Consider the following 56566-nt stretch of genomic DNA (forward strand, 5'->3'; position numbering starts at 1 on the left):
AAGCTGGTCGACTGGATCATGAAGACATCCTCGCCCCGCACGTTCTCGTGGATCTCGATGAAGATCTCCTCGTCCGCGAAGCGTCGCACGCTGGCGTCGGTTAGCGGCATTTCGAGATAACCCGCGATCGCCCGGGCGAGCGGCAGGTTCGAATTGGCGGACATGATTTTCATCTGGATGCGGGGTCCCTGTCGGCGGCGCAGAATCGCTGTCGCCGGACTTAGCCGAGGGTCACGGGATTGCAACACGGGTGGGGGCGGGCACCCGGGGATCGCTGCCGTTCCGTGCACCGGCTTTCCGAAGCCGGAAGGTCTTTCCTACTCGCGCCCGATCTGCCCTATCCTGCCAGATGCTCAAGCGCCCTGCCCACCGGCTCCGCCGTCGTCCGCCCTTCTTTCGCCCCGTGCCCGTGCGCGCACGCAAGGACGGCTGGAGCGTGGCGCGCCAATGCGGATTTCTCGCCGCACTCTATCTGACCGGCTCCGTCACAGCGGCGGCACGAAAGGTGGGCATGACCAAGGCGAGCGCCTATTGGCTGCGCGCGCGGGCCGACGCGGCGAGCTTCGCCAATGCCTGGGACCGGGTGATGACCCCGCCCGGATCGGGCCGGAGCGCAGGGCCGCACGACGATTATCGGAAGTTGACCATTCCGGCGCTGTTCGCCCGCATCGAAACCGGGTTGGTGCAGCCCGTGCTCTATCGCGGGCGCATGACGGCGATGCGCCGGAAAGCCGACAATCGCGCGCTTTTGCACCTGGTGCGGCGGTGCGGTTCGGAGCGTGAGGGGGTCGTATGAAGGGGCACCGCGGGGGTGGTCGCAAAGTTTTCGAAAAACCCCCGATCGGTGTTCCATCCCCGCCCGGCTTCAGGGGCCATCTGCCGTGCCCCGGGCGCGGTGGAAGGCCTCAGGGTTTGCGGTGTTCGCCCCTGATCCACCTGACGGTGCCGCTGCTGGCGCGCATCACCACGCTCTCGGTCGTCATCAGCCCGCCGCGCTTGCGCTTAACCCCTTCGAGCAGCGAACCGTCGGTCACGCCCGTCGCGGCGAAGATGCAATCGCCCTTGGCCAGATCGTCGCGGGTGTAGATCTTGTCGAGATCCTCGATCCCCCATTTCGCCGCCCGCGCCTTCTCGTCGTCGTTGCGGAAGACCAGCCGACCGTTGAACTGCCCGCCGACGCAGCGCAGCGCCGCCGCGGCCAGCACGCCCTCGGGCGCGCCGCCCTGGCCCATATACATGTCGATCGTGGTGTCCTCGTCGGTCGTCGCGATCACCCCCGCCACGTCGCCGTCGCCGATCAGCACCACGCCGCAGCCCAGTGCGCGCAGCTCCGCGATCAGATCGGCATGACGCGGCCGGTCGAGCACGCAGACGATGATTTCGGACGGCTCCACGCCCTTGGCACCCGCCACGGCGCGCACGTTCTCGGTCGGCGATTTGGCAAGGTCGATGATCCCGGCGGGATAGCCCGGCCCCACCGCCAGCTTGTCCATGTAGACGTCGGGCGCGTTGAGCAGATTGCCCTCTTCCGCCGCAGCCAGCACCGCGAGCGCGTTGGGACCGGCCTTCGCCGTGATCGTGGTCCCTTCCAGCGGATCGAGCGCGATGTCGATCTTCGGCCCCTTGCCCGGCGCGCCCCCGACCTTCTCGCCGATGAAGAGCATGGGAGCCTCGTCGCGCTCGCCCTCGCCGATCACCACGGTCCCGTCCATGTAGAGCTCGTCGAAGGCCTTGCGCATCGCCTCCACCGCGGCGGCATCGGCGGCCTTCTCGTCGCCGCGGCCGATCAGCGTCGAGGCGGCGACCGCCGCAGCCTCGGTGACGCGCACCATCTCGAGGACGAGAACCCGGTCGAGAACCGAACTGGGGGGGACGTTGACATCATTCATGGGCAATTCATTCCTCGGCGGAGAATTTGGCGTTCGCCTAACGGGGGGATGCCGCCTTGTCGAGTTGGACGCGAGCTTTCCTCGCGACATTGTTGGCCCCTGCGGGTCTCGTCCTGCTCGCCCCGGCGCCGCTGGCAGCCCAGGAGGCGGAGCCTTCTCCCGCCCCCGCTCCCGTGACTCAGCAGGACGAGGTATCCGTCGGCGACGCGCTGGCCAAGGCGCGCGAGGTCTATGGGCCGCCGGCTCCCGAACCCGAAGTTCCGATCGAGTGCGCGAAGCAGCGCGATCGCACGCCGGACGAAATCGTGGTCTGCGCGCGGCTGGAGGATTCGGAGAAGTACCACGTGCGCTCCAGCCTCGATCAGGGCGATGATTCGCACCTGTCTTGGGCCGGCGATCCACCCGATCTGGAGCCGCAATATCCAGGCATGGTGGTGGCGCGGGGATGCTTCATCCCGCCCTGTCCGCCGCCGCCGACCTACTATTTCGACATCGAGGCGCTGCCCGAGGCCCCGCCCGGCTCCGATGCAGACAAGATCGCGAAGGGCGAGATGCCCGGGCGCTAGCTGGTCCCGAGAATCGGCATCACCAGCGGCGTGTCGGCGAGGATGGGCGAACCGTCCAGCAGGGCGATTGCCTCTCGCACGCAGCGGACGGGCCCCTGATGCGTCACCATGGAGACGAGCACCGCGCCGCCTTCCTCCGCCTCACCCTGCTGGATGAGGCTTTCGATAGAGACGTCCGCATCGCGCATCGCGGCTGTCAGTTCCGCCAGCACGCCGGGGCGGTCGGCCACCGTGAAGCGGAGATAGGTCCGGCCGGTGCGCGCGCCCGAATCGGCCTTGTCCAGCGTCCGAAGCCGGGCGGCGGGCAGGGCGAAGGCGGGCGAGCGGTCGCCGCGCGCGATCCCGATCAGGTCGGCGACCACCGCGCTGGCCGTCGGCCCGGCACCCGCGCCGGGTCCCTGGAACAGCAGGCGACCGACGAAATCTCCCTCCGCCACCACGGCATTGGTAGGTCCGTCGATGGAGGCGAGCGGATGGGTCTTGGCAATCAGGCAGGGGCGCACCCGCTGCAACAGCCGCGGCGATTGCGGTTCACCCTCGATATCGGCGACCCCGATCAGCCGCACGACGAAGCCCAGCGCATCGGCCTGCGCGATGTCGGCGGCGCGCACGCGGCGAATGCCCTCGACCTCCACATTGCCGAAATCGATCCGCGTGCCGAAGGACAACGCGGCCAGGATCGCCAGCTTGTGCGCCGCATCCACCCCGTCGATGTCGAACGCCGGATCGGCTTCCGCGAAGCCGAGCCGCTGCGCTTCGGCCAGCGTCTCGCCGAAATCCGCGCCCGTCGCCTCCATCGCGGTGAGGATGTAATTGCTGGTGCCGTTGAGGATGCCGTACACGCGCTCGATCTGGTTGGCCGATGCGCCGCCATGCAGCCCCTGGATGACCGGGATGCCGCCTGCCACCGCGGCCTCGAACCGCAAGGGTGCACCGCTTTCTTCCGCGCGTTCGGCCAGTTCCTGACCATGATGCGCGATCATCGCCTTGTTCGCCGTGACCAGGCCTTTGCCCGCCCCCAGCGCGCCGCGCGCCAGGGCGAGAGCAGGTCCGTCGGACCCACCGACCAGTTCGACCACCACGTCGACATCGTCGCGCGCGGCCATCGCCGCCATGTCGTCGCACCAGGTGATCTGCGACAGATCCACCCCGCGCTCGCGCGAACGATCGCGCGCGCTCACCGCGCTCACCACGATCGACCGACCCGCGCGGGCTTCCACCAGCGCGCCGTTCTCCTCCAGCAGGCGAATGACGCCCGCCCCGACCGTGCCCAGTCCGGCGATGGCTATGCGTAGCGGGGCGGTCATGCCGGTACCGCTCGGCCGTGGTCGATGTTCCGCAGCGCGGAATGCGTTTCGATTGCCATGGTGGCGCGCCCTACCCGCGTGAGGCGGAGAAAAGGAAGCACATAATCTTGGACCGCCGACAGCCCGCGTTGGATCAGGAGGCCGGGGGCGGCGTGCGCGTATAGGTGCACGCACCAAGGTCCTCCCGCACGATCGCGTAGTCCTGCGCCGCGCGAATGCGGTCCTGCGGGTCGGACGAAAGGTTCACATCGTCGGGCAGACGATCGGGCAGCGCGCAGGCGAGCCGGTACCAGGCGAGCGTTCCGGACTGCGGCGGCGCGGCTGCCTGATCGACGATCTCGGAAAAAGAGACGCCCCATCGCGGCGCCATGCCCGGTCGGCGGACCACCGTGATGGAAGCCGGGTCGCCGGAACGGGTCGCCAGGAACAGCTGGGTCTCCGATTCGCCGGAAAGCGTGCCCGCCACCGACAGCGCGTCGCGTACGCCGGTAATGACGGGTGGAGCATCGGCTGCGAGCAATTCCGCGAGGATGATGCGCAGGCGCGCTTCCAGGGGCGCGCTCCACGCCAATTGCGCATCGGGCGCCACCAGCTGGATCGCACCGGGTCGCCCGGTGACCGGGCGCGCGAACAGCAAGACGTCCTGCTTCTTGATCTTCGGTACCTTGCCCTTCGCATCGCGCGGCATGTCGACGACATAGCGCAAGGATTCGCCGATCGGCACGGTCCCGGCGATCAGTGCCTGCGTATCGGCTTCTATATAGACACGGGCATAACCCGGGGCCACGTCGGGCGCGCGTTCGAGATCGACGGTCGCCTGCTTCGTCACCCGTGCACGCAACACCAATGGGGCGGCGTCGGCCAGGGCGACCAGATCGGCGTAGCTCGGCTCCCCCGTCGCCGTGCGTTCGATCGCGGTACCGTCGCGATATTGCTGCGCTGCCACGGGCGTCTGCGCGGCAAGGGCAAGGCCAAGGGCGAGCGAAGCGATAGGGGTCGGGCGAAAGGTCGGCATGGTGTCTCCGGTGAAAGCGTCGCGGCGGGTTTCGATCCCGGCCGCCGCAACAATTGCATAGAGGACCGCGGCACGTGTGAATCGATCCTTAACCTGAAAAGCGTTTGCGAGCGCGTTACGGACTGTTTAAGGGTCCGCCTCGGGCCGAGAGGTGGGGGAGATAGTCTGCCATCGGCAAAGTGTGTCGCCCAACCGGCGATACCGACCCTGCAGGAAGCCTTGGCTGCCCGCGACCCACTCGTTTGGGGAAAGGGGGTTGGATTTGCCCGGATGCGCGATATGCAGGATACTTTGAACCCGTCCGACATTGTTCGGACAACAGGCCGGGGTTAACCTGGCGTAAATGGAGTGATGCGACCGCATGGCCTATGCTGACCAACAGATGAGCACCAATCGCATCGTCGCGATTGTCATCGTTGTGATTGTCCATCTCGCGATCGGTTACCTTCTCGTCACGGGCCTCGCCTACGAGGCCGTTAAGAAGGCGGTCGAGAAGGTGACGACCGTCGATATCGAGGAGCCGCCGCCGCCTGAGGAAACCCCGCCCCCGCCGCCTCCCCCGCCGGAGGAGCCGCGCGAAGTGAGCCCCCCGATCGTGGTGCCGCAACCGCCGGTGAAGCTGTCGAACCAGACGCCGCCGCAGAAGACGACGGACGAGATTCCGCCGCAGCGTCCGGTAAGCACGAGGCCTTCGATTCAGCTGCCGCCGGGGAATCCCCCGCCGCCGCCGCCGCCTCCGCCGCCGCCCCCACCTCCGCCGCCACCGCCGCCACTTAAGCCGACCAACAATCCCGGCGCATGGGTTACGCCGAACGACTATCGTTCGAGCTGGATCAACCGCGACTACACGGGAACGGTGTCTTTCCGCCTAGCCATCGGAGGAAATGGCCGCGTGTCGAACTGTACCGTCACCGGTGGGTCGGCGCCGCAGGATCTGAAGGACGCCGCTTGCAGTCTCATCAGTCGCCGCGCGCGCTTCAACGGTGAGGGTGCCTACTCGGGCACCGTACGCTGGCAAATTCCCGAATAACGACATCATTTCACTTTAATCTCCTTTTCCATTCGAGAGGACCTCGCAATGTTCATTAATCTTCTTATCGCTGCCGAAGGTGCGGCTCCGCAGAACCAGTTCGGCATCGTCGAAGCTATCCAGCAGGGTGGCTGGATCGCGATCATCATTCTTTCCGTCCTCGTCATCATGTCGGTCGGTTCGTTCTACATCCTGATCACCAAGCTGCTCGAGCAGCAGAAGATCTTGAACCAGTACAAGAACCTGCGGCAGAATTTCTGGCGTGCGGGTTCGCTGAAGGAAGGCGCGACCAAGCTCGACAAGAACAGCGCATGGCGCCAGATGGTCGACGACAGCGTGCGGGCCCAGGAAACCCACGGCCAGATGTCGGACAAGATGGAAGCCCACGACTGGCTCCACGGTTCGCTGGCCCGTTCGGAAGCGACGATCAACTCGCGCCTGGCGGGCGGCCTGCCGTTCCTCGCCACCGTGGGTGCGACCGCGCCGTTCGTCGGTCTTCTCGGTACGGTTATCGGCATCTATCGCGCGCTGATCAACATCGGCCTCGCCGGTTCGGCGTCGATCGACAAGGTTGCCGGCCCCGTCGGTGAAGCGCTGATCATGACCGCGATCGGTCTACTCGTCGCGGTGCCCGCGGTGCTCGCCTACAACTGGCTGCAGCAGCGCAACAAGCGGATCGCCGAGCTGCTGACGGGCTTCTCGACCGACCTGCTCGCCTACATCAACTCGAACGGTGCGGTGAAGCCGAAGGTAATGACCGCTACGTCGACCCAGCAGGCCGGCAAGGCCGCAACCACCGGTGCGGCAGCGCGTCCCGCCACGACGACGACCACGGCGACCAAGCCGGGCACGACGACCACCACCACGACGCGGAAGTAAGTATCGCGGGCGGCGAGGCCTTTCTCGCCGCCCCCTCACCCTCGGGTCCGCTGGACCGAAGGATAGGATGTAGACATGGCCATTTCGACAGGAGGAGGCGGCGCCGAGACGCCGATGTCCGACATCAACACCACCCCATTGGTGGACGTGATGCTCGTGCTCCTGATCATCTTCCTCATCGCGGTTCCTGTCGCGATCCAGACGATCGACAAGCTGCGTATTCCGATCATGGAATCGACCGAATCGAAAGATAAGGTCGAAAACCTTCAGCTCACCGTCTCCACGACGGATAATCAGGGCCGCAGCGCCGGAGACCCCGGTTTCGAGGGTGCCAGCCGGAATGGTGAATGCCGCATCTATTTCGGCAACGTCACCCCGGTGAGCTCGGAAGAGCTTTACGATCAGGCGTTCGCCCGTCTCGATGCCATCGTGCAGCGTGCCGGCGGCCCGGATGCGATCATGGCGGATCCCGACCTGATCCCGCAGGTTCATATTCGCGGCGATGTGAACGCACCGTGGCGCTGCGTCGCGGGCACTATCTACAACGTGCAGGCGGCAGGTTATCCGACCGTCGGCTTCATTTCCAACCCTGTCGACCCCAACGGTTGACGGGCGCAACTCAGGAGTAACCGACCATGGCAATGTCAGGCGGCAAGGACGATGGCAGTCCGATGATGGAGATGAACACGACGCCGTTGATCGACGTCATGCTCGTCCTCCTCATCATGTTCATCATCACCATCCCGGTGGCGACGCATGCGGTGAATATCGATCTGCCGCAGCCGAACCCGAACCCTCCGCCGGAGGATCAGATCGAGCCGGACAAGAACAAGATCGTCCTGACCGAAAACGATCAAATCCTGTGGAACGGCGACCGGATCGATCAAAGCGAACTGACCCGCAACCTGCTGATCACCCGCGACATCGTGCCCGAGCCGGAGCTCCAGTTCGAGCCGGAGCCGCAGGCGAGTTACGACCTCTCGGCCCACGTCTTGAACATCATCAAGGGTTCGGGCGTAAGCAAGTTCGGCTTCGTCGGTAACGAACAGTATCGCGCATTCGGCACGGGCGAATAGCCCCGCGGCCGCAAACTCATCACCAAGAGAAAGGGGCGGAGCAATCCGCCCCTTTTTTTATCCTGTATGCCGCCTCTCTCGGCATCATGGCCCATCAAACGCTGCTCTAGACAGGATGTGGGACGACCTTCCCTACGCGTTAGGGTGAACCCATCGCTGCCGCGGCCAGGCTCTCGGCTTCCAGCAGCAGTTCATCGTCGACGGCGCCCTGCGGCACGCTCTCGCGACCGATCATCACCATGACCGGCACCGCGAGCGGGCTCACCCGATCAAGTTCCACATGCTCGAGCCGCTCTGCTGCGCTGTCCAGCAGGTCGCCCAGCCGCCCGACATCGGTCATCCGCTGACGCGCGTCGGCCCAAGCCGCTTCGAGCAGCACGTGCTCGGGCTCGTATTTGCGCAATACGTCGTAAATCAGGTCGGTCGAGAAAGTGACCTGCTTTCCGCTCTTGCGCTTGCCCGGCTGCTGCCGCTCGACCAGGCCGGCGATGACCGCCACCTCGCGGAAGGACCGTCGGAGCAGATGCGAATCCTGCACCCAATCGACGAATTCGTGCGCCAGAATATCGGCCGACAGCAGAGGTGCGGGATCGGTCACCGGTTTCAGGCCCCAGACCGCCAGCGAGTAATCGTTGGCGACGAACCCCCCCGGCAGCAGGCCGCGATCCTCCATCCGCTTCGTGATCAGCATGCCGAGCGACTGGTTCGCGTTCCATCCGCAGAAGGTATAATAGACCGTGTAGTGCCGATTGGCGTGGGGGAAGGTCTCGACCAGCAGATTGTCCGGTCCCGGCAGCACGCTGCGCCAGTCCTGCACCTCCAACCATTCGCGCACATCGTCCGGGAAGCGCGCCCAGCCCGCGCGGTCGACCAGCATCTCGCGCACCCGCTCCGCTAGGTGCGTCGTCAGCGGCAGGCGCAGCCCGCCATAGGAAGGGATCATTGCCGCCTTGGTCGACGCGCGCACGATCAGCTCCATGTCCTTCACCTGCTCGACTTCGAGCGAGGTGCCGGCGAAGGCGAAGGTGTCACCGGGCGAAAGAGAGGCGGCGAACCGTTCCTCCACCTTGCCCAGCTGGCGGCCATTCCTGAAGCGGACCGTCAGCATCTCCGAATCGACGATGATCCCGGCATTCAGCCGATGCCGCGCCGCCTGTTCGGGATGCGACAGCCGCCACATGCCGCTGCGATCACGCACGATGCGCTGAAACCGCTCGTAGGCTTTCAACGAATATCCGCCCGTGGCGACGAAATTCAGCACCCGCTGCCACACCGTATCGTCCACCCAGGCGTAGGAAAGACATGATCTAATCTCTGCCAGCAGCGCGGCTTCGTCGAATGGCGCGGCGCACGCGCAAGCCATTATATGCTGAGCGAGCACGTCCAGCGCACCGGGCCGGAAATCCTCGCCGTCGCGCTTACCGGCATCGACCGCATCCTTCGCCGCCTGCGCCTCGAGGAATTCGAAGCGGTTGCCGGGCACCAACAGCGCCCGGCTGGGCTGGTCGAGCCGGTGGTTCGCGCGACCGATACGCTGCAACAATCGGCTCGACCCCTTCGGCGCGCCCATCTGTACAACGCAGTCGATATCGCCCCAATCCACCCCCAGATCCAAGCTTGCCGTGGCGACCAGCGCGCGCAATTCCCCGCGCGCCATCGCGCCTTCCACCTTGCGCCGCGCTTCCTTCGACAGAGAGCCGTGATGCACCCCGATCGGTAGCTTGTCCTCGTTCACGTCCCACAGGTTCTGGAAGGTGTATTCGGCCAGGAAGCGCGTATTGGTGAACACCAGCGTGGTACGGTTGCGGCGGATTTCCTCGTAGAGCTGCGGGATTGCCCAAGTCGCGGCGTGCCCACCCCACGGAACCCGTTCCTCTTCCGGCAGCAGGATCTCGACGTCCGGCTCCGCTCCCGCTTCCCCTTCGACCAGCGCGACGCTGTCTACCTCGCCCCATGGCGCGAGCCACTCTCGGAAAGCCTCCGGTTCGGCGAGCGTCGCAGATAGCGCGACGCGCTGGAGTTCGGGTGCGAGCGCCTGCAGGCGCGCGAGACACAGTGCCAGCAGGTCGCCACGTTTGCCGGTGGCAAAGGCGTGGATCTCGTCCACCACAATCCGCTTCAGCCCAGCGAACATGTCGAGGCTTTCCGGATAGGACAGCAACAGCGACAGCGATTCCGGGGTGGTCAGCAACACATTCGGCGGGCGCTCGCGCTGGCGGCGCTTGCGATCCGACGGGGTGTCTCCGCTGCGGGTCTCGATGCGGATGGGCAGACCCATCTCCTCGACCGGCGCGACCAGATTGCGCTGAACGTCATGCGCCAGCGCCTTGAGCGGTGAGACATAGATCGTATGCAGCGTGTCGGAAGGCGCTGCGTCGGTACCCTGCGAAGGACAGAAATCGGCCAGCGTGGGCAGGAAACCCGCCAGAGTTTTGCCCGCTCCGGTATCGGCCACCAGCAAGGCGTGGCGACCCGAACGCGCTACCTCGAGCATCTCGCTCTGATGCCTTCGCACTCGCCAACCGCGCCCGGCGAACCAGCTTGCGATTTCCGGCGGCAGGTCGTCCGTCATGCGGTGGGGCGCAGCAGCATGCGGAAAAAGCGCACGCCCGCGCAGGCGGTTCCACGCGCGCGCAGAGAACCGTCAGCTTTCGAGGAAGCTACCGTCCTCGTCTTCGCCATCGTCGCCATCATCGTCCTGATCCGGCTGGAGCGATTCGAGCTCCGCCTGGCCGACGCCAAGGAGATCGGAAAGGCGCGCACGTTCAGCCTCGTTTAACTCCCCGAACTTTCGCGCCTCAGGGAAGTCTTCGGCGATCTTGCCAATGCCTCTAATCAAGTCGGGCATCACCGCCATCATCGCCGGGCCCATCTCGTTCATCGCGGCCATGACTTGCGGGTCGGCATAGATCAGCATCGATTCCGCCGCGTAGTGCTGGCCGGCCGGCGTATCGAAGAAGGCGACCATCGCGTCCATCTCGCTCTCATCGAACCGCTTGGCATAGGCGCGCGTCAGGCCAGTGCGATACGCAGGCTCGATCGCGTCCAACAGGCTACTGACCATCTCCAGCATCATCTTGGTGGTGGCGGCGGCACGCTCCGCATTGACGGGATCGAGAATTCCCAGCGCCGCAGCGACCTGCTCGTCGTCCAGGTCGTCGAGATCATCCTCGTCCATTCCCAGCAGACAAGCAACCTCCCCGCGCGGCGTTCCAATTTCGGAGCCCATCAGGCCTTCCATCATCGGTGCAAGCGTCGAATCCACCATCCGCGCGTAAGTGCCGTTTGGAAAGATCCGGTCGACGACCCGACCGGCGGTGGGCAAGCGGGCTTCCTGCTCCGGGGTGAGCGGTTCCGGCTTGAAAGCATCGCCGAACATGCTGCCGAAATCGGGCATCTCCTCGCCCAGTTCGGCCATCGCCTCCTCCAGCTCGTCGCCGAACACCGGCTCTTCGCTTTCTTCGACTTCTCCCGCCTCGTCGTCTTGCGGGGTAGAGGGCGGGATTGGGATTACCTCTAGCGGGGCGGGGCCGTCATCCCGCGTTATCGGTTCATCTGCATAATCCTGTGCGGCCAACGGCGAACCAGCCGCGAGCAGTGCAACAAGTGAAACGAGCCAGGTGCCGGTACGCATTGCAAATCCCCCCGCTGTGCACTTTCTCAGTGCCCCTTTTGCGGTTCTCTTTCCAGCCCGGATAACATCAGCTGCTCGTCGATCTGCGCCAGCAGACGTTCGAGCCCGGCTTCGCTGTCGCTTTCGGCCCGCGCGACCAGCACATCCTGCGTGTTGGAAGCACGCAGCAACCACCAGCCGTGCTCGTTGGTGACCCGCACGCCATCGGTCGCATCCACCTGGTTTGGGCTATCGGCGAGCCGTTGCGACACCTCCTCGATTGCGGCGAACTTGCGATCCTCGTCCACTTGGAAACGCAACTCGGGAGTATTGAAAAGCTCGGGCATCGCCCCGCGCAATTCCGTCACCGATCGGCTCAGTCGGGCACTCGCGGCGATCAGACGCACCCCGGCATAGAGCGCATCGTCGAAGCCGTAGTAATCGTCCGCGAAGAACACATGGCCGCTCATCTCGCCAGCCAGCGGGCTGCCCGTTTCCTTCATCTTGGACTTGATCAGCGAGTGCCCGGTCTTCCACATCAGCGGCTTGCCGCCATGGGTCGAAACGTGGTCGAACAGCGCGCGACTGGCTTTCACGTCGGCTATGATCGTCGTGCCGGCGTGCCGCTGCAGAAGATCCTCGGCATAGATCATCAAAAGCTGGTCGCCCCAGATCACCCTGCCCGCCCCGTCGATCGCGCCGATGCGATCCCCGTCGCCATCGAACGCCACCCCGAAATCGAGGTTCTTCTCCTTCACCAACGCGGCGAGGTCTGCGAGATTCTCTTCGACCGTGGGATCGGGATGGTGATTGGGAAAACGACCATCGACATCGGTGTAGAGGAGATGATGCTCTCCGGGCAGGCGCACGGCCAATGCTTCCAGCGCCGGGCCGGCCGCGCCGTTCCCCGCGTCCCAACCCACGCGCAAGCTCTGGAGCGCTGTATGGTCCAGCCCGTCCAGCCCCAGCAGGAGCCGGTCGACGTAAACGCCTAGAATGTCGACCTCAGCGACTTCTCCCTCGCCATCCTCCCAGTCGCCTGCGGCGGCCATTCGGCCTAGCGTCGCGATATTCGCACCGAAGAACGGGCGGCCGCCAAAAACCATCTTGAAGCCGTTGTAATTGGGCGGGTTATGGCTGCCGGTGATCTGGATCCCGCCATCCACTTCTTCGCGCGAAGCTTCCGCGAAATAGAGCATCGGTGTCGGGCCCAGGCCGATCCGCACAACGTCGCAGCCGCTAGCGGTCAGCCCTTCGACGAGCGCGTGCTCCAGCGTGGGCGAACTGACCCGCCCGTCATAGCCGACCGCCACAGTTCGACCGCCGTCGCGCCGTATCAGCGTGCCGAAGCTGCGTCCGATCGCGCGCGCATCGTCCGCCTCCAATGTTTCGCCGATGATCCCGCGTATGTCGTATTCGCGCAGGATGGTCGGATCGAGGGCGTGGCTCATTGCGTGGCTCCATCTTCGGGCAATCGGGACAGCAGGAGATCGCGTGCCTCGTTCGCGCGGTGCACCTCTTCGCTGGTTCCGCCACGATCGGGATGCACCCGCGCAACCACGCGCCTGTGCGCTTCCAGGATTGCGCGGCGGTCGGCATCCACCCCCACTTCGAGCAGGGAGCGGGCCCTCGAAAGCTCGGTTGCCTGGGTCCGCGGTTGGCGGAGATAGTCCCATGGCCATTTGCCGAAGGCCCAGCGGCAGGCCAGCGACACCAGGGCCGCCAGCACGATCACCTTGATCATGCAGGCTCCAGCTGTTGCGCCCGGATTGCGTCGGGCAGGTTCAGCGACAGGACGAGCTCGCGCAATTCCTGCCGGGCGACCAGATGGCTGGTGCCCAGATCGCCAAGATGCCCCTTGTCGAGCAGGGTCAGGCCACTCGGGAACAGTTCGCGATAGATCACGCGTTCCGACAGTCCCGGCGTCACGCGAAAACCGACGCGCTTGCTCAGTTCGGTCAGAGCGCGATCGAGCCGGGCCTTGTTGCGCGCCTCGGTATGGCCGGTGCGGTTGCGCACCACGATCCAATCCATCTCGCGCCGCTGCTCGTCGATCGTGGCGCGGCTGCGCTTGAGCCGCGCCTCCCAGATCAGCTCGGCGTAGAAGCTGAGGCGGCGCACCTTGAAGGTTTCCGCGTCGACCTGCCCGATAAGATCGAAATCGACGAAGCTGTCGTTGAGCGGGGTGACCAGCGTATCCGCCTCGGTCGCGGCATGGCGCGCCAGCGGATCGTCCCGGCCCGGGGTGTCGAAGATCAGGAAATCGTGGCCTTCGCCCACGCGCTGCGCCAGATCCTCCAGCCCCTCGGTATCGAGATCCTCGGCGATGACTTCGCACTTCGCGCCCGGCAGTTCGATATCACGCCGCTGCTGCGTTTCGGCCCGATTCTCGAAATAGCGGTGCATGGTGCGCTGCCGCGGGTCGAGATCGATCGCGGCAACGCGGGCACCGCGATAAGCGAGCGCGACTGCGACATGCACCGCCGTGGTCGATTTGCCTGTCCCCCCCTTCTCATTGGCGAAAACGATACGGTGCGGACGCTGAGAAGACACGGGGATTGGCTGCCCTTTTGTTCGAGAACATTTGCCCGCATGACCATGCCGGCGCTAGGGCGGCGGGCGTCGCGGTTGCGACAGGTTTTATCGAAGGGGCTATCGCCGTGCAAATCTTTGCCGAGCTCGATATGTTGAGAACAGCGGTCGCGGCCCTGCGCAAACGGCACGAAACGATCGCGCTGGTGCCGACCATGGGCGCGCTGCACGAAGGGCATCTGGCGCTGGTTCGCGCGGCTGCGGCGAAGGCTGACCGGGTGGTGGTGTCGATCTTCGTAAATCCGACCCAGTTCGGCCCGAACGAGGATCTCGACGCCTATCCGCGCCAGCTCGAACGCGACGCGACCCTGCTCGAGGCGGAGGACGTGTCGCTGCTGTGGGCGCCTTCTATCGAGCAAGTCTACCCGGAAGGCTTCGCCACCACGGTGAGCGTTGCTGGTGTCAGCGAGGGGCTGTGCGGGGCCAGCCGCCCGGGGCATTTCGATGGCGTGGCGACCGTCGTGTGCAAGCTTTTCAATCAGGTTCGGCCCGATCTGGCCGTGTTCGGTGAGAAGGACTGGCAGCAGCTCGCCGTCATCCGCCGCATGGCGCGCGATCTGGATCTCTCGCAGCCGCACGCCGACGCGATCATCGGTATCCCCACGGTGCGCGAGGCGGACGGTCTCGCGCTATCGAGCCGCAACCGGTACTTGAGCCCGGACGAGCGCGAACAGGCGACCGCGTTTCCCGCCGCTCTCACCCAAGCGGTCGCCGCGATCGAAAACGGTGTTTCGCCCGGCGACGCCCTGACCAGTGCGCGCGAACAGATCGAAGCGGCGGGCTTCGTCGTCGATTATGTCGATTTCGTCGATGCCGCCTCGCTTGCTCCGCTGCACCTACCGGGGGACAGAGCCGGCCGCCTCGTCGCGGCGGCACGGCTCGGTTCGACGCGCCTTATCGACAACATGGCGGTGGCGGCGCGATAGAGGAAGGCCCGCACCGGATCGTTGCGCCGGCAGCGCGGTTTCGATCATATGGAAAGAGTAATTCATACGGGAGAGACACAGATGAGCGAACCGCATGCCCCTTCGCCGACCGTACCGGTTCCGCAAAGTGCGAAGGATGGAACGCGCTGTTCGCTCCAGGAATACGGTGCACGCTACGATGCCAGCCTGTCCGACCCGGACGGCTTCTGGCTGGAGGAGGCGCGACGGCTCGACTGGTCGACCGAGCCGCAGAGCGCAGGCGATTGGAGCTTCGATCCAGTCGCGATCAAATGGTTCGCCGATGGGCGGCTCAACATCTGCCACAACGCGGTGGATCGCCATGTGAAGGCCGGTAACGGCGATCGCGTCGCGCTGATCTTCGAACCCGACGATCCCGAGGGCGAGGTACGCCGGATCACCTACGCCCAGCTACTGGCCGAAGTGATCCGCTGGGCCAACACGCTCAAGAAGCTGGGTGTCGCGAAAGGTGACCGGGTCACGATCTATATGCCGATGGTGCCCGAAGGCGCCTTCGCCATGCTCGCCTGCGCACGCATCGGCGCGGTGCATTCGGTGATCTTCGGCGGTTTCTCGCCCGAGGCGATCGCGGGCCGCGTGACCGACTGCGAAAGCGACTGGATCGTCACCGCGGACGAGGGCCTGCGCGGGGGCAAAACAATCCCGCTGAAAGCCAATGTTGATGCCGCACTGGAAAAGGCGAGGGCGAAGGGCGTGCTGGTGCTGCGCCATACCGGCGGCGATGTCACCATGATCGACGGTCGCGATCGCTGGTTCCACGAACTGAGCGAAGGCATATCGGATGAATGCCCATGCGAGGACATGGCGGCGGAAGACCCGCTGTTCATCCTCTACACCAGCGGCTCCACCGGCAAGCCCAAGGGTGTCGTCCATACTACCGGTGGCTATGCCGTTTGGACCGAGACCACTTTCCGATACGTGTTCGATTATTGCGAGGGCGAGGTTTACTGGTGCACCGCCGATATCGGCTGGATCACCGGTCACAGCTATATCGTCTACGGCCCGCTGCTGAACGGCGCGACCGCGCTGATGTTCGAAGGCGTGCCGAACTATCCGGACCACGATCGCTTCTGGCAGGTGTGCGAGAAGCACGACGTCGCCATCTTCTACACCGCGCCGACCGCGATCCGGGCCCTGATGCGCGAGGGGCGGGCCCATGTGAAGAAGCACGACCTATCCAAGCTGCGTCTGCTCGGAAGCGTGGGGGAGCCCATCAACCCGGAGGCTTGGCGCTGGTATCACGAAGTAGTCGGCGGCGGGCGCATCCCCATCGTCGACACCTGGTGGCAGACCGAGACCGGTGGCGTGATGATCACCACCCTGCGCGGCGCGCATGCGATGAAGCCGGGCAGCGCGGGAAAGCCCTTTTTCGGTGTCGCCCCTCAGCTGGTGGACAACGAGGGCGCGGTGCTGGCGGACGAGGACCGCGGCGGCGCGGCGGAGGGCAATCTGTGCATCACGCGTAGTTGGCCGGGCCAGGCACGCACCGTCTATGGCGATCACGACCGCTTCGTGCAGACCTATTTCAGCACTTACAAGGGTAAGTACTTCACCGGCGACGGGTGCCGCCGGGACGAGGACGGATATTACTGGATTACGGGCCGCGTCGACGACGTCATCAACGTCAGCGGGCACCGCATGGGTACCGCTGAAGTCGAAAGCGCGCTGGTTCTACACCCTAAAGTCTCGGAAGCCGCAGTCGTCGGCTTCCCGCACGATATCAAGGGCCAGGGCATTTACTGCTACGTCACGCTCAACGCGGGCGAGGAACCGGGCGAGGAACTCGAGACCGAACTGCGGCAGTGGGTGCGCAAGGAGATCGGGCCGATCGCGACACCGGACCATCTCCATTTTACCCCTGCCTTACCCAAGACGCGCAGTGGCAAGATCATGCGCCGCATCCTGCGCAAGATCGCGGAGAACGACTACGGCGCTCTCGGGGATACCTCGACGTTGGCGGACCCCGGAATCGTCGATTCGCTTATCGAAGGTCGCAAGAACCGGGACTGAGGGAAGGTGGGCGAGGCTAAGCGAAAAATCCGGGAGGCAATCGCGTAATCGCCCGGCGATCGATCAAGCGAATTCGCCGCGACGATAGGCCTCGAACGCTTCGACGATTTCCCGTTCGCTGTTCATCACGAACGGGCCATGCGCCACGATCGGTTCCCTGATCGGCTCTGCATGGCCGAGAAGAATCTGCACCCGCTCTTCGGCCGCGATGACCAAGTGCTCGCCACTGCCGAAGGTGGCGAGGTGATGCTCGGGGACCGTCGATCCGCCGGCCTTCGCTTCTCCGCGGATCGTATAGAAGAAAATCGTGTGATCGGACGGTATCGGCAGAGATATTTCGGACCCCGCCTCCAGGGTCAACGTTCCGAGCGCGATATCCGTCAGCGAATCCACAGGAGCACCGTCGAATCCAGAAACGGGTCGCAAGGTTGCTCCCTCCCCGAGATCCACTTCTGGAATGAGCTTGGCCGGTACCTCTCGATACGCGGGTTCGGTAAACTTCAAAGCCGCAGGGAGGTTGACCCAGAGCTGCAGTATTTCGAGCGGCCCACCCTGCGCTTTGAACGTGTCCGGCGAAAGTTCCGAATGGACGATGCCCGAACCGGCGGTCATCCATTGCACGCCGCCATCCTTCACCACGCTCTGCGCACCGCTACTGTCGCTATGCGCCAGACTTCCGGCGAGGACGAAGGTGACGGTCTCGAACCCCCGATGCGGGTGGGGTCCGAACGGCAGGCCGTGGTTTCGCGGAGGGTAAGTTTGCGGGCCATGATGGTTCAGGAACAGAAACGGGTCGAGATGCGGAACACCGCGCCCCGGGAGCGGGCGCCGGGTCGTGAGATCGGCGATGTCGTCCCGGATTGCAGGATAAATCGATAGGAGGGGTCGTTCGGTCATCGATCGGGTCCGGTTACGCGACACAAAGGCATGCATAAATATAACTGCGGCTTGTCCGCCAGCCGTTAGCCCACATCAGTCCGGCAGAGCGGCAAGCACTCGCTCCGGCGTCATCGGGTAATGATAGATGCGCGCGCCACTGGCATTGTAAATCGCATTCGCGATCGCCGCCGCGCCGCCGCACATCCCCAGTTCACCGATGCCCTTCGCCTGAATCGGGCTTGCGACCGGATCACGCTCTTCGAGCATGAGGACTTCGACATCGGCCACGTCACGGTTCACGGGCACGTGATATTCCGCGAGGTCGCAGTTCACGAGATGGCCGTCGACCGGGTCGAACAGCAACGCCTCGGTCAGCGCGACACCGATGCTCCAAGTGATTCCGCCCAGACATTGCGATCGGGCCGTCTTCTCGTTCAGCACCCGCCCGAAACCGAAGGCACCCAGCATCCGGTTGACACGGGTTTCGCCGGTAAAACGATTGACCCGAACCTCGGCGAAAAACGCGCCGAAACCGGACGCTGTATGGCTGTCAGAGATCTCGCCCGGCTCGTAATGCCCTTCTTCGGAGAGGTCTTCTCCGTCCAGCAATTCGGCCAGTGACTTGCCGCCGACCACTGCGCCATCGCGAAGCTCCATGCTTTCTTCGCTGGTGCCAACGCGCTGCGCAATCTTTTCGCGCAAGGCTTCGCACGCGACATAGACGGCCGACCCGATCGACGCAGCGCCCCAGCTTCCGCCCGAGCCCGGCCCCCTGGGATGATCCGTATCGCCCAGTTCGACCAGCACTTGCTCTACGGATAGGCCCAGCATCTCGCCGACGATCTGTGCGACGATGGTGTAGGTCCCGGTGCCGATGTCGGTCATATCGCTCTGAACCACGGCCGTGCCGTCGCTCTTCAAAGTCACGCGGGCCTTGGCTTCGCCGACATTGTGCACCCGCGCAGCGCTCGCCATTCCGGTGCCGATCCACCACTCGCCCTCGCGGCGCTGACGTGGTGTCCTGGGCCCACCGTCCCATCCGAACTTTTCCGCCCCTTCCCGCAGGCATTCTGCCAGTTTGCGCGAAGAGAAGGGAAGGTCCTCTTCCGGGTTGCGATCCGGAATATTCCGCAACCGCAATTCGACCGGATCGACGCCCGATTTTTCCGCGAGGACATCCATCGCGATTTCCAGCGCCGGCATCCCAACGGCTTCGCCCGGTGCGCGGACCGAACCGGCCGTCATCCTGTGAATGCGGGCGACTTCCAACTTCAGCTGCCGGTTCTCGCCCCCGTAAAGGAAATGCGAGGACTGGAGGACCGGCTCGGCGAATTCCTCACCCGGCAGATTGGAAACGAGCGCCTGGTGGCCGAAGCCGTCCAGCTGACCTTCCTCGTCACTCGCCAGGCGCAATCTCTGTGTCGTTTCGGACCGGCGCATGACGCACTGGAAGACTTGCTGGCGGCTCATCGCCACCCGCACCGGTCGCTTGAGTTCGCGCGCCGCGACCGCGGCCGCCACCGTCTCTTCGCTGATCCCGAGCTTCGACCCGAAGCCCCCGCCGACATAGCGGGATACGAGCCGGACATTCTCTTCCTTGATACCCAGGCTGTCCGCCAGTTCGGTGATGTTATAGTTCGGCATCTGCAGGGAGGCGTGGACCGTCAACCTGTCGCCAACCCATTCGGCGATCGCCGCGTGCGGCTCCATGGCCGCAGACGCGTGCCCTTCGGTTTTGACCTGCACATCGCTCGTATGCGCAGCACCCGCCATTGCTCCATCCAGATCGCCCTGGTTGACGGTCTCGTCTTCCTGCTCTTCCGGCGTGACGCCATCGGGGTCGAGCGGGGCCCCACTTGTCGCACGGTATTCGACCTTCAGGTGCTTTGCCGCATCGCGCGCCTGCTCGAAGGTTTCCGCGACAACCAGCGCGATCGGTTGGCCCCAATAGCAGACCGTGCGCGGATCCTGCTGAGGTGCCTCGTTGGCGGTGCCCTGCGCGGCGCGCGTGGTCAGGCGCTCGTCGTCGATAACCGCGATAACGCCGGGCATGGACATCACGCTGGCCGTGTCGATGGAAACCACCTCTCCATGGGTGATGCGTGAGGTGACGAGCACGCCTTCGGCCAGACCTTCGACCCGATATTCCGCCGCGTAGGGCGCAGTCCCGGTAACTTTCGCCAGCCCGTCGATGCGTGATATCGGCTTCCCGATGATCCCCTGCTTCATCTTGTCGAGCCGGTTCGAGGTGATGGGCTCATCCTGCTTGAGGTGCGCGCTCATAGTTCGGTCTCCGTCGCTTCGGCCAGCACCGCGACAAGCGTGCGCCGGGCAAGCGGTATCTTGAAATCGTTCTCGCCGTAGCCGCGTGCGTCCTCCAGCAGCATATCGGCCGCCTTGTCGAACAGCGCACGCGACGGTGCCTCTCCAATAAGAAGCTCCGACAGGCGCGGATCATACCACGGTTTGTGCGCAATCCCGCCGAAGGCGAGGTCGGCGCGGGTAATGGCGCCATCTTCCATGGCGACGATCGCCGCTACCGATACCAGCGCGAACGCGTAAGACGATCTCTCGCGCACCTTGCGATAAAGCTGTTTGCCGGGGACCGGCGCAGGAAGCGTGACAGCGGTGATAATGTCTCCGGTTTCCAGCACATTGTCGCGCCACGGCGTATCACCGGGCAGCAAGTGAAAGTCGCGCACTGGAACGGAGCGTTCGATGCCGTCAGCGCTTTCGATTTCGACCGTGGCGCCCAAGGCGCTCATCGCCACCGCCATGTCACCGGGGTAAGTTGCGATGCAATCGGGGCTGGTACCGAGGATGGCGTGCAAATGCGCTATCCCGTCGATGGCACCGCACCCCGATCCCGGCTCGCGCTTGTTGCATGGCTGGTCGATATTGGTGAAATAATAGCAGCGCGTTCGCTGGCAAAGATTTCCGCCGGTCGTGGCCCGGTTGCGCAATTGCTGCGTCGCTCCGGCCAGGATGGCGCGGGCGAGCACCGGATATTCCGCGCGCACCCGATCATGATTGGCCGTCGCGGTATTGGAGGCGAGCGCTCCGATGCGCAGACCGCCATCGGCACCATCCGCGATCTCGGTCATCCCAAGACGGTTGATATCGACCAAGCGCTCAGGTCGTTCCACCTGCAGCTTCATCAAGTCGAGGAGGTTGGTACCTCCCGCGATCGCGGTCGCATTTTCCGGGGCCGCAAGCTGGTGGGCGTGCGCGAGGCTGTCAGGCCGCTGGAAGTCGAACGGTCTCATCGGGCGTCTCCCTTGCCGGCTACATCCTGAATGGCGGCCACGATATTAGCGTAGGCTCCACAGCGACACAGATTGCCGCTCATTCGCTCGCGGATTTCCTCTGGCGTCGCCCGCATCTCGCCCTGCAGGTTCTCGCTCGCGTCGCTGGCGAAGCCGCCGGCGATCTCGTCGAGCATCGCGGTCGCAGAGCAAATCTGGCCCGGCGTGCAATAGCCGCACTGGTAGCCGTCATGCTCCACAAACGCGGTTTGCAACGACGACGGCGCCTCCGGCGTGCCCAGACCCTCGATCGTGGTCACGCTATCGCCATCGTGCATCGCAGCCAAAGTAAGGCAACTATTGATGCGCATACCGTTGACGATAACCGTGCACGCCCCGCATTGGCCATGGTCGCAGCCCTTTTTCGTGCCGGTCAAGCCAATGTGCTGGCGAAGAAAATCCAGTAGTGTGACACGGGGGTCATCCGGGACTGAATGCTCGGTTCCGTTTACGGTGATGGTATCGCTCACATGTGCCTCCATGGTATCCTAACCAACTGGAAGCATTTGGGGTCCGACTATCTTTCAGGGGCGGAATTCGCCACTGGAGGCACGGCTCGATCTCTCGTCGGGGAAGCTGTCGGCGATACACTAAGGAGAGACTGGAGCGGGTAAGGGGAATCGAACCCCTCTAGCTAGCTTGGAAGGCTAGAGCATTACCACTATGCTATACCCGCCCGGTCGGTTTGCATTGCCACCGGAGGGGCCGATCAGTCAACGTTCCTTTATTCCTGCGAAGGGGTTGGTTCGGCGCCGGGCTGGGTCGCATCAGGCGCAGCCGCGGCGCGGGCCGCATCCTTCTCCTGCGCGGACTGGGCTTCCTCGGCCGTCATGGTCGCACCCTCGGGCACCGCCACATGGATTTCGACGCGCCGATTTGCGGCTCGCCCCGGTTCGTTCGGTGTACCATCGGGTAGGGCATTGGGCTGAACCGGGTTCTGCTCTCCGAAAGCGATTACGGTCAGCCGTTCCTTTGCTACACCGTGATCGACCAGCCAGTCGCGCACCGCGTCGGCTCGCTCTTGCGACAGCTTCATATTCGCCTCGTTACGGCCTGAACTGTCGGAGTGTCCGCGTATCGTAATCGCCTGACCGCGCGCCAATTGCGGGGAGTCCAGAACATCCTGCAATTGGGTTTCCGCCTCAGGAGAAATCTCGGCCCCGGTGCTGCCGAAACCGATCGTCGCGTTCAGCGGCGCGAGAGGCACCATCGGCGCCTCCTCGATGTCGGGCCGGATGATGCTGACCGGGTCGGCGGAGGTCGGGGTCGATGTTTGCGTGGGAGCCGGTGAAGGATCGGCGTCCCTGCCATCGTCGCAGCCCGCAGCGCCAAGCACGAGAGCGGCCGCTGCGATGGTTATAAGGGGGGTGCGGTTCATCGGTCTTTTCCTCGAATCATTCATGCCGGCTGTGCCGGGCTCGCGCGTTTCGCTGCGCGTTTTGCTGCGGCGGCCTCGCGATCTCCTGGCTCGGGCGGGGAATAGGATATCACGATATCGCCAGCGCGCGGCTCGGGCCGGGCGGCATGCGTGAAGAAGCGCATTATGCCGCCTTCGCGCAACAGCAACAACATCTGCGCCCCGTCGGGCAGTTTCTCGCGCGCATCTTCGATCGAGAATTCGTCGGTCAGCTTGGTCCGGCGAAATTCCCATTTGTCCTGCTGTCGCTGGTGCACCTCGGCGACTCCGAAGCCGGCCTCGAACAGGGCTCGCCCGCGGAGCGAAGGCGGCAAGGCGCGATGATCCTCCTCGTCCGCATCGCCGAGCTGGTAGACGCTGTCGCGTCCCACCTCGTGCGCGAACTCGCTACAAACCAGCGCGTTGTAGGCCTCGTTCTCGGTCACCGCGACCAAGACCTGGTAAGGGTTGAGGTCGAGGTTGTGTTCGGTCGCCTCGTTCAGGATCTCGCCGTGATAATACGGCAATCCCTCACGGCGCGCAGCGGCGAGACGTTGCCAGCTCGAATCGACCACCATCACCGGAGTGTCCAAATCGTGCATCTGCTTGCCCAAAGCCACGCCCCACGGAGTGGAACCGACCACGAGCAGGCCGGGGCGGTTCGTGCCCTTTATCTTGAGCCACCGGGCGACGATGTCGACGGTGAAACCATGCGCCACAATGGTCGCCACGACCACCGCGAAGCTCAACCCGATCAGCAGATTTCCGTCGGTATAGCCAATTTCGTTCAGGCGCAGGGCGAACAGGCCCGAGATCGCGACCAGCACGATACCGCGCGGCGCGATCCAGGCGATGAACAATCGCTCGTTCCACGGAGTGGAGCTGCCGAGCAGTGAGACCAGGACCGTCACGGGGCGTACAAAGAAGAGCAGGACGAGTAAGAACGCGCCGAAGCGCCAGTTGAAATATTGGAGTTCGTCGAACTGGAGCGAGGACGACAGCAGGATGAATATGCCCGAGACCAGCAGGACCGCGATATTCTCCTTGAAGGGATGGATCGAGCGCAGGCTCGACATGTCCATGTTGGCGAGCGCGATGCCCATCACGGTCACCGCGACCAGCCCTGCTTCATGCTCGATCTTGTTCGAAAGTACGAACACTCCGATGACCACGCTGAAGAGTACCGGAACCTTCAGATATTCAGGCACCGCGCCGCGCGGGAAGAGGTAGGCGATTGCCGCTGCGGCGGCGTAGCCGATCACGCCCGCGATAACCGCCGCGATGAGAAGGGGCGGCACGACCTCGAGCAGCGAGGCCCCTGGTGCCTCGGCAACCTTGCGGAAATACTCGTAGGCGATCACGGCGCACAGCGCGCCGGTCGGATCATTCACGATCGCTTCCCACTTCAGAATCGAAGCGGGCCGGGTCTGAATGTTCGATTGCCTCAGCAGGGGAAGCACGACGGTCGGGCCGGTCACCACCAGGATGCCCCCGAACAGGATCGCTACCGGCCAGACGATGCCGGCAACGTAGAACCCGGCGGCCGATCCCAGCGCCCAACCTACCGCGACACCGATCGTGGCGAGTCGCCAGACGGCGTCGCCGGAATGGCGCAATTCGCGCAGGTCGAGGCTCAACCCTCCTTCGAACAGGATCAGTGCGACCCCGATGCTGATCATCGGCTCCAGCAGGTTACCGAAGGTTTCTTCCGGATTCAGGAAACCCAGGATCGGTCCGGCGAGGAAGCCGGCGGCCAGCATGAGGACGATGGCGGGCCAGTTGGTTCGCCAGGCGAGCCATTGCGCACCGATGCCGAGGACACCGATGATGGCGATAACGAGCGCTTCAGAATGCATGATGGCGTGGCTGTCCCCTCGGCCTTCGCTTGACCCTACTCCGAATGCGCGCGCGGGGCAAAGTATCCGCACCGCGTATGTAATGCCGCGTCATTCGCCCGGAAAGGTCATCAGGGCATCGACAGGGACAGCCTCTGCTCTGAGCCGCTGCGCACCGCCGAGATCGGGAAGGTCGATCGCGAATAGCGCGGCGCCGACGTGCGCGCCCGTGCGGCGCAGCAGATCGGTCGCGGCGAGTGCGGTTCCGCCGGTTGCGATAAGGTCGTCGACCAGAACCACCCGCGTCCCGGGCGGCACGGCCCCCGGATCGAGCTCCAGCCGATCGGTGCCGTATTCCAATGCGTAATCGACGGCGATGGTCGGCACCGGGAGCTTGCCCGGTTTGCGTACGGGCACGAAGCCCAGGCCCAGCTATACCGCCACTGCGGTGCCGAAGATGAAGCCGCGCGCCTCGATCCCGGCGATCAATTCCGCCTGATGCGCCCGCGCGCGTTCGGCAAGCAGCGCAACGGATGCCGCGAGCGCCTCGCCATTCGACAACAGCGTGGTGATGTCGCGGAACTGGATACCCGGCTTCGGAAAGTCGGGAACGGTGCGCACATGGCGCTCCAGTTCCGCCAGCGTCATGCCCGGCGCAGGACCGGCGTCAGTCAGTCCTGCTCGCCTTCTTCTTCGGCTTCACCGCCGCCCAGACGTGGTTCTTGGCGAAATAGGCCAGAACCGAGGCGAAGATGAGGAACAGGACGACCGGCCAGCCGGTCTGCTTGCGCTTCACCAGCTTCGGCTCCGCAGTCCAGGTCAGGAACGCCGAAACGTCCTTCGACATCTGGGGAATGGTGGCCTTGGTGCCGTCGTCGTAGGTCACCTGGCCTTCACTCGTCAGCGGCGGCGGCATGCCGATCGCCAGCGCCGAGAAGTAGGGATTGAAATAGGTCCCCGGCGGAACCGACCAGTCCGGGAACGCCTCGTGCAGGGATTCGCCGTTCTCGAGCTTGAAGGTCGCAGGATCGCGGTAGCCGGTCAGCAGCGAATAAACGTAATCCGTGCCGTCCTCGCGCGCCTTGGTGATCAGCGAGAGATCGGGCGGCACCTTCCCGCCATTGGCCGCCTTGGCGGCGACCTCGTTCGGATAAGGCGACGGGAAATAGTCGGTCGGGGTCGCGGCCCGGCTCGTTTCCTCGCCCGTGTCCGGGTTTACACCGGGAACCTGCACGCTTGCCGCGATCGCCTTCACCTGGCCCTCGTCGTAGCCGAGTTCGCCCAGATCGCGGAACGCGACGAATTTCATCGAGTGGCAGGCGGCGCACACTTCCTTGTACACCTTGTACCCGCGCTGGAGCTGCGCCAGGTCCCAGGTGCCGACCGGCCCCGTGAACGAATAGCCGCCCTCCGGCTCGTGCGGATGCAGGTGGAATACGTGGTCGACGCTTTCGGGCGTCGGATCGGTCGCGGCGGTATACGCGCCGGATATGAAGGCCAGCAGCACGACAAGTGTAAATACGAGCCCTGCGGCGATACCAAATAGGCGGATCATCGTGTGGTCTTTCCCTGTCGCGTCATACCGCCGGAGAGGCGTTCTCGCCCTTCACCGGCGTCTTGTCGGAGCCCAGCACCGCCTCGGTAATGGATAGCGGCAGCGGCTCGGGCCGCTCGATCGACGATACGATCGGCAAGATCACGAGGAAGTGGAGGAAGTAATACGCGGTCGCGATCTGGCTCAGCATCACATAGGGCTCCTCCGCCGGCGCGCCGCCGCAATAGAACAGCACGGCCATCGCGGGGATCAGCCCGAACCAGAAGAACTTGCGGAACAGCGGGCGGTAGTGGCCGCTGCGCACCGGCGACTTGTCGAGCCAGGGCAGGAAGAACCAGCACAAGATCGCGCTGAACATCGCGAGCACACCCCACAGCTTCGCCGGCAGGATGAAGTCGAAGGTAAAGGCGCGCAAGATCGCATAAAACGGCCAGAAGTACCATTCGGGCACAATGTGTGCCGGCGTCGAAAGCGGGTTCGCCTCGATATAGTTGTCCGGGTGGCCGAGATAGTTCGGCAGGAAGAACACAAACAGCGTGTAGATAATGAGGAAAATGCCGAGCCCGAACCCGTCCTTCGCCGTGTAGTACGGATGGAACGGCACGGTGTCCGCTTCGCTCTTCACCTCGACCCCGGTCGGGTTGGACGACCCGGGGATGTGCAGCGCCCAGATGTGCAGGATCACGACGCCCGCGATCACGAAGGGCAGCATGAAGTGGAGCGAGAAGAAGCGGTTCAGCGCGGCGTTGTCAGGCGCGTAGCCGCCGAGCAGCCAGACCTGGATCGGCTCACCCACCAGCGGAATCGCGCCGAACAGGCCGGTGATGACCTTCGCCCCCCAGAAGCTCATCTGGCCCCAAGGCAGGACGTAGCCCATGAAGGCGGTCGCCATGGTGAGGAGGAAGATCACCACGCCGAGCAGCCAGATCATCTCGCGCGGCGCCTTGTAGCTCGAGTAGAAGAACCCGCGGAAGATGTGGAGATAGATCACCACGAAGAAGAAGCTTGCCCCGTTGGCGTGCGCGTAACGCAGCATCCAGCCCCAGTTGACGTCGCGCATCAGGTGCTCGACCGAGGCGAAGGCGACATTGGCGTTGGCGGCATAGTGCATCGCCAGGACCACGCCGGTGACGATCTGCAGCATCAGGCAGAACCCGGCCAGGACGCCGAAATTCCACATGTAATTGAGGTTGCGCGGCACAGGATAGCCGGCGCCCACCGCACCATAGACGAGGCGCGGCAGCGGCAGCTTCTCGTCGAGATACCGCATCAGCGGATTGGACGGAGTGTATTCCTTGGCCCAGGCGAAGCTCATGGTCGGTCTTTCTCTGCCTTACCCGACGGTGACGGTCGTGTCGGAGGTGAATTCGTAATCCGGAACCTCGAGGTTCTTCGGCGCCGGCCCCTTCCGGATGCGCGCGGCGGTGTCGTAGCTGGAGCCGTGGCAGGGGCAGAAATAGCCGCCGAACTCGCCGCGGTTCTCGCCCTCGCCCGCGCCCAGCGGAACGCAGCCGAGATGGGTGCAGACGCCCATGGTGATGAGCATGTCCTCATGCCCTTCCTTGGTCCGTTCGGCCAAGGTCTGCGGATCGCGCAGCGCGGACAACGGCACCGCGTTGGCTTCGGCGATTTCCTTGGGCGTGAGGCGGCGCACGAACAGGGGCTGTTTACGGAAAACCGCCTTGATCGCCTGCCCGGCCTCGATCTTGGAAACGTCCACCTCGGTGCTCGCCTCGGCCAGCACGTCGGCGGACGGTGCCATCTGGCTCACCAGCGGATAGACCACCGCGAGCGCACCGACACCGCCTGCGCTGATCGCGGCGATGTTGATGAAATCGCGGCGACGGAACGTGTCGCCGTGCGTTTCGGAAATGTCGGTCGCCTGGTCCGCCGTGGCGGTTCCCGAAGTCTCAACCATCAGTTCTGCCTTGCCCTCGGCGCGAAAAATGCGCCCGTGATCTTACCCATATCGGCTGCGGATGGAGAACCCGGACCGCCGCTTTGCGGGCGCTACTAGCTGCTAGAGGGCGCTAAGCCAACCGCCTTTTGACCGTCAAGTGGCTAGGCCGGTGGCAGACCGATGACAGACCCCTGCCGTCCGTAGCTCGCCTCTCGCAGATGGGTGGCACGGCGATAGGAATAAAACAGCGCCGGTTCGGCGTAGGTGTCGCGCCCGATGACCTCGACCCGGCCGACACCGGATCGCTCCAGACGATCGGCCACGAAACCTGCCAGATCGAATTGCCACCGGTCGTCCTCCCCGGTTTCGAAGAACCGGTGCGCCTCGGCGGGGAAAGCTGCCCGCATGTCCGGGCCGACCTCGTAACTCGCCTGCGCTATGCACGGGCCGACCGCGGCGCAAATGTCGGATTTGCGCGCGCCCAGGCGGACCATCGCCGCGACCGTGTTCCCGATGACGCCACCGAGCGCGCCCCGCCATCCGGCGTGCGCCGCGGCGACCACGCCCGCGCCTGGGTCGGCGAGAAGCACCGGCGCGCAATCGGCGGTCACGATACCCAGCAACAGGCCCGGCGTCGCCGTGACCAGGGCATCGGCCCGCGGCCGATCATCCCCACCGACAGGCCCCTCGACGAGCGCGGCGTCGGGGGAATGCACCTGATAAGGCATCGCAAGTTCGGCCCCGGGAAGGATCGCCGCGATCGCGCGACGGCGGTTTTCCGCCACCGCCTCCGGATCGTCCCCCGCCCCCGTACCGAATTGAAGCCCGGACAGCTCCCCGGCGGACACTCCGCCGCGCCGAGTCAGGAACCCGTGCGGGACATTCCCGAGCACCGCGGCGCGCAGCGGCTCTACCTGTTCGGCGTCAACCAAGGCTGCGGGTGACCTGCTCGAAAGTGTCGCGCGACAGGTTCGGTGCCGCCGCGATCCGTTCCAGTTCCCCGCGCATCAGTGCCGCGCGACCCGGCTCGATCCGCCGCCAGCGGCCGAGCGACGGCACGAAGCGCGCCGCGGTCTGCGGGTTGATCGGGTCGAGGGCCAAGATCAGGTCGGCGATCATGCGATAGCCCCGGCCATCGGCACTATGGAAGGCGTGGGGGTTGCCCGCAAAGGCCATGTAGAGCGCACGGACCCGATTCGGATTGCGCAGGGTGAAGTCGGGATGATCGGCCAGCGCCTCGACGTGTTCGAGAACATCAGGGTGAGTGGAGATCGCCTGCAGCGTGAACCATTTGTCGATCACCAGCGCATCGCCTTCGAACCGCCGATAAAAATCGTCCAGCGCGGCCTGGCGTTCCGGCACATCGAGGCCCGCCAGCACCAGCAACGCGCTCTGGCGGTCGGTCATGTTGTCGGCGCGCTCGTACTGCGTCATCGCGCGTCTGGCCGAACCGGCCGGATCGGCGGCAGCGAGATAGACGAGCGCCTGCCCCTTCACCTTGCGCGCACCCTTGGCGGCGGCATCCAGACCGAACGGAACCGCGCTCGTGCGGTCGTGATGCGCGCCGAGCTGGGTCGCGAATCGCTCCCCCACCCAGGCCTTCAGCGCCTCTCGCTCCTCGTGAATGAGGCCCGGATCGGCGATCTCGATCTGCTCCGCGAGGTAGGATTGTGTCGGCAGGCTGATGAGTTCGCCACGCATCGAATCGTCGAGCTGGTCGTCGGCCAGGATCGCCCCGAACGCTTCGCCGATCGCCTCGCGCCCGCTACCGCGTTCGGTATCGGACAGTCGGCCCTCGACCGCCGCGACCAGATGACCAACGAGCAGTTCCTGCATCGCCTCGTAGCGCGCGAAGGAATCGTCGTCCTTCGCGGCGAGAAAAACGAGGTCGGCGGGCGAGACGCTGCGATGGATCGACACCGGTGCCGAATAGCCGCGATTGATCGACAGAACCGGCGGCTGCGCAAATCCGTCGTAGCGGATTTCCGCCTCGGCTTCGTCGAGCACGAGCAATTGCTCGCCCCGGTGGGTGCCGGTTTCACGGTCGAACAGCGCCAGCTTGAGCGGAATCGGCATCGGCTCTTTCTCGGGCTGGTCCGGGGTGGCGGGCACGCTCTGTCGCAGCGAGAGGATCGCGGTGTCGCCTTCATGCCGGAGCGCAACGTCGACGCGGGGCGTGCCGGCCTGCGAATACCACAGGCGGAACTGCCCGAGGTCGAGCCCGGCCCCATCCTCGATCGCCTTCACGAAATCCTCGCACGTCGCCGCCTCGCCGTCGTGCCGCTCGAAATAGAGGTCGGTGCCTTCCCGGAACCGCTCGGGACCCGCCATGGTCCGCATCATACGAATGACCTCGGCCCCCTTGTTGTAGACCGTGGCGGTGTAGAAATTGCTGATCTCGCGATAGCTGTCGGGCCGGATCGGGTGGGCCAGCGGCCCCGAATCCTCGGGGAACTGGACGCTGCGCAGCACCCGGACATCCTCGATCCGCTTCACCGCCTCGCCCTGCATCGCCTGGCTGAACAGCTGGTCGCGCAACACGGTGAAGCCTTCCTTCAGGCTCAGCTGGAACCAGTCGCGGCAGGTGATGCGGTTGCCCGACCAGTTGTGAAAATATTCGTGGCCTATCACGCCCTCGATCGCCTCGAAATTGCCGTCAGTCGCGGTCTCGTAGTCCGCCAACACGTATTTGGTGTTGAAGACGTTGAGCCCCTTGTTCTCCATCGCCCCCATGTTGAAATCCGAAACCGCGACGATGTTGAACACGTCGAGATCGTATTCGCGCCCGAACGCTTCCTCGTCCCACTTCATCGAGCGCTTGAGCGATTCCATCGCATGTTCGGTGCGCGGCAGATCCTCGGCGCGCACCCAGATGGCGAGGTCGACCTCGCGCCCGCCCATGGTGGTGAAGCTGTCACGCCGCGCCTCCAGCTGGCCCGCGACCAAGGCGAACAGATAGCTCGGCTTGGGCCACGGATCGTGCCATTCGGCCCAGTGGCGCCCACCCTCCGCCTCGCCCGCATCCGTGCGGTTTCCGTTCGCGAGCAGGACGGGAAAGGTTTCCGCCCGTCCTTCCATGCGCACGGTATAGGTGGAAAGGACATCGGGACGGTCGGGGAAGAAGGTAATCCGACGGAACCCTTCCGCCTCGCACTGCGTGCACAGCATCCCGTTCGAGGCATAAAGCCCCATCAGCTGGGTATTGGCGGACGGGTCGATCTCGGTCTCGATCGCAACCGTGTGCGCCTCGCCCGTCAACGGGACGTCCAGATCGTCGCCGACCATGGCGAAATCGTTCACTGCGTTCCCGTCGACCGTAATCGAAATGGGAGTGAGGCCATCGCCGTTGAGACGCAGCACGCTGTCGGGCGCTGCTGCCGGATTGCGCTCCACCGTCAGCGTACTGCGCACTTTCGTCCGCTCCAGCCCCAGATCGAACTCCAGTCGCGTCTCCGGCACGAGCCAAGCGAAGGGCGTGTAGTCCTCCCGCCGGATGATCGGCGGCTGCTTGGGTTCGGGTGGCGCATCGGCCAGCTGGGGGTTGCCGTCGGGAGTCGATGGGGTGCGGGCGATATCCATGGCGGTGTCGGTTACTCCCTTTCGCGAAGCGGTCGATAGGCTAGAATGCGCAGCATGGCGCAATTGTTCATTTTCGGCCTCGGCTATACCGCGAAGCGAATCGCGGATGCGGCAGAGGGGCTCGGCTGGGATGTAGTGTCGACCGGCTCGGACGGAACCCTGCAGTTCGACGACGAGACCGCGGTGCGCGATGCGCTGGCCGGATCGGCAGCGGTTCTTTCATCGGTTCCGCCGGACCGCGACACCGGCGGCGATCCGGTGCTGGAGCGCTATGGCGATGCGCTGTCGCAGGACTGGCTCGGCTATCTGTCGTCGACCGGGGTCTATGGCGATGCGCAGGGCGCATGGGTGGACGAGGGCACGCCTGCGGGCGGCGGACGGCGCAGCGCGCGGACCGAATGCGACGCGGCGTGGATCGATCGCGGCGCGCGTGTCTTTCGCCTGCCCGGCATCTATGGCCCGGAGCGCAGCGCGCTCGACCGGGTCCGCGCGGGCAAGGCGCATCGCATCGACCTGCCGGGCCAGGTCTTCAGCCGCATCCACGTCGACGATATCGTGAGCGGCGTGATCGCGGCGCTGACGGGCGATGCCCCCGCCGGTGCCTACAATCTCGGCGACGATCTGCCCGCCAGCCACAACGCCGTCACCGAGGAAGCGTGTCGCCTGCTCGGGCTCGACCCGCCGCCGCTGCAGACGATGGACGAGGCCGGGCTGAGCGAAATGGCGCGCGGCTTCTACGCGGAGAACCGCCGCGTCGCCAACGGCAAGGCAAAGCGGGTGCTCGACTGGCGGCCGCGCTATCCGACCTTTCGCGAGGGATTGCGCGGCTTGATCTAACTACTCCCCGCCCGCCGCGACCGGGCGCGGCGGTACCGAATGGCGCGAGCGCAGTGCGATGACGAGCCCAACCAGCGCCAGAATGGCCCCGCTGATGGTGACCGCGTTCCAGTGGTAATCCTCGAAAAGGGTCGACAGCACCATCGCCACGGTCACCGTCACGATTCCGTTATAAGCCGCCTTGCCCGCCCCGATCTGGCGTACGAGATTGTAATGCAGCGGGAAGGTAACCACCGAGCCTGCCAAGGCGAGCCACGCGATCCCGCCCCAGTAGCCCGCCGAGGTCGGGAAGGTCGGTGGCCCGGCCGTCGCCCAGGCGAGCGCGAAGTCGAGGATCGTGCCGTAGAGCATCGACCAGGCGAGCAGGCTGACCATCGGCAACCGCCGCCCCGCCTCGTTCGCCTGCACCACATTGGCGAAGCTGGCCGACAGCATCCCGCCCACAGCCAGCGCGATGCCAACCCATATGCCGCCCCCGACATCCGAGAATGGCGGCGCGGTCCGCCCTTCGTGGATCAGCAGCAGCGCGATGCCTGCGCCTGCGACCAGACTGCCGATCACGAAGCCGCGCGTGATCTTCTGCCCCAGCATCAGGCGCCCGAATACCGCGTTCGGCACCATCAGCATGCCGAACATCACCGCGACGATGCCGGAAGTGAGGTGCAGTTCCGCCCGGTAGACGAAGTTGAAATTCATGCAGAACTGCGCCAGTCCGATTACCAGCGCCAGCATCTGCCCCTGCAGCCCGATGGACAGGCTGCGTCGCATCACAACGGCGACCAGAAACATCGCCGGGGTCGCGAGCAGGAACCGCCACGCGATCGACCAGCTGGCCGCGACCCCGTCGATCTGCCCGGTAATGACGAGCCAGGTGGAGCCCCAGATGGTGCCGGTCAGCAGGAACGGGACCAGCACCCGCCAGCTCAGAAAGGGCGGATGCGCCGGTTGAGAGGTCACAGCGCGGCGATCGCTCGGCCGAGCGCGCGGGCAGCCTCCTGGTCGCTGTCCCACGCCGCGACGAAGCGCGCGGCATCGCCGCCCCAGTCGTAGAACTCGTAGCCCTGCCCGCGCAGCTCTTCACGCTCGGCAGGGGTCAGCGTCACGAACACCTCGTTCGCCTCGACCGGGTGGAGCAGGCGCTCGCTTGCTTCCGCCGCAATCGCCTGCGCCGCTGCATTCGCCGCACGCGCGTTCTCCAGCCACAGCCCGTCCTCGACCATGGCCAGCAATTGCGCGGCGAGGAAGCGCCCCTTCGATTGAAGATGCCCCGCCCGCTTGCGGCGATAGCGTACCACATCGGCGAGCGCGGGGTCGAAGAACACGATCGCCTCCGCGCTCATCGCACCGTTCTTTACGCAGCCGAAACTGAGCGCATCGGCCGGCCCCGCAGCCTCCGCGGGTGTGCAATCGAGGAAGGCGACGGCATTGGCGAACCGCGCGCCATCGACGTGCAGACGCAAATTCCGGTCCCGCGCCAGGGTGCCGATCGCCGCGAGTTCTTCCGGACGATAGGCGCGCCCGTACTCGCTCGCCTGGGTGACCGAGATCGCATGGGGCTGAACCTGATGCACATCGTTGCGGATGGGGTCGATCACCTGTGCGATCGTCTCGGGCGTGAGCTTTGCACCCTCTCCTTCGGCCAGCATCAGCTTCGCACCGTGGAGGTAGAAGCCGGGCGCGCCGCCCTCGTCCGCCTCGATATGCGCCTCGCGGTGGCACACGACGCCGCCATGCGGCGGCACCATGGCCGACAGCGCGAGACAGTTCGCCGCGGTCCCGGTCGCGACCCACAGCACCGCGACCTCGCGCCCGAACAGTGCGCCGAACGCTGCATCCAGCCGCTGCGAGATCGCATCGCCATCGTATGGCGTGTCCGTCGCGTCGGCAGCGCGCATCGCCTCCCACACCTGGGGATGAACGCGGGCGGCATTGTCGGACAGGAAACGCATGGAACGCCCCTAGCGCGCACGGCGTTGAGCGCAAGAACCAGCAAGGGATCACACCATGGCCGAAGAACGAGCGGAAGTTTCCATCACCCATCACGCGGTGGGCCAGGGCGGTAAATATGTCGCCGACGTCGCGGGCAGCGACACCAGCGGCTACCTGGAGTGGGAACCGAAAGGTAGCGGCGAGACCGGGGGCGACGACGATGTCCGCATTGCCACCCATACCGTCGTGCCGCCTGCTATCGGCGGCCGCGGGGTCGCCGCGCAGCTGGTCGATCGCTTCGTCTCCGATGCACGCGAGCAGGGCTTCAAGATCGTGCCGCGCTGTTCCTATGTCGAGGCGCAGTTCCAGCGCCATCCGGACTGGAGCGATCTGCGCGCCTGACAGCTAGAGCAGTTCGGAAAAGTCGGTCCCGGCAATGCTGGAAAGGATCGCGCCTCGCATTCGATACGCCTCCGCCACCGGCACGCCGTGGAGGTCGAACTTACCCCCGGCCAGCCCCAGCGCGAGCGTGGCATAGCCATAGCGGCGCGCCAGCGGCCCCTGCGCGATCTCGACCGATTGCTGCTTGATCCGGCTGCCGACCAGCAACTTGGGTGCGAGCCAGCCGGTGCGGCGATACACTTGCCGATGATCGAGCGCATGACGATGGTGACGCCACAGCATGTAGCGGCGCACCATCAAAAAGCCCCACAGCGCAACGGGTGCTAGCAGGAGAGCCCAGCCCCCCACGATCGCGCCTCCATCGCCAGCGAGAGCGATGCCGAGCGCCGTGCCGATAGTGACCGGAACGAGGAGCAGGCTTTCCATCAGCGCCCTCACCGCATGGTAGGCGGTGCTGCTGCGGTGCCATTCGGTTGAGGCGTCCGGACTGGCGAACTGCGCGGCGCGGACGATCGGCTCCAGCTCTTCGTCCTTCGCGAACGGCGCGACCGAATGGTTTCCCTTACCCGAATCCTGCGCCAGGCTGATGAAGGAGAGCCCGCCCCACCCGAACCGGCGGCGGATGATGCCGGTGGTGAAGGACAGCGCCTGAACGCGGTGGACCGGCATGACCAGATCGGTCCGGGTCAACAACCCGCGCCGTCGGCGGAACCCGCGCGGTGTCTTGTCGAGCCGAAAATCCCATTCGCGCAAGGCCGTGCGGACCAGCCCGGTGACGAGACCGATCGCGGCGAGGCTGACGATCGCACCGATGGCCGCGATGACCTGCCAGGCAAGACCGATATGGAGCAGCCGCTCCCCCGGGCCCGTGAGCAGCCGCTGCCATGTGTCGACATCCCAGATGTCGAAGGAAATGAACTGGTCGAATTGTTGCGCCGCACCGGCAGCGGCCGCGACGACGGTCAGCGAAAATTCGAACAGTCCGAAGGTAAAGATGCGGCGCGGGCCCATGGCGAAGAGGGTTTGGGCGTTGGCGTTGGCGTCACCTGACGATTCGGCGGTGGCTGGCGTAAGCGCGTCCTCAGTCTCGGCAGACGCAACTTCCCCTTCGCGCCTCTCGCGCACCAGTTCACGCAGGGCCTCGCCCTCGCTGGCGCGCAAATAGGCCAGCGCGAGCTCGTCCTTGCCGCCAGCGCCGGTCTCGAACTTTACCTGTACCAGGTCGAATATGCGCGCGACCGGCCCCTGTTCGAGGCTGACATCCTGAATCCGCTCGTAAGGCACCGAGCGCGCGGCGCGAGATAGCACCCCGCTCTCGACCCGGATGTCCGCCTCGCCGACGCGATAGGTGAAGCGCCGCCACTGGAGGAAGGCAACGAGCACGCTGATGGCTATTCCGCCCAGCGCGAACAGAGCGAGGACCGCGAGGCCCCATGCTTTCCCGCCCTGCGCGATACCGTAGAAACCCGCGAGGATCGGCAACACCATGCGCGGCACGGCCGACAGCGTGCTGACGATGAAGCTCTTGGGATCGGTCCGCCGCGGCTCGGACCGGTCGATGTGCGAAACCGCGTTCACAGCGTCTCGCGCTTGATATGGGCGCGAATCTCCTCGCGCATGGCCAGCGCGTCCTCGTGCAGCAGGCCGGGCAGCGCGACCGAAGCGTTATGCGTGCCGGCGGTGTGCAGCGTCAGCGTGGCGAGCCCGTAATAGCGTTCCAGCGGGCCGCGATCGACGTCGATATGCTGGACCCGGCCAAAAGGAACCACGGTGTCGGACCGGAACAGCAAGCCGCGCACCACGCGCAGGCGGTCCGTGCCCATCGCGAAACCCCGGGCGAGGAAGCGGCGATGCGGCATGTACCAGGCGAAGAACGCGGCGAGCAGGATCGCGAGCGGGCCGGCGATCAATCCGATCGTGCCGCCTGCTATCATCGCTATAATCGCGCCTATGACGATGGGAACCGCGAGGATGAGGAGTTGCGCGCGGACCAGCTTCTCGTGGTTGGGATGGACGTGGGCCAGCGCCTCTTCATCCACCTGTTCGATCGCGCTGTCGTCGGTCCCGCCCATGGGTGTGTTATGCCGATAACACGCGCCATATTCAAGGAGAATGGTGCTGCTGGAGAGAATTGAACTCTCGGCCTCTCCCTTACCAAGGGAGTGCTCTACCTCTGAGCTACAGCAGCACTGGTCGGGGCAGGCGCGCGCTTTGTCCAAGCGCCCCGCCAATGTCAAGCCAAGCTTGAGCCGATGCGCGCTTCGCGGCATGGGTGAGGCGAAATGAGCAAGCCCGCATCCGATACCCCGACCCGCGAGGAACGACTGGCCGCGAAGCTGCGCGAGAACTTGCGGCGGCGCAAGGCGCAGAGCCGCGCGGGCGATTCGGGTGAGCTCGAGAGCAGCGCAACGCTTCCCAAACCCGGCCCTGACCGCTAGGCCGCCCCCTCGCATACCGCCGACAGGAGCGACATCCGATGCCCACGCTGATCCTCGTTCGCCATGGACAGAGCGAATGGAACCTCGCCAACCGCTTCACCGGATGGTGGGACGTCGACCTGACCGACAAGGGGGTGGACGAGGCGCGCGCCGCCGGGCGCCTGCTTGCGGAAAAGGACGTGCAGCCCACCCTCGCCTTCACCTCGCTCCAGACGCGCGCGATTCGCACGCTGCATCTGGCGCTGGAGGAATGCGGACGGTTGTGGATCCCGGAAACGAAGGACTGGCACCTCAACGAGCGGCACTATGGCGGGCTGACCGGCCTTAACAAGGATGAGATGCGCGAGAAGCACGGCGAGGAGCAGGTGCATGTCTGGCGTCGCAGCTTCGACACCCCGCCGCCCGAGATGGACGCGGGGAGCGATTACGATCTTGCCGCCGATCCGCGCTATGCCGGGATCGACGTGCCGCGCACGGAAAGCCTGAAACTGACGATCGAACGTGTGCTGCCCTATTGGGAGAGCGCCATCCTGCCGCAACTCGCCGCCGGGGAGACGGTGCTGATCTCCGCTCACGGCAACTCGCTGCGCGCGCTGGTGAAGCATCTGTCGAACATCGCCGACGACGAGATCACCGGGCTCGAAATCCCGACCGGCCAGCCGATCGTCTATGAGTTCGACGAGAACATGAAGCCGGGCGAACGGCGCTATCTGAAGGACGCGTAAGACCGTGCCCGGGGATGCGAACGGCGCGCCTAGGGTCGCCATCGTGATGGGGAGCCAGTCGGACTGGCCGACCATGGAACATGCGGCGAAGGTGCTGGACGAGCTGGATGTGCCGCACGAGGCGCGGATCGTTTCCGCCCACCGCACGCCCGACCGCATGGCCGATTTCGCCAAGGGGGCCGAAAGCGAGGGTTTCGCGGTGATCGTCGCGGGCGCGGGCGGCGCTGCGCACCTGCCGGGCATGATCGCCGCGATGACGCATCTGCCGGTGCTGGGCGTTCCGGTGCAATCGAAGGCGCTGTCGGGCATGGATAGCCTGCTTTCCATCGTGCAGATGCCCGCAGGCGTGCCGACCGGGACGCTGGCGATCGGCGAGGCGGGCGCGACCAATGCCGGGCTGCTGGCGGCGGCGATCCTCGCCACATCCGACCCGGCCTTGACGGAACGGCTGAAGGCCTGGCGCGCCGCGCGCAGCGAGGCGGTGGCGGAGCGTCCCGAGTAGGCCATGATCGAACCGGGCGGCACGATCGGGATCATGGGGGGCGGCCAGCTCGGCCGAATGATGGCCGTGGCGGCGGGGCAGATGGGGTATGCCTGCATCGGCTACGCGCCCGAAGGCGACAATGTCAGCGACGGTGCCTGTGCCGATTTCGTCACCGCCGACTGGCACGACGAACAGGCGCTGGCCGATTTCGCCGCGCGCTGCGACGTCGTGACTTGGGAATTCGAGAACGTGCCGGTCGCCCCGCTCGGCCCGATCGAGGCGAAGCTCGCCCCGCATCCGCGCGCCTTGGAAATCGCGCAGGACCGGTTGTTCGAAAAGCAGTTCGTCGAGAAGCTCGGTGGGCGACCGGCGCAATACGCGCAGGTCGACCAGAAGGCGGACCTGTCCGCCGCGATGGCCCGGGTGGGCACGCCCGGCATCCTGAAGACCCGGCGCGACGGCTATGACGGCAAGGGCCAGTGGCGCATCGACGACCGGGACGCGGGCGACGCGCTCGAAATCGAAGGCAGCCCGCTGATCTACGAGGGGTTCGTCGATTTCGAAGTCGAGTTCTCGGTCATTCTCGCCCGCGGCGCTTTGGGTGAGGTCGTGTTCTGGGACAGCCCGGCCAATACCCATGTCGACGGCATCCTCGCGACCTCCAGCCTGCCCGCGGGCGATGCGATCGCCGCACAGATGGGCGAAGCGCGCGCGCTGGCCCGCCAGGTGGCCGACCGGCTGGAATATGTCGGCGTGCTGACGCTGGAATTCTTCGCCACCGCCGATGGCCCGGTGTTCAACGAGATGGCCCCGCGCGTCCATAATTCCGGCCACTGGACGATCGAGGGCGCGGCGACGAGCCAGTTCGAGAACCACATCCGCGCGATCTGCGGCCTGCCGCTGGGCGATACCCGTACGCTGACCCCGCGCGTGACCATGACCAACATCATCGGCGAGGCGGCGCATGGCGCGGCGCAATGGCTGGCCGATCCCGCGACGCACCTGCACCTTTATGGGAAGGCGGAGGCGCGCGAGGGGCGCAAGATGGGCCACGCGACCCGGCTGGGCTGGGAATGACGCAGACCCTCGCGCTGATCTACGCGCGCGCCGACAACGGTGTGATCGGGCGCGATGGCGGCCTCCCCTGGCACATCCCGGCGGACCTCAAGCACTTCAAGGCGCTGACCATGGGCGCGCCGATGGTGATGGGTCGCAAGACCTTCGACAGCTTCCCCGCCCCGCTGCCGGGCCGCCGCCATATCGTGCTGACGCGCGATACCGGCTGGTCGGCCGATGGAGCGGAAGTCGCGCACGATCCCGCACAGGCGCTGGAGATGGCGGGCGAGGGCACCGTGTGGATCATCGGCGGCGCGCAAATCTTCGCCCGGTTCCGCGACCGCGCGAGCCGGGTCGAGCTGACCGAAGTGCATGCCGCGCCCGAAGGCGACACCACCGTCCCGCCTCTCGGCGACGACTGGCGGGAAATGGCGCGCGAGGATCATCCGGCGGATGGCGACCGTCCCGCCTTCTCCTTCGTCACGCTGGTGCGGCGCTGATGCGCTGGCTCGATCACCGCGCGCCCGTGCCAGAGGCGCTGAAGGGCGCGATCATCGCGCTCGGCAATTTCGACGGCTTCCACGCCGGGCACCAGGCGGTGGCGGGCGAGGCGATCCGCTGGGCGCGGGCCCAGGAGCGCCCGGCGATGATCGCCACCTTCGATCCGCATCCGGTTTGCTTCTTCCGGCCCGACGTGCCGCCCTTCCGCCTGACCACGCTGGAGCAGCGGCGCGAGCTCTATCTCGCCGCCGGGGCGAGCGCGATGCTGGTGCTGCATTTCGGGGCCGAGATGGCGGCGATGACGCCCCGCCAGTTCGTCGACGACCTGCTGCACGGTCATCTGGGCGCGGGCGGGATCGTGACCGGCGAGGATTTCACCTTCGGCAAGGGGCGCGCGGGCAATCGCGAGATCCTGGCCGAGCTGGCTGCCGCCCACGGCATGCAGACCCGCGCGGTCGGCGCGGTGGAGGAAGGCGGAGCGACGATCTCCTCCAGCCGCATCCGCGAGGCGCTGCGCCAGGGCGATTGCGAGACCGCCACCAGCCTCCTGACCCGTCCCTTCGCGATTCGCGGCATCGTGGAACATGGCGACAAGCGCGGACGGACCATCGGCTATCCGACGGCCAATCTCGGCCTCGAAAGCTATCTGCGCCCGCAATACGGCATCTATGCCGTCACCGCGCGGGTGCTGGCGACCGGCGAGCGGCTGAAGGGCGCGGCGAATCTGGGCATCCGCCCGCAGTTCGAACCGCCCAAGGAGCTGCTCGAACCCTATTTCTTCGACTTTTCCGGCGATCTGTACGGGCAGGAGATCGAGGTCGAGCTGCGCCATTTCATCCGGCCCGAGGCGAAGTTCGATACGCTGGACGCGCTGACCGAGCAGATGGAGCGCGATTGCGACGAGGCGCGCCGCCTGCTCGCCTGACAAGATCGCCCTGCGGGCGGAACGCACCGCGCACACGGAACGTTCGCTGTTCGAATCAGATGGATAGAACAGGAACCCGCCGATGAGTGACCGCACCCGGATCGAACGCGACCAGCGCACCTATCGTAACAGCCGCCCGTCTATGCTGGGCCGCGGGATCGAGCGGCTGACCAACCCCTTCGCCAAAGCGATCGCCAGCGTCGTGCCCGACTGGCTGATGGAACGCGTCGTGCGCGGTATCGACAGCGCTGCGAGCGCGCCCGAACTGACGCGGTTCGATCACGATACCGGCGACATCGCCGCGTGCAAGCAGGCGGCGAAGAAGGTCGAGGCGCGCGCCAAGGCGATCAACGGTGCATCCGGCGTCGCGGCGGGTTTCGGCGGCGCGCTGACCGCCGGGGCCGATATCCCTACGACCATCGCGGTGGCGGTGCGCACCATCCGCGACACGGGCCGCGCCTACGGCTTCGCCGGGGTGGGGACCGCCGAACAGCTTTTCCGCATGCAGATTCTGGAACTGAGCGCGCTCAACGACCCCGACCAGCGCCAGCGCGCGATCGCCGGGATCGAGGCGGCGATCGGGCCGGATGGCGAGCTGGTGGAGGCGGACCCCGATCGCCACGGCGCGCTGGTCGACCAGGCGGTGGAGCGCGTGTCGCGCGCGATCGCCTTCGCCTCGTTCCGCAAGCGGGCGGGCATGGTGATGCCGGTGGTGGGCTCGGCCGTGGGCGGTATCGTAAACGCCTCTTTCCAGGGCGACGTCGCGGCGGCGGCGCGCTTCGCCTTCCAGGAACGGCGGCTGCGCGGGATCGACTGATCCGCCGCTCGTGCGTGGTACCCGCCACGCCGCGCTTTCCACGCCTCCCCCTTTGGGTTAAGCGCCGCGCGCGATGAGCGAGACTGCGAAAAAAGATTATCGGGACACCGTCTTCCTGCCGAAGACCGATTTTCCCATGAAGGCCGGCCTGCCGCAGAAGGAGCCGGCCATCCTTGCCCGCTGGCAGGAGGAGCGGCTGTACGACCGCCTGCGCGAAGAGCGCGCGGGGGCGGAGAAGTTCATCCTCCACGACGGCCCGCCCTATGCCAATGGCGACATGCATATCGGCCACGCGCTCAACCACATCCTGAAGGATATGGTGGTGCGCACGCAGAGCGCGCTGGGCAAGGACGCGCCCTACGTGCCCGGCTGGGACTGCCACGGCCTTCCGATCGAATGGAAGGTCGAGGAGCAGTATCGCAAGAAGAAGCTGAACAAGGACGAGGTGCCCGCGGCCGAATTCCGCGCCGAATGCCGCGCCTACGCGCAACACTGGGTCGATGTGCAGCGCGAACAGCTGAAGCGGCTGGGCACGATGGGCGACTGGGACCATCCCTATCTGACGATGGACTACGCCTCCGAAGCGACCATCGTCGCCGAACTGATGAAGGTCGCCGAAGCGGGCAACCTTTACCGCGGCGCGAAGCCGGTCATGTGGAGCCCGGTCGAAAAGACCGCGCTCGCCGAGGCCGAAGTCGAGTACGAGGACATCACCTCGACCCAGATCGACGTGGCGTTCGAAATCGTCGAATCGCCGATCGAAGAACTGGTCGGCGCGCATGCGGTGATCTGGACCACGACGCCGTGGACGATCCCGGTGAACCAGGCTTTGGCCTATGGGGAGGGCGTCGAGTATCGACTCTTCCGCATCGGTGGATGGAAGCTGCTAGTTGCTGACGCGCTCGTTGAAAGCTGGTTCTCGCGATTGTCCAATCCGCCGATCTACGACGATCACGGGCCCGAGGGTCGCCAAGGTCAAATCATCAAGGGTTCGCAACTCGCCGGCACAGTTGTCCGCCATCCGATGCACCATCTCGGCGGGTTCTACGCTAAGCCGCGGCCGATGCTGCCGGGCGATTTCGTCACCACCGACAGCGGCACCGGGCTCGTCCACATGGCGCCCGACCATGGCGAGGACGATTTCGCGCTGTGCAGGACGGTGGGGATCGAGCCGGTCTTCGCGGTGATGGACGACGGGCGCTATCGAGACGACTGGCCGTGGCTGGGCGGTGCGGACGAGCGCCGCCGCGCGGTCATCAATCCCAATTTCAACGCCCCCGACGGGCCTATCTGTTCGGACCTGCGCGAAGCCGGTGCGCTGCTTTCCGCCAGCCAGGACTACCAGCACTCCTACCCGCATTCGTGGCGGTCGAAGGCCAAGGTCATCTATCGCTGCACCCCGCAATGGTTCGTGCCGATGGACCGCGACTTGGGCCGGGATAGCGGCACGCTGCGCGAAACCGCCCTCGCCGAGATCGAGCGGGTGCGCTTCGTGCCCGAGCGCGGGCGGCGGCGGATCGGATCGATGGTCGAGGGCCGGCCCGACTGGGTGCTCAGCCGCCAGCGTGCCTGGGGCGTGCCGATCACTCTGTTCGTGCGGCCCGACGGCTCGTATTTGCAGGACGCCGAAGTCAACGCGCGCGTCGTCGCCGCGGTGCGCGAAGAGGGCGTCGATGCCTGGCGCGCCGAGCGCAAGGCGGAGTTCCTGGGCGAGGCGCATGACCCGGACGAATTCGAGATGGTCACCGACATTCTCGACGTGTGGTTCGATTCGGGCTGCACCCATGTCTTCACGCTCGAATCGGGGCGCTGGCCCGCTTTGCGCTGGCCCGCCGACCTCTATCTGGAAGGGTCGGACCAGCATCGCGGCTGGTTCCAGTCGAGCTTGCTCGAAAGCTGCCTCACCCGCGGCCGCGCGCCGTACGACCAAGTGCTGACCCACGGTTTCACCATGGCCGCCGACGGGCGCAAGATGTCCAAATCGCTGGGCAACACGGTCGATCCGGGCAAGGTGATGGAGCAGTTCGGTGCCGACATCATCCGGCTGTGGGCGCTGAGCGTCGACTATACCGAGGATCACCGCATCGGCGACGAGATCCTGAAGGGCGTGGCCGACCAGTATCGCCGCCTGCGCAACACCTTCCGCTACCTCCTCGGCGCGCTCGACGGGTTCGAGTGGGAGCGCGAGGGCGTGGAGGATCACGCCGCCATGCCGGAACTGGAGCGGTATGTGCTCCACCTCCTGGGCGAGCTCGACACCCGGCTGCGCGCCGCGATCGCATCTTACGATTTCGACGATTACGTGCGCGCGCTGGTCGATTTCTGCAACGAGGACCTCAGCGCCTTCTTCTTCGACGTGCGCAAGGACCGGCTCTATTGCGACGATCCGGCCGACCCCGCCCGCCGCGCCTATCGCACCGTGCTCGACACGCTGTTCCAGTCGCTGGTCCGCTATGCCGCGCCGGTGCTGGTCTTCACCGCCGAAGAGGTGTGGCAGACCCGCTTCCCGGACGAGAGCAGCATTCACCTGCACCAGTGGCGTGCGCTGCCCGATGGCTGGCGCGACCCGGCGCTGGCGGAACGCTTCGCCGGGCTGCGCGACTTGCGCGAACGGGTGACCGAGGCGATCGAGCCGCTGCGGCGCGACAAGACGATCCGATCCAGCCTGGAGGCCGAGGTATCCGTGCCCGCCGCCGCCGTGCCGGAGGGCTTTTCGGACGCCGATCTGGCCGAGCTGTTCATCACCGCGTCAGTGACCCGCGGCGATGACGACGCGGTGACCGTCTCGCGCACCGATGAAGACAAATGCGGCCGCTGCTGGCGTCTGCTGCCCTCCGTTCCGGAAGACGGCGCGCTGTGCGATCGCTGCGAAGCGGTGCTGGCATGAGCCCGCTACGCGCGCGCCTCGCAGGTATCGGCATCGCCGCTCTCGTATGCGCGGTCGACCAGTGGCTGAAGGTGTTCGTCACCCGCACGCTGGGGATCGACAAGGTCGGCGAGCATATCGACGTGCTGCCGATCTTCGCCCTGCGCTTCACCCGAAATTACGGCGTGTCGCTGGGCATGTTCGAGGCCGATAGCGAGGACATGCGCTGGATCCTCGTCGGCGTGACCGCATTGATCGCGCTCGGAGTGTTCGTGTGGATCATGCGCGAGAAGCTGCTGGGCGACATCTTCGGCCTGGCGCTGATCCTGGGCGGCGCGCTGGGAAACATCTACGACCGCTACAGCTACGGCTATGTGATCGATTACGCCGACCTCCATTTCGGCGCGTTTCGTCCGTTCCTGATTTTCAATGTCGCGGATGCCGCCATCACCATCGGCGTTCTGATAATCCTTGCCCGTTCGTTTCTCATGCGCGAGAAACGGGGCGACAAAGAGCCGGGCGTGCGCCCGGCGGAGAGTTGAGACAGATGCGCAAGACCACCCTATCCCTCCTCGCCGTTTCCGCGGTATCGCTGGCCGCGTGCAGCACCGGCGGGCTGTTCGATCGCAACCGGCCCGACGAATTCGCAGTGCAGCGGCAGGCCCCGCTGGTCGTGCCCCCCGATTTCAGCCTGGTCCCGCCCAGCCCCGGCGCGCCCCGCCCGGCAGACGACACGGCGAGCCAGCAGGCGCTCGATACGATCTTCGGCGGTCCGGCACAGCGTAGCGCGGTCGAATCGAGCGTGATCGGCCGCGCCGGCGCAGCCGATCCCGGCATCCGCTCCGAAGTGGGCGATCCGGAAACCAATACGGTGGCGAAGGGTGCGGTGACCCGCGATATCGTCGCCGCCCCCGAAGGCGACGGGCAGTCGGCACAGACAGTTATCCCGCAAGGGTAAGGTTTTCATGTCTTGCGCGAGTGCATCCGCACTCGCGTCCTCGGCGCTGTTCCCTCCGCCAAGGTACGGGGCACCTGCGGTCGGCCTTGCGGTTCGCTGGTCGGGGATCGATCGAGTGCGATACGGCCATGGCCGGGAAAAGATCGGGTGGCGACGATCCGTGCGCGAGCAAAAACGCAGCCTCGCAGTTCACTCGACCAGCGGCCTCCCTCTTACTCTTCGCTCACCAGCAGCTTGTCGATCTTGCGCCCGTCCATGTCGACGACTTCGAAGCGCCATCCTTGCGTGACGAAATGCTCCCCTTCCACGGGCAGCTTCTTCATGATCGCGAGCGCGAAACCGGCGGCGGTGGCGAAATCCCGGTCCTCGCCGTAATCGAGGCCGAGCCGGTCGGCCAGCGCATCCGCCGACAGCGCGCCCGAGACCAGCATGGAGCCGTCTTCACGCTCTATCACTTGCGGGATCTCGCCCTGGTCCTGGTCGCTGGCGAACTGGCCCACGATCGCGGTAAGGAGGTCGATCGGGGTGACGATCCCGTCGAGATGACCGTATTCGTCATGCACCATCGCCATCGCGATGTCGGCCTGTTGCAGCACGCGCAGCGCATCCATCGCGTCGAGCTGATCGGGGATCACCTCCGCCTTCTTCATCAGCGACGCCAGATCGAACGGCTGCCCGGCGACCTGCGCCGCCAGCACGTCGCGCACCTTGACCACCCCTTGTACCTTGTCGGGTGACCCTTCGGCCACCGGCAGCAGCGAGTGCGGGCTTTCCGCCACCATGCGCGCGATCTCTTCCGGCCCGGCGGCCAGGTCGATCCAGTCGAGATCGGTACGCGGCGTCATCACCTCGCGCACCGGGCGCTCGTGCAGCCGGGCGACGCCGGTCAGGATCGCGCTCTGCTCTTCCTCCAGCACCCCCGACCGCGTCGCCTCGGCGAACAGCATGTGCAGTTCCTCCGCCGTCACCGCCGACTGGCCGCCGGGGCGGATGCCGAACAGGCGGATCAGCGCGCCCGACGAGGTATCGAGGATCCACACCAGCGGCGCGGCGATGCGGGCGAGCCATTTCATCGGCCGCGCCATCACCAGCGCCAGCGGCACGGCGGCGCGCAGGGCCAGCTGCTTGGGCACCAGCTCGCCGATGACGAGACTGAAATAGGTAGTCAGCACGATGACGAGCACGAAACCCACCGTGGCGGCGGTTGCCGGATCGAGGCCGAACGTACCCGTCAGCCGCTCGCCCACTGGCCCGCCGAGGCTGGCGCCGGAATAGGCACCGGCCACGATCCCGATCAGCGTGATGCCGATCTGCACGGTGGAGAGGAACTTGCCCGGATTGCCCGCCAGATCGAGCGCGATCTGAGCGGTCGCGCTGCCCTTCTCCGCCCGGCTGCGGAGCGTGGGCGTGCGGGCGGATACGATCGCCAGCTCCGACATCGCGAAGACGCCGTTGAGCACGATGAGCCCGGCGATGATGAGAAGGTCTGTCCAGGGGAAGGGTGTCACGATGGCGCCAGCGCTAGCACAAAACGGCGGGCCTGCCAGCCGGTGGCTGCGAACGCGCGGGAACTAGGCCGCGTCGTCGGCAGTTTGGGGGGCACACGGCGCGGGTGGGCGCACCGTCAACGATTTCGCGGGAGGAAAGAGAATTCCCGCACATTGAGGAAGGATACCCAGCATGAGAAATACCCGCGTACTCGGAACGGCGCTTGCCGCCGTATCGCTCGTCAGCCTTTCGGCCTGCGTCACCGATCCCAACACCGGCGAGCGCAAGGTCTCGCGCACCGCGATCGGCGCGGGCGTGGGCGGTACGCTCGGCTACCTGCTCGGCGGCGTGCTGGGCGGCACCGCCGCGCGCGTCATCGGCGCGGGCATCGGCGGTACCGCGGGCGCGGTGCTCGGCAAGCAGTTCGACGATCAGATCCGCGAGCTGGACGAGGCGACCGCGGGAACCGGCGTCGATGTCGAGGAGATCGGCGATCAGCAGGCGATCCTGGTCCGCCTGCCCGACGGCGTGACCTTCGCGACCGATTCGGCGCGTATCAGCCCGAGCTTCCAGAACACGCTCGATTCGGTCGCGCAGAGTATGATCAAATACCCCAACAGCCTGATCGACGTGTACGGTTTCACCGACACCACCGGCTCTGCCTCCTACAACATGCAGCTGTCGCAGCAGCGCGCTCAGGCGGTCGCCGATTACCTCGCCTCGCGCGGCGTTGCCCGCTCGCGGATCGAGACGCGCGGTTACGGCGAGACCAACTTGCGCGTGCAGACCGGCGACAACGTCAACGAACCGCTCAACCGCCGGGTCGAGATCAAGATCACGCCGATCAGCCAGGACGACGTATCGGCGGCCCGCTCGGGATACTGATCCGAGCTCCGCATAGGAAAAAGCCATTCGGCTACGCATGGGGGCGGTCCGCGAGGGTCGCCCCTTTTTCTTGGCTTTTGGAGGTCGATTTACGCTTAGCGCGGCAGGCGGATCGCGAAATCCCGGGCCCGTTCCGCGATATGCGCGACCGCCGCGCCGTGGAGCCGTGGGGCCGTGACCAGCACGCCGAAGCTCCTCGGATCGCGCTTGTTGTAATTGAGCGGCTGTCCGAACGCGTCGCTTACCGCCGCGCCCGCCTCGCGCGCGATCAGCGTGGCGGCACCGATGTCCCATTCGAAGCCCCAGCGCATGGTCGCCACCAGGTCCGCCTCGCCCGCGGCCACCATCGCCACGCGCAACGCGATGCCGTTGGGCTTGTCCACCGCGACCATCATCCGGTCCGCCTTCGGCAGCGAATCGATCGGCACCCGCGCGCCGTCGAGCGTATCCCGGTCCGAAACCGAGACGGCCGCGCCGTTGCGAGTCGCGCCGCGCCCCGCCACCGCCAGCCATTCCTCGTCCCGGGCCGGGGCGCTCAGCAGGCCCATCAGCGGGCGTCCTTCGCTGATCAGGGCGACCGACACCGCCCAGCCGGTGCGCCCGCGCAGGAAGTCGCGTGTGCCGTCGATCGGATCGACCAGCCAGATCAGCCGGTGGTCGAGCCGCTCCGCCCGGTCGGAGGTTTCCTCCGACAACCAGCCGGCCGAGGGGAGCAGCGCGCCCAGTTCGCGTTTCAGGAAGGCGTCGACCGCTATGTCGGCCTCGCACACGGGGTCGTTCGTGCCCTTGTCCCAGCTTTTCACGGAATGGCCCGCGCCCGGCCATTGGGAATGCGCGATCCGCCCCGCTTCGCGGACGATCGCCTGGAGGCGCTGATGATCGATCATGGGTCCGCCAGCACTTGCGCGCGCCCTGCACACTTTTCAAGCCGCCCTATCCATGCAAAGGCGCGCGGCAAACCCGCTCTTTTCCCTTTTCGAGACCACAGGACGGCTCCCCCATGAACATTCACGAATACCAGGCCAAGGAACTGCTCGCGAAATACGGCATCGGCGTGCCCACCGGCTATCCCGCGATGAGCGTGGACGAAGCGGTGGAGGGCGCGAAGAAGCTGCCCGGGCCGCTCTACGTCGTGAAGGCGCAAATCCACGCCGGCGGGCGGGGCAAGGGCACGTTCAAGGAACTGGGCGAAGGTGCGAAGGGCGGCGTGCGGCTGGCAAAGTCGATCGACGACGTGAAGGCGGATGCGACCGACATGCTCGGCAACACGCTGGTCACCGTCCAGACCGGCGATGAGGGCAAGCAGGTCAACCGGCTCTACGTCACCGACGGCGTCGACATCGCCAAGGAATACTACCTCTCGCTGCTGGTCGACCGGGCCAGCGGGCAGGTCGCGATGGTGGTATCGACCGAAGGCGGCATGGATATCGAGGCGGTAGCGCACGACACGCCGGAGAAGATCACCACCATCACCATCGATCCGGCGCAGGGCTTCATGCCCCACCACGGCCGGGCGGTGGCCTTCGCGCTGAAGCTTTCGGGCGATCTCAACAAGCAGGCGCAGAAGCTGGCCAAACAGCTCTACACCGCCTTCGTTGACCTCGACTGCGCGATGCTGGAGATCAACCCGCTGGTGGAAACCGAAGACGGCAACCTGCTGGTGCTCGACACCAAGATGAGCTTCGATTCGAATGCTCTCTATCGCCACAAGGATGTCGAAGAGATGCGCGACGAGACCGAGGAGGACGCCTCCGAAGTCGAGGCGAGCGAATACGACCTCGCCTACATCAAGCTCGACGGCAATATCGGCTGCATGGTCAACGGTGCCGGGCTCGCCATGGCGACGATGGACATCATCAAGCTGAACGGCGCGTTCCCGGCCAACTTCCTCGACGTGGGCGGCGGGGCGACGACCGAGAAGGTCACCGCCGCGTTCAAGATCATCCTCAAGGACCCCGCGGTCGAGGGCATCCTCGTCAATATCTTCGGCGGGATCATGAAATGCGACGTCATCGCCAACGGCATCGTCCAAGCGGCGAAGGACGTGAACCTGTCGGTGCCACTGGTCGTCCGCCTGGAAGGCACGAATGTCGAGCGGGGCAAGGACATCCTGGAGAATTCCGGCCTGCCGATCGTCAGCGCGGACGATCTGGGCGACGCGGCGAAGAAGATCGTCGCCGAAGTGAAGAAGGCGGCCTGACCGGCGACGTCTGCCCTTAACCGGCCCTGGAGAAATGGAAGGCGAGTTCCCCCGCGGGCTCGCCTTCCTCTTCCATCCTGACGAAGACATGCAAGGTGTCGCCCTCGCGGCGATAGGTCATGCCGTCGAAATACGCCGTCGTTCCCTCGACCGCCAGAAGCGGGAACGACATGCTCTCGCCCTTGTCCTCCCAGCCCTCGAGCTCAGGGCCGAAATGCTTGAGGCGCAGGACCAGACCGTCGCCCTCGCGCATCAGATACATGTGTTCGGTGAACATGACGCCGCCATCAGGGTCCTGCTGGATGAAGGTGCCGACCATCACTCCGCCCGTCGGCGGCAGCCAGGCCTCCTGCGCGGGCAAATCCTCGATGCCCGGTCCGAGCCAGCGCCCCTCCAGCCATGCGAGGTCGGAAAGGCTGGCTTGCGCGAGCACCTGCCCCGGCTCGGCCGATCGGGTTTCTCCACCCAGGGCAGGTTGGGCGAGCGAAAGCAACGCGGCAACGGCAAACACACGCAGGAACATCGGTCGTTCTCCCCAGAACCGGCGCGATCTTGCTCCAACCCGGCGATACCGTAAAGACGCATGCGCGATGTGGGAACGGCTCGGTCGGTCCACCCGTATTCAGCCCGAAGGCCAACACCCAAGTTGACGTTTACGTAAGCGCAAGTTAGGTCCCGCCTGAAAGTTTCGAGAGGAAGGAGTCCCTATGAAGATCCTCGTCCCCGTAAAACGGGTGATCGATTACAATGTGAAGCCGCGGGTCAAGGCCGACGGCTCGGGCGTCGATCTCGCCAACGTCAAGATGAGCATGAACCCGTTCGACGAGATCGCCGTGGAAGAGGCGATCCGGTTGAAGGAATCGGGCAAGGCGGAAGAGATCGTGGCCGTGTCGATCGGCCCGGCCAAGGCGCAGGAGACGCTGCGCACCGCGCTCGCCATGGGTGCGGACCGCGCGATCCTGGTCGAGACCGACGAGGAGGTCGAGCCGCTCGCCGTCGCGAAGATCCTGAAGAAGATCGCCGAGGAGGAACAGCCCGGCCTGATCATGCTGGGCAAGCAGTCGATTTCGGACGATTCGAACCAGACCGGCCAGATGCTGGCCGCACTGATGGAACGCCCGCAGGGCACCTTCGCCAATACGGTCGAGGTGGATGGCGACAGCGTGACCGTCAAGCGCGAGATCGACGGCGGGCTGGAAACGGTCAAGCTGACCCTGCCCGCGATCGTAACCACCGACCTGCGCCTGAACGAGCCGCGCTATGCCAGCCTGCCCAACATCATGAAGGCGAAGAAGAAGCCGCTCGATACCAAGACGCCTGCCGATTACGGCGTCGATATCGCGGCGCGTCTGACCACCACCAATGTCTCCGAACCGCCGGTCCGCCAGGCGGGCGAGAAGGTGGAAGATGTCGATGCGCTCGTCGCGAAGATCAAGGCGCTCGGCATCGCTTGAACTATTCCCCATCCGCTCGCCCCGAGCTTGTCGAAGGGCCGCTCTTCTTCCGGGGCGTGGCGGAAAGCAGGACAGGGCTCCGACAAGCTCAGCCCGAACGGATTTGAGGTAGGGTTATAATTATGAACACACTCGTTCTGGTCGAACACGACAACACCGCCGTCGCCGATGCGACGCTCTCCACCGTCACCGCTGCCGCGAAGCTCGGCGATGTGACGCTGCTGGTCGCGGGGAAGGATTGCGGCGGGGCCGCCGATGCCGCGGCGAAGATCGCGGGCGTCTCGAAGGTGCTGAAGGCGGACGACGCCGCCTACGAGCACCAGTTGCCCGAGAATGTCGCGCCGCTCGTCGCCAAGCTGATGGATGGTTACGACGCTTTCCTCGCGCCTTCCACCACCACCGGCAAGAACATCGCGCCGCGCGTCGCCGCTCTGCTGGATGTGATGCAGCTGTCCGACATCATCTCGGTCGAAGGCGACAAGACCTTCAAGCGCCCGATCTATGCAGGCAACGCGATCGCGACGGTCGAATCCTCCGATCCCAAGCTGGTCGTCACCGTGCGCGGCACCGCGTTCGACAAGGCGGAGGCCGAAGGCGGCTCGGCGGGCGTCGAGGATGTCTCCGGCCCCGGGGACGCCGGTATCTCCAGCTTCGTCAGCCAGGACGTGGCCGAAGGCGGCGATCGCCCCGAGCTGACTAGCGCCAGCATCATCGTTTCGGGCGGGCGCGCGCTGAAGGATGCCGAGACCTTCCAGGAATATATCATGCCGCTCGCGGACAAGCTGGGCGCAGGCGTGGGTGCATCACGCGCGGCGGTCGACGCGGGCTACGTGCCGAACGATTACCAGGTCGGCCAGACCGGCAAGATCGTGGCCCCCGACGTGTATATCGCGATCGGCATTTCGGGCGCGATCCAGCACCTCGCCGGCATGAAGGATTCCAAGACCATCATTGCCATCAACAAGGACGAGGACGCGCCGATCTTCCAGGTCGCGGACATCGGCCTGGTCGGCGATCTCTACAAGATCGTGCCGGAGCTGACCGAGAAGTTGTAGGCGCGGGCCGATAAGACGGGCGCTGGATTGACGGAGAAAAACGGTCCCAATAACTTGGGGCGATGAAGAACTGTATCGTTCTCGGACTCACCGCCCTGGGCCTGGCAACGCAGTCACCCGCTGCGCTGGGGCGCGAGCCTGTCGTGTTGAAACCGAATTCGCCCTGGCAATTGGACTACGCCGAAAGCGCTTGCCGTCTTGCGCGCTCCTTTGGCGAGGCGGACGACCCCGTCGTGCTGGTCATCGCGGAATACGCGCCCGGCGACGGATTCAGCATGATCGTGGCCGGCAAACCTCTGCGCGCGCTGACGCCTAGGTCAGCGAGCAACGCGGAATTGAGCGTCCGGTTCGATCCCGACGGGCAACCCACGGATACGTTCGTAAATGTTGGCTCTTTAGGGGATTTCAAACCGGCCCTGATCTTCGGAACGACTCGGCTCGACCCCCTTCCGGAGGGCTTCTTCGATGATGTCGATTACGACACGGACTGGGATTATCGCGATCCCCCCGCAGTTTCCGCCGAGCGGCGGAACGCCGCCAGTCGGCTGGTGCTGGGCAAGGGTAAGGACGATCGCGTCATCCTGGAAACAGGATCGCTTGGAGAAGCATTCGCCGCGATGGATAAGTGTCTCGACTCACTGGTAGAATCGTGGGGCTTCGATCCTGCCATGGTAGCGGCGCAGGAACGACCGGCGGTCCCGCTGGAGAGCCCGGGGCGCTGGATACGACCCGGTGATTACCCGAAAAATGCGCTGGATTCCGGGCAGCAAGGCATGGTCCATTTTCGCCTTATGATCGATGCGACCGGCAAACCGACAGATTGTATCATCCAAGGTGCGACCAAACCGGCGGGTTTCGAAGACGTGACCTGCGATAATCTGCTGAAGCGCGCCCGGTTCAAACCGGCGCTGGCAGCCGACGGAGCGCCGGTGGCATCCTTCTACACGAATACCGTACGGTTCCAGATACCGTGAGGATATGGGCGCGCGCTAGAACGCCCAATCCAGTCCGTGGATCACCACCCCGACCAGCCCACCTACCAGCGTGCCGTTGATCCGGATGAACTGCAGGTCGCGGCCCACGGCTCCCTCTATCCGCGCGGTGACCGTGGTGGCGTCCCAGCGCTTCACGGTTTCGGACACCAGTCGCACGATCTGTTCGCCGTAGCGCGTTGCGACGCCGACGGCGGTACGGCGCGTGAAGCGGTTGATCTGCGTCTGCAGGCGCGCGTCGCCCTGTAGCGCGGTGCCAAGTTCGGCCAGCGCCTTGCGCAGTTCGCCGCCCAGGCCGCCTGCGGGATCGCGAACCCGCGCAATCAGGGAGGCCCGCATCCGCTCCCACACCCCCATCCACCAATCTGCGACGGCGGGGTTCTCCATCAGGTCGAGCTTGGTCTGCTCCACCCGCGCGCGCATCTGGGGATCGTGCTGCAGGTCGTGTGCGAGGCTCTTCAGCCCTTCCTCCACCTTGTTCCGCAGCGGATGTTCGGGATCGACCAGCACCTCGGCCAGTAAGCGGTAAAGCCCATCCAGCACCGAGGTGGAGATGCGCGAGTCGAGGCCCGTCCAGCGCAGGACCGCGTTCGCACGGGCGCGGATCATCTCGCGCACCATCTCCTCGTTGTCTTCGAGTGCAAGACCCGCCCAGCGGATCAGCCCATCCAGCAACGGCCGATGTTTGCCATCGGCGATGGCGCTTTCGAGCATCCGGCCCAGCAGCGGAGCGAGTTCGATCTTCCCCAGTTGCGCGGCCAGGCCGGCGCGTACCTGGGTCCCGAGCCGTTCCGGATCGAGCGATTCGAGGATTTCGGCGAACAGCTCGGCTCCGCCCGCCGTGATCCGGGACTGTGTTTCTCCGCCCGGCTGAGACAGGAACTCGCCCAGCGCCCCGGCAAGGTTCATTCCCCGCATGCGCCGCGCGACCACGACGGGCGTGAGGAAGTTGCTGCGCAAGAACCCCGCCATCGTATCCGCGATGCGGTCCTTGTTCTGCGGAATGATAGCGGTGTGCGGGATCGGCAGGCCCAGCGGATGGCGGAACAGCGCGGTTACCGCGAACCAATCGGCCAACCCGCCCACCATCGCCGCCTCTGCGAAGGCATGGACGAAACCCCAGGCGGGATGGAGGGTGAGGAACCGGCCGGAAAGCACGAACAGCCCCGCCATCGCGACCAGCATGGAGGTCGCGACGATCCGCATTCGCCGCGCGCGATCGGGCGGCAAATTGCCGGGGGGTGGGGTCGCTGAGCGCGCTTGCGTCACTCGGCGGGGGCGACGTCGCCCCGGCTCTCACCCGGCGAGCGGTCGTCGCCGGGGCGATAGGTCAGGATATTGTCGCGCAGCCACGGGCCGAGCCGCTTCTCGAACCCGTCGGCGAGACTGAAGCCCGCGGGGATCAGGACCAGCGTCAGCAGCGTCGAGAGGATCAGACCACCGATCACCACCGTGCCCATCGGCGCGCGCCAGGCGGAATCGCCCGCCAGCGAGATGGCGGTCGGCACCATGCCCGCCGTCATCGCGACCGTCGTCATCACGATCGGCTGCGCGCGCTTGTGCCCTGCATCCAGGATGGCCGCGCGCTTCGGCACACCGGCATGCATTTCCTCCAGCGCGAAGTCGATCAGCAGGATCGAGTTCTTCGCGACGATCCCCAGCAGCATCAGCATGCCGATATAGACGGGCATCGAAATCGGCTGCCCGATAATCATCAGCGCGATCAGCCCGCCAAGCGGGGCCAGCAACAGCGACGTCATGTTGACGAGCGGAGATACGAAGCGACGATAGAGCAACACGAGCACGCCGAAGACCAGGAAGATGCCGCTGATCACAGCGATGATGAAGCTGTTGATCATCTCCGCCTGCCATTTGTCCTCACCCACGGCATCGTTGCTGACGCCCGCCGGGAGGTTCTGCATGATCGGCAGCTTCTGGATTTCCTCCATAACGGGGCCTTTGACCACGCCTTCGCCCAGATCGGCACCGACGAACACGCGACGCGACTGGTTGTAGCGCTGGATTTGCGTCGGACCCGCGCCGAAGCGGATGTCCGCGACCAGCTTGAGCGGGACCGACCCGCCGGAGCTGGTGCTCACCGGCAGGTTCTCGATCGTGGAGAGGTCGCGGCGCGAGGAGCGCGGCAGCATGACGCGGATCGGCACCTGGCGGTCCTGCAGAGAGAACTTGGCTGCGTTCTGGTCGATCTCGCCCAGGGTGGCGATACGGATCGCGCTGCTGAGCGCCGCGGTGGTCACACCGAGCTGCGCGGCGAGATCCTCGCGCGGGACGATCAGCAGCTCCGGCCGCTGGAGATCGGCCGCGATCCGGGGCGCGACCACCCCCTTGATCGAGCGCATCTGCTGCGCGAGCGTCTGCGCGGTCTCGTTCAGGAGCGTGGGATTGCTGCCCGCCAGCATCACGGAGATATCGCGCCCGGTGCCGAAGCCGCCGTTTTGCGACGCGACGCTCACCCGCGCGTCGGACACCGCGCCGAGGCGTGGCCCCATCCGGCGCTCGAACTCGGTGCTGGTCGCATCGCGTTCGTCGGCAGGCACCAGATCGATATAGAGCGTCGCACTCCCTTCGCGAATGGCCTCGGTCACCAGTTGCACCTCGGGCTGATCCTCGACCAGCTTCTTGACCTGCGCGGTCATTCGCGCGGTCTGATCGATCGTGGTGCCCGGCACCATTTCGATATTTACCCGGCTGGTGTCCTCGTTGACGGTGGGCTGGAACTGCTGCGGCAGACCGGCCAGCAAGGCACCGGTCAGGATCAGGGCATAGACCCCGATACAGAACGCCCAGAAGCGGTGGTCGCGGCTGCGGGCGCGGAAACGTTCGGAGAAGCTGCGATAGTAACGGCCGAAGCCGCCGAGCAGACCGAGGATAAGCTTGACCAGTTTTCCCAGCAGCACACCCAGAGCGACGGCGATGATCGGTGCGACCAGCGCGACCACCAGCAGCGGCAGGCCCAGACCCATGAGCTGTTGCCCGACCAGCCAGCCCATGACCACCGTCGCCACGATAAGCGCGATTACCGCAAGTACGACGAACGGATAGTAATACCACCTGCCCTGAACGCGTTCGATGTTCGCGCGCATCGCCTTGCTTTTGCGGTCGTCCAGCGTCCAGGCGAGTACTTTCATGTAGTAATCCATGG

Annotated in this window: 54 protein-coding genes, 2 tRNA genes and 1 pseudogene (2 of these 57 running past the window's edge); 25 read left to right on the forward strand and 32 right to left on the reverse strand. The window is 65.5% G+C overall.

Going from position 1 to position 56566, the window contains the following annotated elements:
* On the reverse strand, positions 1 to 173 hold the beginning of the coding sequence (locus tag MKP08_RS03070) for a ribose-phosphate pyrophosphokinase (protein ID WP_215229495.1). It extends 763 nt beyond the left edge of the window; 173 of the gene's 936 nt are visible here — the first part of the coding sequence; the start codon lies at positions 171 to 173; the stop codon falls past the left edge of the window.
* 263 nt (positions 174 to 436) lie between these two features.
* On the opposite strand from MKP08_RS03070, the gene MKP08_RS03075 reads away from it, so the two are divergent.
* Positions 437 to 796, forward strand: coding sequence for a hypothetical protein (locus tag MKP08_RS03075; RefSeq protein ID WP_241554832.1), 360 nt, complete (start codon positions 437 to 439; stop codon positions 794 to 796).
* Between the two features lie 109 nt (positions 797 to 905).
* On the opposite strand, the gene glpX is transcribed toward MKP08_RS03075, so the two are convergent.
* A complete protein-coding gene (gene glpX / locus MKP08_RS03080; RefSeq protein WP_241554833.1) occupies positions 906 to 1889 on the reverse strand; it encodes a class II fructose-bisphosphatase in 984 nt (327 codons plus the stop codon).
* A 92-nt stretch (positions 1890 to 1981) separates the two neighbouring features.
* Between glpX and MKP08_RS03085 the strand changes: the two genes are divergently transcribed.
* Positions 1982 to 2455, forward strand: a complete 474-nt coding sequence (locus MKP08_RS03085) for a hypothetical protein (protein ID WP_256969990.1) — start codon at positions 1982 to 1984, stop codon at positions 2453 to 2455.
* Here the strand turns inward: MKP08_RS03085 and MKP08_RS03090 are convergent.
* Positions 2452 to 3762: a homoserine dehydrogenase gene (locus tag MKP08_RS03090; protein ID WP_241554835.1), complete on the reverse strand. Its 1311-nt coding sequence runs from the start codon at positions 3760 to 3762 to the stop codon at positions 2452 to 2454. The two genes, MKP08_RS03085 and MKP08_RS03090, sit on opposite strands and share 4 nt — an antisense overlap.
* Before the next feature lie 133 nt (positions 3763 to 3895).
* Positions 3896 to 4777 (reverse strand): hypothetical protein, encoded by an 882-nt coding sequence (locus MKP08_RS03095; protein WP_241554836.1) that lies wholly within the window; start codon positions 4775 to 4777, stop codon positions 3896 to 3898.
* A gap of 361 nt (positions 4778 to 5138) precedes the next feature.
* Here MKP08_RS03095 and MKP08_RS03100 point away from each other — a divergent pair, with 361 nt between their 5' ends.
* The 4 genes from MKP08_RS03100 (at position 5139) to MKP08_RS03115 (ending at position 7762) form a co-directional block, all read left to right on the forward strand.
* On the forward strand, positions 5139 to 5807 hold the full coding sequence (locus MKP08_RS03100; protein WP_241554837.1) for an energy transducer TonB: 669 nt from the start codon (positions 5139 to 5141) through the stop codon (positions 5805 to 5807).
* Between the two features lie 48 nt (positions 5808 to 5855).
* Complete coding sequence (locus MKP08_RS03105) at positions 5856 to 6686, forward strand: MotA/TolQ/ExbB proton channel family protein (RefSeq protein ID WP_215229488.1); 831 nt, start codon at positions 5856 to 5858, stop codon at positions 6684 to 6686.
* A 75-nt stretch (positions 6687 to 6761) separates the two neighbouring features.
* The gene (locus MKP08_RS03110) at positions 6762 to 7295 is read left to right on the forward strand and encodes a biopolymer transporter ExbD (protein ID WP_215229487.1); all 534 of its coding nucleotides are present in this window, start codon (positions 6762 to 6764) and stop codon (positions 7293 to 7295) included.
* 26 nt (positions 7296 to 7321) lie between these two features.
* Complete coding sequence (locus MKP08_RS03115; protein ID WP_241554838.1) at positions 7322 to 7762, forward strand: biopolymer transporter ExbD; 441 nt, start codon at positions 7322 to 7324, stop codon at positions 7760 to 7762.
* Between the two features lie 139 nt (positions 7763 to 7901).
* Here the strand turns inward: MKP08_RS03115 and MKP08_RS03120 are convergent, their stop codons facing one another.
* The 5 genes from MKP08_RS03120 to MKP08_RS03140 all read right to left on the reverse strand — a co-directional run bounded on the left by MKP08_RS03120 (position 7902) and on the right by MKP08_RS03140 (position 13928).
* Complete coding sequence (locus MKP08_RS03120) at positions 7902 to 10334, reverse strand: ligase-associated DNA damage response DEXH box helicase (RefSeq protein ID WP_241554839.1); 2433 nt, start codon at positions 10332 to 10334, stop codon at positions 7902 to 7904.
* A 72-nt stretch (positions 10335 to 10406) separates the two neighbouring features.
* Complete coding sequence (locus MKP08_RS03125) at positions 10407 to 11396, reverse strand: DUF2059 domain-containing protein (RefSeq protein WP_241554840.1); 990 nt, start codon at positions 11394 to 11396, stop codon at positions 10407 to 10409.
* Positions 11397 to 11422: 26 nt separating this feature from the next.
* Positions 11423 to 12826 carry a phosphoglucomutase/phosphomannomutase PgmG gene (pgmG, locus tag MKP08_RS03130; RefSeq protein ID WP_241554841.1) on the reverse strand — a complete coding sequence of 468 codons (1404 nt, stop codon included), beginning with the start codon at positions 12824 to 12826 and terminating at the stop codon, positions 11423 to 11425.
* Positions 12823 to 13119: a molecular chaperone DnaJ gene (locus MKP08_RS03135; protein ID WP_241554842.1), complete on the reverse strand. Its 297-nt coding sequence runs from the start codon at positions 13117 to 13119 to the stop codon at positions 12823 to 12825. The genes pgmG and MKP08_RS03135 overlap by 4 nt, the downstream gene beginning before the upstream one ends.
* Positions 13116 to 13928: a division plane positioning ATPase MipZ gene (locus tag MKP08_RS03140; RefSeq protein ID WP_241554843.1), complete on the reverse strand. Its 813-nt coding sequence runs from the start codon at positions 13926 to 13928 to the stop codon at positions 13116 to 13118. Before MKP08_RS03140 ends, MKP08_RS03135 begins: the two co-directional genes overlap by 4 nt.
* A 107-nt stretch (positions 13929 to 14035) precedes the next feature.
* Here MKP08_RS03140 and panC point away from each other — a divergent pair, with 107 nt between their 5' ends.
* Both panC and acs read left to right on the forward strand, forming a co-directional pair.
* Entirely contained in the window at positions 14036 to 14893 is an 858-nt protein-coding gene (panC, locus tag MKP08_RS03145) for a pantoate--beta-alanine ligase (RefSeq protein ID WP_255750411.1), read from the forward strand.
* An 81-nt stretch (positions 14894 to 14974) separates the two neighbouring features.
* The gene (gene acs / locus MKP08_RS03150) at positions 14975 to 16942 is read left to right on the forward strand and encodes an acetate--CoA ligase (protein ID WP_241554844.1); all 1968 of its coding nucleotides are present in this window, start codon (positions 14975 to 14977) and stop codon (positions 16940 to 16942) included.
* A 63-nt stretch (positions 16943 to 17005) separates the two neighbouring features.
* On the opposite strand, the gene MKP08_RS03155 is transcribed toward acs, so the two are convergent.
* The 13 genes and pseudogenes from MKP08_RS03155 to pepN all read right to left on the reverse strand — a co-directional run bounded on the left by MKP08_RS03155 (position 17006) and on the right by pepN (position 31391).
* A complete protein-coding gene (locus tag MKP08_RS03155; protein ID WP_241554845.1) occupies positions 17006 to 17839 on the reverse strand; it encodes a pirin family protein in 834 nt (277 codons plus the stop codon).
* Positions 17840 to 17914: 75 nt separating this feature from the next.
* Positions 17915 to 20104, reverse strand: coding sequence for a xanthine dehydrogenase family protein molybdopterin-binding subunit (locus tag MKP08_RS03160; RefSeq protein ID WP_241554846.1), 2190 nt, complete (start codon positions 20102 to 20104; stop codon positions 17915 to 17917).
* Entirely contained in the window at positions 20101 to 21087 is a 987-nt protein-coding gene (locus MKP08_RS03165) for a xanthine dehydrogenase family protein subunit M (RefSeq protein WP_241554847.1), read from the reverse strand. Before MKP08_RS03165 ends, MKP08_RS03160 begins: the two co-directional genes overlap by 4 nt.
* On the reverse strand, positions 21084 to 21596 hold the full coding sequence (locus MKP08_RS03170) for a 2Fe-2S iron-sulfur cluster-binding protein (protein WP_373418065.1): 513 nt from the start codon (positions 21594 to 21596) through the stop codon (positions 21084 to 21086). Before MKP08_RS03170 ends, MKP08_RS03165 begins: the two co-directional genes overlap by 4 nt.
* A 132-nt stretch (positions 21597 to 21728) precedes the next feature.
* A tRNA-Gly gene (locus tag MKP08_RS03175) sits at positions 21729 to 21802 on the reverse strand.
* 48 nt (positions 21803 to 21850) lie between these two features.
* Positions 21851 to 22504 carry an OmpA family protein gene (locus MKP08_RS03180; protein ID WP_241554849.1) on the reverse strand — a complete coding sequence of 218 codons (654 nt, stop codon included), beginning with the start codon at positions 22502 to 22504 and terminating at the stop codon, positions 21851 to 21853.
* A gap of 20 nt (positions 22505 to 22524) precedes the next feature.
* Entirely contained in the window at positions 22525 to 24378 is a 1854-nt protein-coding gene (locus tag MKP08_RS03185; protein ID WP_241554850.1) for a sodium:proton antiporter, read from the reverse strand.
* A 90-nt stretch (positions 24379 to 24468) separates the two neighbouring features.
* Positions 24469 to 25005: pseudogene (locus MKP08_RS03190) on the reverse strand (adenine phosphoribosyltransferase).
* Positions 25006 to 25024: 19 nt separating this feature from the next.
* Entirely contained in the window at positions 25025 to 25912 is an 888-nt protein-coding gene (locus MKP08_RS03195) for a cytochrome c1 (RefSeq protein ID WP_215229471.1), read from the reverse strand.
* Between the two features lie 22 nt (positions 25913 to 25934).
* Positions 25935 to 27227 (reverse strand): cytochrome b/b6, encoded by a 1293-nt coding sequence (locus MKP08_RS03200; RefSeq protein ID WP_215229470.1) that lies wholly within the window; start codon positions 27225 to 27227, stop codon positions 25935 to 25937.
* Positions 27228 to 27245: 18 nt separating this feature from the next.
* Entirely contained in the window at positions 27246 to 27830 is a 585-nt protein-coding gene (gene petA, locus MKP08_RS03205) for a ubiquinol-cytochrome c reductase iron-sulfur subunit (protein WP_241554851.1), read from the reverse strand.
* A 143-nt stretch (positions 27831 to 27973) separates the two neighbouring features.
* A complete protein-coding gene (gene pgeF, locus MKP08_RS03210) occupies positions 27974 to 28744 on the reverse strand; it encodes a peptidoglycan editing factor PgeF (RefSeq protein ID WP_241554852.1) in 771 nt (256 codons plus the stop codon).
* Positions 28737 to 31391 (reverse strand): aminopeptidase N, encoded by a 2655-nt coding sequence (gene pepN / locus MKP08_RS03215; RefSeq protein ID WP_241554853.1) that lies wholly within the window; start codon positions 31389 to 31391, stop codon positions 28737 to 28739. The genes pgeF and pepN overlap by 8 nt, the downstream gene beginning before the upstream one ends.
* A 54-nt stretch (positions 31392 to 31445) precedes the next feature.
* Between pepN and MKP08_RS03220 the strand changes: the two genes are divergently transcribed.
* Positions 31446 to 32228 (forward strand): SDR family NAD(P)-dependent oxidoreductase, encoded by a 783-nt coding sequence (locus MKP08_RS03220; RefSeq protein WP_241554854.1) that lies wholly within the window; start codon positions 31446 to 31448, stop codon positions 32226 to 32228.
* Here the strand turns inward: MKP08_RS03220 and MKP08_RS03225 are convergent, their stop codons facing one another.
* A complete protein-coding gene (locus MKP08_RS03225) occupies positions 32229 to 33185 on the reverse strand; it encodes a DMT family transporter (protein ID WP_241554855.1) in 957 nt (318 codons plus the stop codon).
* Positions 33182 to 34177, reverse strand: a complete 996-nt coding sequence (locus MKP08_RS03230; RefSeq protein ID WP_241554856.1) for a low specificity L-threonine aldolase — start codon at positions 34175 to 34177, stop codon at positions 33182 to 33184. The genes MKP08_RS03225 and MKP08_RS03230 overlap by 4 nt, the downstream gene beginning before the upstream one ends.
* 55 nt (positions 34178 to 34232) lie before the next feature.
* On the opposite strand from MKP08_RS03230, the gene MKP08_RS03235 reads away from it, so the two are divergent.
* Complete coding sequence (locus MKP08_RS03235) at positions 34233 to 34559, forward strand: GNAT family N-acetyltransferase (RefSeq protein ID WP_241554857.1); 327 nt, start codon at positions 34233 to 34235, stop codon at positions 34557 to 34559.
* Positions 34560 to 34562: 3 nt separating this feature from the next.
* On the opposite strand, the gene MKP08_RS03240 is transcribed toward MKP08_RS03235, so the two are convergent.
* From MKP08_RS03240 to MKP08_RS03250, 3 genes are all read right to left on the reverse strand, one after another.
* A complete protein-coding gene (locus MKP08_RS03240) occupies positions 34563 to 36137 on the reverse strand; it encodes a PH domain-containing protein (RefSeq protein ID WP_241554858.1) in 1575 nt (524 codons plus the stop codon).
* Positions 36134 to 36631, reverse strand: coding sequence for a PH domain-containing protein (locus tag MKP08_RS03245; protein WP_241554859.1), 498 nt, complete (start codon positions 36629 to 36631; stop codon positions 36134 to 36136). The genes MKP08_RS03240 and MKP08_RS03245 overlap by 4 nt, the downstream gene beginning before the upstream one ends.
* Positions 36632 to 36672: 41 nt before the next feature.
* A tRNA-Thr gene (locus MKP08_RS03250) sits at positions 36673 to 36747 on the reverse strand.
* Between the two features lie 94 nt (positions 36748 to 36841).
* On the opposite strand from MKP08_RS03250, the gene MKP08_RS03255 reads away from it, so the two are divergent.
* The 10 genes from MKP08_RS03255 to MKP08_RS03300 all read left to right on the forward strand — a co-directional run bounded on the left by MKP08_RS03255 (position 36842) and on the right by MKP08_RS03300 (position 45329).
* Positions 36842 to 36997, forward strand: a complete 156-nt coding sequence (locus tag MKP08_RS03255; protein WP_241554860.1) for a hypothetical protein — start codon at positions 36842 to 36844, stop codon at positions 36995 to 36997.
* A gap of 38 nt (positions 36998 to 37035) precedes the next feature.
* Positions 37036 to 37722 carry a 2,3-diphosphoglycerate-dependent phosphoglycerate mutase gene (gpmA, locus tag MKP08_RS03260; protein ID WP_241554861.1) on the forward strand — a complete coding sequence of 229 codons (687 nt, stop codon included), beginning with the start codon at positions 37036 to 37038 and terminating at the stop codon, positions 37720 to 37722.
* 4 nt (positions 37723 to 37726) lie between these two features.
* Positions 37727 to 38224, forward strand: coding sequence for a 5-(carboxyamino)imidazole ribonucleotide mutase (purE, locus tag MKP08_RS03265; RefSeq protein WP_255750416.1), 498 nt, complete (start codon positions 37727 to 37729; stop codon positions 38222 to 38224).
* A gap of 3 nt (positions 38225 to 38227) precedes the next feature.
* Positions 38228 to 39283, forward strand: coding sequence for a 5-(carboxyamino)imidazole ribonucleotide synthase (locus MKP08_RS03270; RefSeq protein ID WP_241554862.1), 1056 nt, complete (start codon positions 38228 to 38230; stop codon positions 39281 to 39283).
* Positions 39280 to 39762, forward strand: a complete 483-nt coding sequence (locus tag MKP08_RS03275; protein ID WP_241554863.1) for a dihydrofolate reductase — start codon at positions 39280 to 39282, stop codon at positions 39760 to 39762. Before MKP08_RS03270 ends, MKP08_RS03275 begins: the two co-directional genes overlap by 4 nt.
* Entirely contained in the window at positions 39762 to 40688 is a 927-nt protein-coding gene (locus MKP08_RS03280; protein ID WP_241554864.1) for a bifunctional riboflavin kinase/FAD synthetase, read from the forward strand. Before MKP08_RS03275 ends, MKP08_RS03280 begins: the two co-directional genes overlap by 1 nt.
* An 82-nt stretch (positions 40689 to 40770) precedes the next feature.
* A complete protein-coding gene (locus MKP08_RS03285; protein WP_241554865.1) occupies positions 40771 to 41505 on the forward strand; it encodes an EcsC family protein in 735 nt (244 codons plus the stop codon).
* Positions 41506 to 41578: 73 nt separating this feature from the next.
* Complete coding sequence (gene ileS / locus MKP08_RS03290) at positions 41579 to 44392, forward strand: isoleucine--tRNA ligase (protein WP_241554866.1); 2814 nt, start codon at positions 41579 to 41581, stop codon at positions 44390 to 44392.
* Positions 44389 to 44913, forward strand: a complete 525-nt coding sequence (gene lspA, locus MKP08_RS03295) for a signal peptidase II (RefSeq protein WP_241554867.1) — start codon at positions 44389 to 44391, stop codon at positions 44911 to 44913. Before ileS ends, lspA begins: the two co-directional genes overlap by 4 nt.
* A 5-nt stretch (positions 44914 to 44918) precedes the next feature.
* Positions 44919 to 45329: a DUF3035 domain-containing protein gene (locus MKP08_RS03300; protein WP_241554868.1), complete on the forward strand. Its 411-nt coding sequence runs from the start codon at positions 44919 to 44921 to the stop codon at positions 45327 to 45329.
* A 212-nt stretch (positions 45330 to 45541) separates the two neighbouring features.
* Here the strand turns inward: MKP08_RS03300 and MKP08_RS03305 are convergent, their stop codons facing one another.
* Entirely contained in the window at positions 45542 to 46837 is a 1296-nt protein-coding gene (locus MKP08_RS03305; protein WP_241554869.1) for a hemolysin family protein, read from the reverse strand.
* 172 nt (positions 46838 to 47009) lie between these two features.
* On the opposite strand from MKP08_RS03305, the gene MKP08_RS03310 reads away from it, so the two are divergent.
* Positions 47010 to 47702: an OmpA family protein gene (locus tag MKP08_RS03310; protein WP_215229452.1), complete on the forward strand. Its 693-nt coding sequence runs from the start codon at positions 47010 to 47012 to the stop codon at positions 47700 to 47702.
* Between the two features lie 95 nt (positions 47703 to 47797).
* Here MKP08_RS03310 and MKP08_RS03315 read toward each other — a convergent pair whose 3' ends face one another.
* Positions 47798 to 48589, reverse strand: a complete 792-nt coding sequence (locus tag MKP08_RS03315; RefSeq protein WP_215229451.1) for a 3'(2'),5'-bisphosphate nucleotidase CysQ — start codon at positions 48587 to 48589, stop codon at positions 47798 to 47800.
* Between the two features lie 113 nt (positions 48590 to 48702).
* Between MKP08_RS03315 and sucC the strand changes: the two genes are divergently transcribed.
* On the forward strand, positions 48703 to 49902 hold the full coding sequence (gene sucC / locus MKP08_RS03320) for an ADP-forming succinate--CoA ligase subunit beta (protein WP_241554870.1): 1200 nt from the start codon (positions 48703 to 48705) through the stop codon (positions 49900 to 49902).
* A gap of 16 nt (positions 49903 to 49918) precedes the next feature.
* On the opposite strand, the gene MKP08_RS03325 is transcribed toward sucC, so the two are convergent.
* Entirely contained in the window at positions 49919 to 50425 is a 507-nt protein-coding gene (locus MKP08_RS03325; protein ID WP_241554871.1) for a DUF6265 family protein, read from the reverse strand.
* Positions 50426 to 50609: 184 nt separating this feature from the next.
* Between MKP08_RS03325 and MKP08_RS03330 the strand changes: the two genes are divergently transcribed.
* The 3 genes from MKP08_RS03330 to MKP08_RS03340 all read left to right on the forward strand — a co-directional run bounded on the left by MKP08_RS03330 (position 50610) and on the right by MKP08_RS03340 (position 53385).
* On the forward strand, positions 50610 to 51356 hold the full coding sequence (locus MKP08_RS03330) for an electron transfer flavoprotein subunit beta/FixA family protein (protein ID WP_241554872.1): 747 nt from the start codon (positions 50610 to 50612) through the stop codon (positions 51354 to 51356).
* A gap of 122 nt (positions 51357 to 51478) precedes the next feature.
* Positions 51479 to 52411, forward strand: coding sequence for an electron transfer flavoprotein subunit alpha/FixB family protein (locus MKP08_RS03335; RefSeq protein WP_241554873.1), 933 nt, complete (start codon positions 51479 to 51481; stop codon positions 52409 to 52411).
* A 62-nt stretch (positions 52412 to 52473) separates the two neighbouring features.
* A complete protein-coding gene (locus MKP08_RS03340; RefSeq protein WP_256969991.1) occupies positions 52474 to 53385 on the forward strand; it encodes an energy transducer TonB in 912 nt (303 codons plus the stop codon).
* A gap of 15 nt (positions 53386 to 53400) precedes the next feature.
* On the opposite strand, the gene MKP08_RS03345 is transcribed toward MKP08_RS03340, so the two are convergent.
* Together MKP08_RS03345 and MKP08_RS03350 are read right to left on the reverse strand one after the other, a co-directional pair.
* Entirely contained in the window at positions 53401 to 54609 is a 1209-nt protein-coding gene (locus MKP08_RS03345) for a DUF445 domain-containing protein (RefSeq protein WP_241554875.1), read from the reverse strand.
* A 59-nt stretch (positions 54610 to 54668) separates the two neighbouring features.
* Positions 54669 to 56566, reverse strand: partial view of an efflux RND transporter permease subunit gene (locus tag MKP08_RS03350; protein WP_241554876.1) — the 3' portion only. The gene runs 1513 nt beyond the window's last position; 1898 of the gene's 3411 nt are visible here — the last part of the coding sequence; its start codon lies beyond the right edge, outside the window — the gene reads right to left on this strand; the stop codon is at positions 54669 to 54671.

The sequence above is a fragment of the Erythrobacter sp. LQ02-29 genome (genome assembly GCF_022576075.2).
GTDB lineage: Bacteria > Pseudomonadota > Alphaproteobacteria > Sphingomonadales > Sphingomonadaceae > Alteriqipengyuania.

Bases quoted from the DNA above. Each gene is read 5' to 3' on its own strand.
- glpX (WP_241554833.1), bottom strand. From the start codon at position 1,889: ATGAATGATGTCAACGTCCCCCCCAGTTCGGTTCTCGACCGGGTTCTC.
- MKP08_RS03090 (WP_241554835.1), bottom strand. From the start codon at position 3,762: ATGACCGCCCCGCTACGCATAGCCATCGCCGGACTGGGCACGGTCGGG.
- MKP08_RS03095 (WP_241554836.1), bottom strand. From the start codon at position 4,777: ATGCCGACCTTTCGCCCGACCCCTATCGCTTCGCTCGCCCTTGGCCTT.
- MKP08_RS03100 (WP_241554837.1), top strand. From the start codon at position 5,139: ATGGCCTATGCTGACCAACAGATGAGCACCAATCGCATCGTCGCGATT.
- MKP08_RS03105 (WP_215229488.1), top strand. From the start codon at position 5,856: ATGTTCATTAATCTTCTTATCGCTGCCGAAGGTGCGGCTCCGCAGAAC.
- MKP08_RS03110 (WP_215229487.1), top strand. From the start codon at position 6,762: ATGGCCATTTCGACAGGAGGAGGCGGCGCCGAGACGCCGATGTCCGAC.
- MKP08_RS03115 (WP_241554838.1), top strand. From the start codon at position 7,322: ATGGCAATGTCAGGCGGCAAGGACGATGGCAGTCCGATGATGGAGATG.
- MKP08_RS03120 (WP_241554839.1), bottom strand. From the start codon at position 10,334: ATGACGGACGACCTGCCGCCGGAAATCGCAAGCTGGTTCGCCGGGCGC.
- MKP08_RS03125 (WP_241554840.1), bottom strand. From the start codon at position 11,396: ATGCGTACCGGCACCTGGCTCGTTTCACTTGTTGCACTGCTCGCGGCT.
- pgmG (WP_241554841.1), bottom strand. From the start codon at position 12,826: ATGAGCCACGCCCTCGATCCGACCATCCTGCGCGAATACGACATACGC.
- MKP08_RS03135 (WP_241554842.1), bottom strand. From the start codon at position 13,119: ATGATCAAGGTGATCGTGCTGGCGGCCCTGGTGTCGCTGGCCTGCCGC.
- acs (WP_241554844.1), top strand. From the start codon at position 14,975: ATGAGCGAACCGCATGCCCCTTCGCCGACCGTACCGGTTCCGCAAAGT.
- MKP08_RS03155 (WP_241554845.1), bottom strand. From the start codon at position 17,839: ATGACCGAACGACCCCTCCTATCGATTTATCCTGCAATCCGGGACGAC.
- MKP08_RS03160 (WP_241554846.1), bottom strand. From the start codon at position 20,104: ATGAGCGCGCACCTCAAGCAGGATGAGCCCATCACCTCGAACCGGCTC.
- MKP08_RS03165 (WP_241554847.1), bottom strand. From the start codon at position 21,087: ATGAGACCGTTCGACTTCCAGCGGCCTGACAGCCTCGCGCACGCCCAC.
- MKP08_RS03180 (WP_241554849.1), bottom strand. From the start codon at position 22,504: ATGAACCGCACCCCCCTTATAACCATCGCAGCGGCCGCTCTCGTGCTT.
- MKP08_RS03185 (WP_241554850.1), bottom strand. From the start codon at position 24,378: ATGCATTCTGAAGCGCTCGTTATCGCCATCATCGGTGTCCTCGGCATC.
- MKP08_RS03195 (WP_215229471.1), bottom strand. From the start codon at position 25,912: ATGATCCGCCTATTTGGTATCGCCGCAGGGCTCGTATTTACACTTGTC.
- MKP08_RS03200 (WP_215229470.1), bottom strand. From the start codon at position 27,227: ATGAGCTTCGCCTGGGCCAAGGAATACACTCCGTCCAATCCGCTGATG.
- petA (WP_241554851.1), bottom strand. From the start codon at position 27,830: ATGGTTGAGACTTCGGGAACCGCCACGGCGGACCAGGCGACCGACATT.
- pepN (WP_241554853.1), bottom strand. From the start codon at position 31,391: ATGGATATCGCCCGCACCCCATCGACTCCCGACGGCAACCCCCAGCTG.
- MKP08_RS03220 (WP_241554854.1), top strand. From the start codon at position 31,446: ATGGCGCAATTGTTCATTTTCGGCCTCGGCTATACCGCGAAGCGAATC.
- MKP08_RS03230 (WP_241554856.1), bottom strand. From the start codon at position 34,177: ATGCGTTTCCTGTCCGACAATGCCGCCCGCGTTCATCCCCAGGTGTGG.
- MKP08_RS03235 (WP_241554857.1), top strand. From the start codon at position 34,233: ATGGCCGAAGAACGAGCGGAAGTTTCCATCACCCATCACGCGGTGGGC.
- MKP08_RS03245 (WP_241554859.1), bottom strand. From the start codon at position 36,631: ATGGGCGGGACCGACGACAGCGCGATCGAACAGGTGGATGAAGAGGCG.
- MKP08_RS03255 (WP_241554860.1), top strand. From the start codon at position 36,842: ATGAGCAAGCCCGCATCCGATACCCCGACCCGCGAGGAACGACTGGCC.
- gpmA (WP_241554861.1), top strand. From the start codon at position 37,036: ATGCCCACGCTGATCCTCGTTCGCCATGGACAGAGCGAATGGAACCTC.
- MKP08_RS03270 (WP_241554862.1), top strand. From the start codon at position 38,228: ATGATCGAACCGGGCGGCACGATCGGGATCATGGGGGGCGGCCAGCTC.
- MKP08_RS03275 (WP_241554863.1), top strand. From the start codon at position 39,280: ATGACGCAGACCCTCGCGCTGATCTACGCGCGCGCCGACAACGGTGTG.
- MKP08_RS03280 (WP_241554864.1), top strand. From the start codon at position 39,762: ATGCGCTGGCTCGATCACCGCGCGCCCGTGCCAGAGGCGCTGAAGGGC.
- MKP08_RS03285 (WP_241554865.1), top strand. From the start codon at position 40,771: ATGAGTGACCGCACCCGGATCGAACGCGACCAGCGCACCTATCGTAAC.
- ileS (WP_241554866.1), top strand. From the start codon at position 41,579: ATGAGCGAGACTGCGAAAAAAGATTATCGGGACACCGTCTTCCTGCCG.
- lspA (WP_241554867.1), top strand. From the start codon at position 44,389: ATGAGCCCGCTACGCGCGCGCCTCGCAGGTATCGGCATCGCCGCTCTC.
- MKP08_RS03300 (WP_241554868.1), top strand. From the start codon at position 44,919: ATGCGCAAGACCACCCTATCCCTCCTCGCCGTTTCCGCGGTATCGCTG.
- MKP08_RS03310 (WP_215229452.1), top strand. From the start codon at position 47,010: ATGAGAAATACCCGCGTACTCGGAACGGCGCTTGCCGCCGTATCGCTC.
- MKP08_RS03315 (WP_215229451.1), bottom strand. From the start codon at position 48,589: ATGATCGATCATCAGCGCCTCCAGGCGATCGTCCGCGAAGCGGGGCGG.
- sucC (WP_241554870.1), top strand. From the start codon at position 48,703: ATGAACATTCACGAATACCAGGCCAAGGAACTGCTCGCGAAATACGGC.
- MKP08_RS03325 (WP_241554871.1), bottom strand. From the start codon at position 50,425: ATGTTCCTGCGTGTGTTTGCCGTTGCCGCGTTGCTTTCGCTCGCCCAA.
- MKP08_RS03330 (WP_241554872.1), top strand. From the start codon at position 50,610: ATGAAGATCCTCGTCCCCGTAAAACGGGTGATCGATTACAATGTGAAG.
- MKP08_RS03335 (WP_241554873.1), top strand. From the start codon at position 51,479: ATGAACACACTCGTTCTGGTCGAACACGACAACACCGCCGTCGCCGAT.
- MKP08_RS03340 (WP_256969991.1), top strand. From the start codon at position 52,474: ATGAAGAACTGTATCGTTCTCGGACTCACCGCCCTGGGCCTGGCAACG.
- MKP08_RS03345 (WP_241554875.1), bottom strand. From the start codon at position 54,609: ATGCGGATCGTCGCGACCTCCATGCTGGTCGCGATGGCGGGGCTGTTC.